Here is a 57,671-nt window from a genome sequence, read left to right as displayed (position 1 = left end):
TCTTTATCGTTTGAGAATGAGTGCCTTCATGGTAAATACTAAAAGATAAAAACTCTCCAACTGTCTGGAGTGATAGGTTTCGAATATTCTTCGGATGAACAGAAGCTTCATCCAATCTCCCCGCAAACGTTTCAGCAATACGACCCGTCTGCTCGGTAAGCAATTGACAAAGCTCTGGGAGCGTTGGAGGAGCATGCTCCCAATCTGCAGGGCTCGTGCCCATGTTAAACCATGCTTTGAATCCTTCTGGAAGCTTCGTCTCTTCACCTGCTGTAGAAAAAGCTATCATCTCCTGCACGAGGTAAATGTGTCCCAAATTCCAACGAATATTGTTGTTAAACCCGTCCGGAATGATATCGGCTTCCTGTTCACTTACATCCTGCACGACTTGCAAACACAGGCTACGAACAAACGCAAGCTGATCGAATAATGATTGGCTCATGTCTTCACCCTTCCTTTACCATAAACAACAGTAAAATTATACCATGTACCAAGCTCTAAGAATACAAAACGAACAGGTGATCCGTATCAAAATGATTGTTTATTATGAAAATATGATCTCAATAAGATCGAATAGCCTGAACATGCTCTGTTATAAGTTGATCATATGGCTATACCCGATCAATCAATAAACGCTACAATAAAGTCCTCCAAAGGATTTTCCCTCGGAGGACTTCGATAAGAGAAGTGCAAATGAACGTGCAGTATTCAATACTTGATTATGCCGTCCTAATAAAGAGATTTGCACCTTCTCTAAAATGCTGCATGCGATTATTACTTGTGATTAGCGCTCTAGCAGCAGGTAAATGACTTTTGCTGCCTCAGCACGTGTTGCATGCTTGTCAGGTGCAAAGGTATTGCCTCCTTGACCTTCCATGAGGCCAAGTGCTGCAACCTTCGCTACACCATCAACCGCCCATTTGCTTACCTTTTTATGATCGGCGAAGGATAAAGCTTCGCCTTTATCTTCAATCTTTCCATGCTTCCACTCATAAGCTCTTACGAGCATGACTGCCATTTCCTCACGCGTAATCTTGCGATTCGGCTCGAAATGGCCTTTGCCTGTTCCTTCAATAATGCCAGCTTGCTGTGCTGCGTACACTGAAGATTCATACCAGCTGCCTTTTACGACGTCGCTGAATGGCTGCTTTTCACTTCCACTCACCTTCAGCTCGAACGCCTTCGCGATAAGCTTCGCAAATTCAGCTCGAGTGAGCGCTTGGCTTGGTCGGAAATGCGTGTCATCCATGCCATTTACAATGCCCTTCTTCACAAGAGCTTGGATGTACGTATGCGCCCAGTGTGTTGCTGGCACATCAACAAAGGACTTGCCTTGCTCAGTAGAGCCATTGGAACCACCCTCAGAACCATTTCCATTTGAGCCCTCCTGGCCATCTCCCGGATCTGTGGAACCTTCCGATCCATTTCCATTAGATCCAGAACCGCCCTCTGAGCCGCTGCCTCCTGATCCATTGCCTCCAGAACCGCCGCCGCTTGTACCCGTTTGGAAGCTCCAAATATCTGAGATTGCTTTGCCGCTATGCTGATCCTCTGCTTGCACGTACCATTGATACAGCTGATTGTTCTGGAGCCCGCTCCACTTCACAGAAGCTTGAGCACCGCTTGCAACCTTCTCGACTTTACCGATCAGCTGATCCGTATAAATATTAGCTTGGAAATAGTCCGTCGCTACGCGTTTCTCCATTGCTGACAGATCCACATCGATATCGAACTCATCCTTTTTCGGAAACTCGATGGGATCATAGTAATTATAGTCATCAAGATACGGAGAGTATGTCTTCACATGAATCTTATTAGCATCTGTATCAAATTGCAGAAGGCGGATATAGCCGTTTCCTCCTCTTTCACCACCTTGATAATCGGCAAGCATTTGATACACTTTGCGATCCGCAATACCATCTCCATTGTCATCCAGTTCATCGATCAAGGTCTCGGCATCATGATAATGGCCAGACAATACCGCAATGACATTCGAGTTCGGAATGACGACACGTTCATGGATCTGGTCCGCTATCGGCGCGCGATTGCCGGATACGAGCAAGTACTCATGGAAGGCAAGTATCGCTTTTCGATCAGGATACTGCTTCAACACATCATCGATCCATTGAATCTCTTCATCTCCAATGTTCCAGCCCATATACACAACGATGAAGTCTACGCCGCCCGCGGAAACAAGGTCATAATGACCGCGGTTATTCTGATATGAGCCTCCATAGGTTGGCTGATGGCTAAAGCGATCTTCCCCATAATGCTTCCAGTAATATTGATAATCTCCAGTCTGATGGGCAACATCATGATTGCCAGCCAATACCCCGTATGGCATTCCACTTTGGTCAAGGATGCTCATGGATTCATTCGCGTTAATCCATTGATAGTCTTGATCCGCATCATCCACAATGTCTCCTGTATGGATTACATAGCGAATATCCATCTTCTCTTTGTTATCAACAATCCACTGTACATTCGTTTTATAAATCTCAGGATAGCTTTCCGAGTAATACTGGGTATCCGACATCCACACGAAGGAGAAATCATATGGATCCTCCGATACCGGCTTCTCATCCTGAATCATGACATGAATCTTGCCGCCGTCGTTATAATCACCCGCTAGCACGGTATGCTTCAGGGTAAAGTCTTCTGCTCCTGCCACCTGATAAACAAGCAAGCTCCATTTTTGTTCAGATGGATTCCACGCATACATGCTTACCTTGCGGCCTTCAAGGGAGTTCCCCTTCCACTCTACCTCGACACGGTCCGTTGCTTTGACCGCTTTGTCCAATGTGATATCGAAGCGATGGTATGGGAATTGCTCCGTCGAATCATCCGTCAAGTACACGCCGTCAGCGGCTTTGATCTTGTCGTAGTCTTCAGCTGACATCGCTTGTTCTCCGTCTGGGACAAGCTGCTTCGGCGGCTCAACCTCACTTGCTCCACGGTATCCCTTCAAGCTCTCCAATCTTGAGCTGTCAAAATGGAAGCCGCGGAAGAAAGAAGCTGTCATGCTGTCCTTCAGTGGATCTGTCAGCTTAACCGACAGGGTTGGATTAACGGAGACTCCCGTTTGACCATCGCGAGGAGTGACAAGCTCTGGCTGGTTCGGATTCTCAGATGGGGTCGTGAACGTTATCGTAGATACGGCCTCATTGCCCACTTTATCCTTTGCACGAATGACAAGCGTATGCGTTCCCGCTGCAAGCTCCCCAGATGATGTCTTGAGCGGCAGCTTCACTTCCTTGTCGTCCAAGATTGCCGAAATGGTATCTACTCCGGCAATGTTATCCGTTACCTCTGCATCCATCGTGAAGGCACCGCGATATTCTTTGCCATTTGCAATCGATGGAATAATTTTAGGCGCTGTGTTATCGATCTTTACTTTAGCAGACGCCCTCGATTGATCTGGCGCAATCGTCTCTAAAACATATTCGCCGTCTTGAAGCTCAGCCGTATTCCATTGATAAGCCTTGGCTGTTAAATGTTCATTCGTAATACTAAAGTTCAGTTCCAGTGCTTCCAATCGACCAGAACTGTCACCCATCTTGATCTCCTGCTCTTTGTTGCTGTATGCAGGGTCATAGATCGTTGTGCCGTCAGCCAATACAAGCCGTACATTCCGTACTTTAAAGTCGTCCTTATTTTCTTCTGGGCGATCGTCAAATGGCCCGGATTTCGTGCCTGCGCGAATGGCAATCTTATTCGAGCCCTCGCTCAATCGATCGGAAGAGATCGGATAGGACAAGGTTGTATACGTATTAATCGGATCAAGGAACGTATAGAGAATCTCTTCTCCCATCGTCACCGCATTTTTAAAGTAATAGTTCACTTCTGTTGCATCGAATGCGAAGATCGGGTCTAGCTCCAATGCGCGAAACGCATTCTTCACTTCACTGCCTGCAACGCTGAGCTTCAGTTGGTCTGCATCTACACCATTGGCGGCAGCTTTAATGACTTTCGTTCCCCGGATGATGTCTCCATCCTTTACGTTGAGGCGCAGCGGCGTTTCTTGAATACCGCCATTAATCTTGATCTGCTTCGCATCCGTTTGAATCGTATGGAGTCCATCAGAAACCTCAAAATAATAGGAAACCGATGATTTGCCGATCAGCTCAGGCGAATACACCTTATAGCTGTACAGCTTGTTGTTGTAATCTTCATAGAGATAACGTTTCGTGTATTCTGCATCTTGATTCGTTTTATAGAACAAAGCCACCGTCTTAACGCCTTGATCATCCTTCGCATCCAGAATGAGGCTTATATCCTCCGTCTGTGCCACCTCGCGGACCTTCGTCAGATCCTGTGCCGTAGGCTCAGCACGATCCTCTTCATGAATCAATTGCGCCGGGATCTGTGTCAAATCGACTGCTCCAGGCGTTGTCGGCTTTGTACCGGAATAGAGCGGGAGCATGACCCCCGTACCATCTGCAGAGTAGCGGTAATGTGTGCCCTTGTTCTCCTGATTGACCTTGCTGCCATCATAATAAGCAGCTGCAATGTCCTTGTGCGTGTTCGTGCCAATCACAACTCCGCGCCGTGATGTGTTAGCCATACCATCGCTGTAGATCTTCACGATGTTTTCGTTTTCTACTAGATTCGTACCAAATTCACGATTAAAATCTGCTACCGTGCTGTTCATATTCGCCTTATTGATCACCCAGAACACCATCGTCTGCCTGGACTTGATCATCAAATCCTCATGGTCGGTAGGCCATACGACATCAGCGCCTGGACCTGAATCCGTGTAACGATAGAAGATCTTATAATCTTTAAAGTTAATATCTTTGTCCGTGTTATTATAGACTTCGATAAATTCGTAGCCATCTGCATCGCCTACATTTTTACTGTTCGGAAGCAGCTCTGTAATCAGCATAGGAGGAGCCTGTCCACTGTCTGCTGGCAAGGACACAACCTTCATAGAATAAATGTCTGATTGTACTCGTTGTTGACTATCTTGAGCTTGAATATAGTACAGGAGCGTCTCGCTTCCAAGCAGCTCCGTATTCGGAATGGCCCCTCCATAGGTGTCTCCAGTAACCGTCAAAGGCATATTGCGAAATTCTATCATCAGCTCCGTCTTATAGTAGACATCTGCTGTAACCGTTCCCTCATAACCTGTAATCGCAGGATATACCGGCACGTCAATCCCTGCGTAGATCTGTTCTTGGGACTGATGTTCAACCTTTAGCTTAGAGATTGGCTGAACAGGTATAAGCTGTTCTGGTGCCACAGCCCCTGGAGTAGCGGGAAGCGTACCTGGATGATCCATCATCGCCATCACAGTAGAGCCTTTTTTAGGATGCTGATAGAAGATTCCTTTATCCGGCTTCGTCTGCTCATCGTTCTCGTAAGAGGCCCGCACGATCTCATTGCCCGCTCCATCTTTGAGCAATACCGTTATCGCATCAGAGTTAGACAGTCCACCATTTGCCTTCACTCGAAACAAGTTAATGTCTTCAACCAGTGCTGATCCAAATATCTTATTAAAATCTTCTGTCGTTTTATCACCGTTAACGCCATTCATCATCCATAATACGATTGATTGACGCGGCTGAATAACAGCTTGTCCAGCAGTTGATAACGTCCATTCGGTCTCAGCACTGCTATTGATATAGTATAGATGCTGCTGTTTGAGATCAATGGCCTGATCGGTCTGATTATAAACCTCGATAAATTCATAGCCATCCTTGCTGGACACATTGGTCGTGTCAGGAACGACCTCCGTAATTAGCAGGGCTGGACCTTGTCCGCCGGCCGCAGCGAAACTCGTTCCCGGCACAGGCAGCAAGCTAACCAGCAGGCTGCAAACCAATACGATTGCGCTCCACTTCTGATGCTTCCGCTTCTTCATGTCTTTACCTCTCCTCTATTGGTTGTCATGCTCATATGTATGGAGTAGTATATCGAGCGGATGTTAGTGGAATATCATGCTAATATGGAGATCATGTAAATTTCGAATCCTAAACAACTTCTCTGTCTAAAGAAATCGCTGCTGGAACATCCCAAACGCTGAAATCACGATTTCTCGTGTACAGTCGCTGAGAACTGCCTGGGGGTCTATCAATCGACTAGGTTTAGAAAATGAAAAAGAGCCTCAGGGTACATACCTGACGCTCTTCCACCAATAAAATATATAATAGTGCCGATTACAAATCGCTTCCACCACTCACAGCTTTACGACTTGCAACCTCACCATAGCTGAACATTCTTTACGGTTACCTGTTCTTATAGCAGGTATTGCCTCTTACAGTCCTGCTGCCGTGAACACGTTGTCAAAACCAGCCTTCGAGCGCTCCATCAGCTTTTCAACCGGATCGGCTGGCATCGTAGGGGTTAAGATCTCCTGCGCAACGACGCCGGTATATCCGATGCGCTGCAGACCTTGAAGGAAGCCCGCCAGGTCAATGACTCCTTCACCTGGATATAGACGATGATTGTCGAGAACCTCTTCCACTGGAACATTCGGCGCATCATTAATATGAACGTGAACGATCTGCTCTGGACGAAGTTGTTCGATATCTTGAACCGTCATCTCATTGGTGTACCAATGGTACGCATCGAATAAAAGCCCCACATTCGGCTCGCCGATCGCGTCGATAAAGTCGAGCGTCTCCTCCATCGTCCAAATGAAAGGATGCTTCCACTGGGTTCTCAGGTGATGCGGTCCCACGAATTCAAGCCCTAAACGAATGCCGTATGCGCCTAGAATTTGTGCACATAGGCGAAGTCTTTTCACTGCAAGCGCCATAAAATGAGCAGCCTTCAAATCCGTAGAAGGCAGGATGTAGGTGCAGCAGCTTGTGCAGCCAAGAGCAGAAGCTGCCGCCGCTGTCGAGGCCAACTGCTCGATTCCTTGTATAAACGCTTCCTCTGTGGTTCTCCACTCTACCGGAAGGCCAATTGCTCCTGCGACTACCCCATGCTTTTCTAGAAAAGCCTTCGCTCCTTCCAAGCCATGGCGCTGTACGAGCCCTTTTGCATCCAAATCAACCGCTTGAAAGCCATAAGCGGAAGCAAGCTCTATCATGAGCTCCTCACTCTCTATACGGCCCAGTCCTGCACTCGTTATTCCTCTTAGCATTTGTCATTCCTCCTCGTGTTGTTCCAATCTTCCCTTATCTATTCCAATCCAGCTTCACTTCATTGCCGGTTCTGGATGATTCATAGATGGCATCGATGATCATGTTGTTCGTGAGTCCCGTCAGCGCGGATGAGATCGGCTCTTTACCTTCCATAATACAGGCTAGAAAGTGCCTGCTCAATCGAAGCCGCTCGCCCTCATCGTCCTCAGGCTTCATGATGTCCACTTCAAATGGACGATCGAACTTCTCTGTAAGCAGCTTTCCCTTGGGACCGCGGTAGCTTGCTCCGCCCTCTGTCCCCATGAGATGAATGAATGGATGGTTATCTGTATCCATATGAACCGCCCAGCTCACTTCCAAGGACAAGCTGCTCCCATCCTCCATTTTAATAAGAGCGGTCGCGAGATCCTCTACATCAAAGGCGCCGCTCCAGTTCGGCTTGCCCCATGTCCCTATCCCTTTTTTCTTCGGTCCGAATTCAGCGTAGGTCGCCCCGTAAACCGACACTGGCTTCGGATTGCCCATCAAGTATAAGGCAAGATCCAGCATATGCACGCCGATATCGATTAATGGGCCGCCGCCAGATTCGTTCATGCGCGTGAACCAAGTCCCCCAGCCTGGGATCCCTTTGCGGCGATACCAGCCTGTCTTAGCCGTATAAATTCGGCCAAGCTCTCCCCGGTCTATCTGTGCCTTCATCTGCATCGGTACAGATTCAAAGCGCATTTGATGGCTGACCATCAGCACTTTGTCCGTTTGATTCGCAGCTTCATATATTTTGCGAGCCTCTTCCCCATTCAACGCCATCGGCTTCTCCAGCAGCACATGCTTCCCTGCTTCAAGTGCTTTCACTGCTAACTCAGCATGATACTGATTCGGCACGCCAATGATAACCGCCTCAACCTCCTGATGTTGAACCAGCGCTTCAGGCGTGTCCAAAACATGCTTAATCCCATACTTCGCCGCGCGGCGTTCAGCTTGTGGCCGATAGACGTCCGTTATCGCGGTAAGCTCGCAAAGCTCCTGCAGCTTGGAAAATTGAGAAGCGTGCACGCCTCCAATATTCCCCGCGCCAATAATACCAAGTTTAACCTTGCCCTCACTCATGGCGATGCCCCCCATCGTCAACGAATCTTCCTGCTTCTTAACCTCACCCGTATGGGAATACGGTTAGTGAGTCATTCTCGAACAAGCTAACCTTTCATTTTGTTGTTGCTTCACTCCTGCTACTATGTTAATAGTATCTATATCGAAAAGCATGCTTGTTTTTCGAAAAATGTCCCATTTCTTCGGAGGCTTCTGTTCTGTATGACGAACTATCCGGATTATCTGCGCACGTATCCCAACATGGACAGTGCCAGCCCGCTTCATATTAGTTTGAATCACATTCCGCATGGCTTTCGTGCGCACCGCCATGATTTCTTGGAATTTTCCTTTGTCATAAGCGGACGCGGCAAGGAAAGAATCAATGATGCTTCTCATCCGATGCGGCCTGGCACCTTCACCTTTGTTCTTCCCTATCAGGTGCATGAGATTTTTACAGAGCCTGACGAGCCGCTTGTGCTGTACAATTGCATGTTCAGCATGGACCTTCTGATCGAATCCGGGCAGGATGACGGACTTCTCGCATGGATGGATCATTATGATCAACAGCCCTCCATTCAACTAGACGAAGATGACCTTGCCCGAATGCGGTTGCTCATCGAGGATCTAGCTCATGAATACAACAGTGATGAGGTATGGAAGCATACGTACATTCAAATTAAATTGAAGGAAATTCTTATCCGTTTTGATCGAATCAGACGCAAACAAGGGGATCTGTGCACAACCACTCCTACATCTACAGTGAAAAACAACTATGTATGGCCAATCATCCAATACATTCATCATCATTATCAAGAAGAGCTCAGCTTGTCCGGTCTGTCTCAAAAGTTTACGATGAGCGCATCACGCATAAGCGAGTTGATCAAAGAAACCACTGGCCAAACCTTTGTCCACTTCCTGCATGATCTGCGCATCAGGCATGCCGCTAGCCTATTGGTTACTACAGACATGAGTGTCGCAGAAATTGCGCTTGAAGTCGGTTACGGCTCCTACAATACCTTTTCACGCGTATTCCGCTCTATGAAGGGAATCGTTCCGAAGGAGTACCGCAAGCGCAAACTTGAGCTTCGAGCTGAACAAAGACAATAACGGGCATGAACTCGCTCTTCGCGGGTTGCATGCCCTCTTTTATATCTCCTTACGTGAGATCTCCCATTTAAGCTTCTACCAAGTCTTTATCCCGCCTCAACATTCCGATTCTGCGGGTACAAGGTAGCCCAGTGTCCTTCCAAGCCGTGTAGAGCGGCCCTTTATCGATAGTGAAAGGACGGGGGCAGCGGATCGAATCTCTACTGTTTGCTGATTAGAAAGCGTTGAGTAGCCGCTGTAAGCAATGACGACAAAGCGCCCTTTTCGCACAGGGACAACCAGCCATGAGTATACATACTGTTCATTTTCCTCTTGACCTGTAAAAGGCGCGCCTGGTGATTTCTGCGTAATGACAACGCCTGTGCCATTAAGCGGTTCGTATCTGCCAAACAACGAGTCCGATATCCAGCCCAACATGAAATCTCGATTTACTAGATCGTTCCCATTGACCGTCATCTTATTCCCATGCGTCGTGACAAACAAATAATAGTGTTCATGATGATAAATGACATTTATGCGTTCTATCTCATCTGTTACCAGATTGCTGCTCAGCACTGGCGGCAAAAATCTCCCTGACGTTCTCTGATTCGTTAGCCGCAAAGCTCCAATGCAGCCGTTAGCTTTCAGAGCGTCCGCCGTTGGCTGGTAAGAGCCGAGTGAAGAGCCAACATACCTTTCCAATACCGTACCTTCCTGATGGAGTACAGGACCCGTGTTAGCCTCAAAAAGAAGATATTCCCTTCCTGTCTCAGGATCCTTGAAGTAATGCGGGTCTCGGAAGGTGAAGTTATTGTTTTGGTTGCTGCCTGCTGCAGAATTGTGCTGGTTGGGGAAACGCTGCTCCCCGCTAACCGCTTGTTCCATGGTCTGATAGTAGAAGCCATCCGGCTCGATCAACAACTCATGATACGTTGGCGCAAGCAAGGTCAAGCAGGTCGGTGTTGCTGTAAATGGAACCTTAGCCGTAGCAATCCGCTGCAGCGTTTGAGACATGCCTTGCTCTTCATAGGGGGAAGCGATGGTATAAAAAAATTGAAGCTCTCCTTCGTTCGTAACAATTGTGGAGCCTGACCATTCCTGACTGCCTGGCACAAGCGGCGTGTCGAATACGTGTCCGCCGGTTACCCAACGATTCTCATCCACTTTAGAATAAAAATACATCAGCCGCGCCTGATTAGGCTCTGTAATCGGTTGACTTAATGCAATGAGTACATGATATCCGTCAACAACAGCAACCCTGCCGTTTTCCGTCAGCACAAGCCAGCTGTCCCATACTTCATAATCAGCATTCAAGGGCCGAACTCGCTTGGGATCAAAAATCGGATACGTATTACTTGCGTCATACTCCATCGACGCTGCCTGTTCTCTCGTCCAGCTTGTAACCTTCCATCCGGATGGAAATCTCGGCTGCTGCACACTCATGACCATTCCTCCCAAACGAACATTTTCAAGCACCGCCTAGAGCGCCTATCTCTTCCTCTTGTTATCCTATGTATAAGGAGTATCTTTGCCCTCCATATTTATCATGTCCACGCAGAAACTCCGTTGAAAATAGACAATAGCTTAGATCTGTTATCTTTCCTCATTCCGCCCCTAAACTTCCACGTTTACACAGGTCATATAGGTGGACGATCACATATGCATAACTATGATCTCTTAATCTTTGCGGACATCAACCTGTAGAAAAACAAAAGGTGACGGCTATCATTCTCCGTATTTAAAAATATAAAGGAGGAACCTTCCTTGAATAGAAGATGGAAGTATAACAAGCTGAACGAGCCTGCTCACGACTCTCATTCAACATCTAAGAAGCCCGTAGAGGATGAGCATCCTGAGGAATCGATGCCAACTGCTGATTCAATATCTGTATTTGATGCTGTCCTGAGAGGCATTGATACAGTTGATCCAGAAATCAATCCGCCTGGCACCGAACATGTAGAAAAAAGCTGCTTCAATCCAATACCTGATCCCGATCCTTCGATCGAATCTTGGTTTTCTCGAAGTCCAATGGAACAACGTGAGCATCATGAGCAAGAGATTCATTCCATGGATCAAGCAGCAGCGGCCTCATCTCAAAGCCAGCTTCCTCTCGCGGCAGGCACCATGCCATTGAGACCGACAGCTATAGGAAGTGCTTCGTCATCACCTAGCATCCCCCTTAACGAAACAACGGAGATGCCTGATGTTGGGCATCCTAGAAAGACCATGCAGGCAAGATCTCGCAAGAAGAAGCTGCCAAGGCTTGCGAAACGGAGAGTCGGTTATAAAAAACAGCCTGTCTCAACAACAGGACGAAGTAGAAATCGGGGCAGCGCTTCAAGACTCCTGCGAAGAAAAAGAGTAAAACGAAAATAAGGAGCAAAAGCACATAAAGGGAATTTGCGATGAAAAAGGCTGATGGGTTCGCTTGCAGCTATATAAGGGAGTGGCATTGGCTCGCTCCCTTGATCCATCACCCTCGTTACATGCATGGGTATCCTTCTTTTGAATGCCAGGCCGTAAAGTATCTTTCACAAGGGGCATACCGGGAAGCCTCATACAACTTCCGGGTTGAGATGAGACTTGGCTCCACAATAATGGGCATGATACAGCTAAGGATTCACACAAAGGATATTAGATCGATTTCCTAAGCAAAGGGAGATCGATCTTTTCAATTTATGGATAATAAATGAATTGCCTATTATTGTCGATTGAAGTTGGTCCGCCATAACGATTATAATGAACAACAACACAACTTTATCACATTAAAGCAGCAATAGGACATCAAAGAGGAGAGTTGTTATGTCGAACATTGATAAAGAGAAGATCGTGCAGAGTGTTCCTCAGAAAGGTTTTTTCGGTCATCCTAAGGGCCTCTTCACCCTCTTCTTCACAGAATTCTGGGAGCGTTTCTCCTATTATGGAATGAGAGCCATCCTTGTATTCTTCATGTACTACGAAGTAAGCGCAGGCGGACTAGGGTTCCCAGAGGACTTGGCCCTTGCGATTATGTCCATCTACGGATCCCTCGTATACATGTCGGGTATCATTGGGGGCTGGCTAGCTGACCGAATTTTCGGTACGTCTAAAGCCGTCTTTTATGGCGGTATATTGATCATGCTGGGCCATCTCGTGCTTGCTATACCGGGCAACGCCGCGTTGTTCTTTGTTTCAATGATCCTGATCGTATTAGGTACCGGATTATTGAAGCCTAACGTATCAAGCATGGTCGGAGATATTTACAGCGAGCAGGATAACCGCCGCGATTCAGGCTTTAGTATTTTCTATATGGGGATTAACCTCGGGGGCTTCTTGTCTCCGCTCGTTGTAGGTACAGTGGGTATGAACAATTTCCACCTCGGCTTCAGCCTTGCCGCGATCGGGATGTTCATCGGCTTGGTCGTGTATGTGATCACTCGCAAGAAGAACCTTGGTCTTGCTGGTACAAGCGTTGTTAACCCGTTGTCGCCTGAAGAGAAAAAGAAAGTATTTACGATTATTGGCGCAGGCGTTGTTATGATTGGCATCTTGGTTGCCATCGCGATTCCGCTCGGCATCCTTACGTTTGATACCTTTATCAAGCTGGTCGGAGTCCTGGGTATTCTGATCCCTACCCTTTACTTTGTCTTTATGTATCGTAGTCCGAAAACAACAGCTGTTGAGCGTTCTCGGATCATTGCTTATATTCCGTTGTTTATTGCTTCTATCATGTTCTGGGCAATCCAGGAGCAAGGCTCGACGATTCTCGCAAACTATGCGGACAAGCGTACACAGTTGGAGTTTGCAGGCATCCACATTTCACCTGCATGGTTCCAATCGTTGAATCCGCTCTTTATTATCACTTTGGCACCAGTATTCGCTTGGATTTGGATGAAGCTAGGCAATCGTCAGCCGTCCATCCCGCAAAAATTCTCGCTCGGATTGCTGTTTGCCGGACTGTCATTCTTGATCATCCTGCTGCCAGCATACTTTGGCGGCGCCAATTCCTTGGTTAACCCGCTGTGGCTCGTGCTTAGCTACTTTGTTGTCGTAATCGGCGAATTGTGCCTGTCACCAGTTGGTTTGTCCGCAACGACGAAGCTTGCGCCTGCGGCCTTCTCGGCGCAGACTATGAGCTTGTGGTTCTTGTCCAATGCAGCAGCACAAGCGATCAATGCTCAGATCGTTAAGTTCTATACACCTGAGACGGAAATGATGTACTTTGGGGTCATTGGCGGTGCAGCACTCGTGCTCAGCCTTCTGTTGTTCATATTGTCGCCTAAGATTCAAGGCTATATGAAGGGTATAAAGTAAGAGCTTCGACTGGATGATTGTGGGATATTTCACAATTTTCCAAAAGCATATCATTCATAAAAGCTTTGCGAATACGTTCGCAAAAGTTCGGGTATCAAAACGGTACACCTTACGCTATAAATACAGTTAGCCGTCAAAACATCATTTTTGGCGGCTATTTTTTATTGAAATTAAGCTTCATACGATTCAGAAAAATATAGATTTGGATGAATGTTGTTTATCCAAATCTTTTTTCCAATTGAGCTAGCCTAAAGTCTTGGTGTCCCCTTCCCCAAAGCCAAGAGACACGTAATCCATTTAGTGATAACCTAAGATAGGAGAAAAATAGAAATAGAATGGGAGAGAAGCAAGTTGTTTTCATATGCTATAACCAACCCAAAAGAGAGACGATGGCTATTCGGACTAATGACCTTTGTCTTGGTGATGTCCGTCTCGATCGTTCTTTATTATGGAGATCACTTTCTATTAGGCGACCCGAACCATCCCAACAATGATGACGTGAAGTATATTCAAACTGCGAAGCTCATGCTTAGCGAAGGGACTCTCTCCTACAATACCGGAACAGATCCATCCGCATTTATCATGCCGGGCTTTCCCTTGATTCTATCGGGGTTCCTCGCGGTCTTTGGACAGGATGGCGGAGGGGTGATTGCCTTTCGTCTGTTCCAATGCTTGCTGCAAGCAGGGTCTTTGTATTTGATCTTTATTATTGCGCGATATGTGTTTAACGCTAGAATCGCCCTCCTTGCATGTATCCTAAGCGCATTATACCCACCAGATTACTTCTCATCAGGTGTTATTCTCTCTGAATCCATCTTCCGAATTGTGATCTTGCTGCTGGTATGCTCACTAATAACCGCCGTGCAATCAAAGCGCTCGGGATGGTATATGCTTATAGGCGCACTTACGGCCGCAGCAGCGTACTTTAAGCCGCAAGCCTCCTTATTTCCTGCAGTGCTTTTAATGCTGTGGTGGAAAGAAAAATATACATGGAAAGAGATGCTTAAGTATACATGTATCATCGTTCTGACCTATATGGTACTTCTATCTCCGTGGTGGATTCGCAACATCATTACGTTTGAGCGTTTTATTTTGTTTACGGATTCGGGCGGCAGCCCTTTTCTGCTCGGGACTCAAATTTTCAATTGGAATCCCCCAACAGGATTTTTCGAGGCATATCCTCAGTATGATCCTGCGACGATCTATCACGGTGCTGACTCTGAGGCCATCGCCAAGGGAATGGCTATCTTGAAGTACGGCTTTACGCATGAGCCGCTTCTTTACCTGTTGTGGTATACCATAGGGAAACTGATCGGACTTTATTTCGAGGCCTATTATTGGCTACCTATCCTTGGCGTAGGCCTAGTAGAAGCTCATATCCTCCAAGCACTGTTGGTAGGTTTAAGCACAGCAGGAATGATTATGTCTCGCAAATTCAGCGGTCGGCGTAAACGACTCCCGCTACTGCTAACCATCACCTATTTTACGTTGATATATGTCCCGTTTATAGCATTTTCACGGTATGGGTATCCAAATATGGCTTTCCTGCTTATGTATACGGCAGCCGCAGTCGAGTATCTTATTCATCCTTCTGATTACAAGCTAAGGACGAAAGTCAGTAAGCAGCAACGGAAGGCGAATTCAGATCACAGCAAAGAAGCTCGTGATCGAACTGCCTGAACACTTCTATCGAATCCTAGTTTGGCAATAAAAGATTACTTTTTTAAAATCAAGCAAAATGCTCTTAGGACGAGCTTGAAGTGATCCTTAAGATCCTTCTCCGTTCTAAGAGCATTACTATTAGCGCTTCGCCTTATAAAATTCATGATACAGCTTCATTAACGCCCGCTTTTCAATACGCGACACGTAGCTTCTAGAGATGCCAAGCTCCTTCGCAATCTCTCGCTGCGTTCGCTCCTCTCCTCCTCCGTCAAGGCCAAATCGCCCTCGAATGACCTCCTGCTCTCTTTCGTCCAAGATGTCTAAGTTGCGATAAATCTTGCTCTTCTCAATTTTCAACTGAACTTTATCCACTACATCGTCGGTCTCCGTGTACAGAATATCGATCAAAGTGATTTCATTGCCTTCCTTGTCCGTTCCTATCGGATCGTGGAGGGATACATCTTTTCTCGTTTTTTTTAAGCTTCTTAAATGCATCAAAATCTCATTTTCAATACATCTCGCTGCAAATGTAGCGAGCTTTGTTCCTTTGTTCGGCTGAAAGCTCTCAATTGCTTTAATCAACCCGATAGTACCTATGGATATAAGGTCTTCAAGATCTTCTCCGGTGTTATCGAACTTCTTCACGATATGTGCCACAAGCCGGAGGTTATGTTCAATAAGCATATTACGCGAATGGGCATCGCCCTCCGCCATCTTCGTAAGATGCTTCAGCTCTTCCTCTTCAGATAAAGGCTGAGGAAAAGCATTGTTTTTAACGTAGGATACCAATAAAGAAAGCTGTTTAATGAATAATGCGATCGTTGACAAAAATCCAAACATTAGCTTCCACCTCCTAAGACATGCACACTCTCCATCCGAACAAGTGAACGTTACATTGTATGTGGGCGGAAGCCTATGCGTGCCTGTACGGGCAAAAAGCTTTTATGACAACGTTATGTGTCCAATTTACGGAATCGCTATAACTTGAGGTGGAGGTAGTATCGATCCCTTTTGTCGAAAATATAGCTGACATCAATAATAAGAGGTCATATCGTATAACTTCAATGTTCTAATTGAATAAAGAAAAAGCCATTGGTCTCAGCGTGAAATTAACGCTGCCAATGGCTTTTTTATGAAAAATAATCATTCAAAGAGGTGAAAACGAAGTGTCAATCCTTCTTATCGTAAGTAAAAGTAAGCTTCACTGGCTCTGTCATTCCATCCGTCGACAAGTAGGCATCGTTTGTTCCTTTTAGATTGCCAGTAAGCTTAACCGTAAATTGGAAGCTACCCGATGCTGTGCTTCTCGTCTCACCGGTATAGCGAACTTCCCCTTTTGAATCGACGATTTTCAAATCGACTGTAGACAGGTTGCCATCCATCAACAAGCCGTCGATCGTTAATGTCTTTGCTGAGGCATTCATTACCGCTATTGTTCCATCGATTGGCAGCACCTCATCACCGCCTGCAAGGTTATATAAACCAAACTCATAGAAGGAATATCCGTATTCTGTATTACGCTCAACGCCTTGGAATTTCACGTACCTTGCTTGGACAGGCTCGAAGCTGAATGTTTCTTTACCATCATGTGCCATAATGATGCCATCATTATCTTGGGTCACACTCGTCCAGTTCTGCTTATCATCGGAAACGAGGATTTTGTATGTCTTCGCGCGAGCTAGTTCCCAATCGATTCTGAGCGTATTGAAGGATTTGGCTTCGCCCAGATCGATCTGGAACCAGCTGTCATCGACGTAGTTGCTCGCCCATCTTGTCGAGGAGAATCCATCCACAGCGTGCTCAGGCACCAATCTTGTACTGGAGCCTTCAACGGATGAAGCCGTTACCGCTTTGCCCTCAGCTAGATTGCCAACAAGGTTGTAGACCTCTTCCTTCAACGCGACATAAGCAGCATTTGTCATCATCTGGTCCGCAGCCAACTGATCCAGCTTGGAGTTGAAGCCCAGCAGATACTTGTTGAACAGTGCTGCATCCGTTCCTTCATAACGCTTCATCAAGGTGATATAATTGTTCAACGAACGAGGGGCCCGCGAAGTCATGAATTGCTTCTGCTCTTCGAAACGCTTCACATGCGTGCTCATCGTATCGGCATTCGACGATGCTGTTATTAGATATGTTGTCGTTTGGGATTTGGCGGCAGCAACCGTAATGTCCAGTCTGTGCTTGCCTGGCTTGCCGGTTAAGTCAATTGGCGTTCCTGATGTGTAAGGCTTGCCATCGAATTGGGCTGTGACCTTCACTAATCCGCTGCCATCATCATCCTTGACATTCCAAGTAAACTGAATCGTTTCCGTATCGGGTACAACCGTATCCCCCTTCATCAGTTGTCCGTTGAGGAATACATCCGCCTCCGGTGCCGGGCTGTTGTTGATGACATAGGTTCCTTTTGTATATTGATACAGCCAGTCGTACATTAAGCGCAAGCTCGGGTCCTTGCTAACTGCCAAGTTGCGAATCGCGTCATTGCCTTGGTAATACGCTCTAAAGCCGTTCTGCATCAAACCAGTTGTAGCGCCGCTATTCAAATAGTCGATAAAACGCTCGCGGAATACGCCGTCTGTCAGCATCCGATCATCAAACTCCACTTCGTTCGACATTCCATATTGCTTGGCAAGATTCGCAGCATCTTCCAAGCGATCAACATCCATATCGCCAAAGAAGTAATTCGGTTGAAAAGCTACTGCATCAAATCCTACGTCCTTCCACATATAGCTCTTATAGGCTAAAGAATGAGGAATCCAGAAAAACTTCAGGTTCTTGGCATGTACCTTGTCGCTTACAGACTTGATCAAGGCTGGCCCTGTTTCGCTTGTGCTGATTTGCTCTTCCAGCCAGTACATGCCGACGAGCTCCAGATTGGAATATTGCTTTGCCTGCCAAATGTTCTGTACCTGATCGAGCCACCACTGAATCGCCTTTTCTCTATTTTCGAATGCCTTCTCTTTGCCGACGATGGAGTCGTTGAAGCTTTCTGATACCCCATCACCGTCAACATCGCCGAAATCATTCAAATATTCTCCTGGATTCGGAATCATTAAGACAACCTTCATTTTATAATCAGGCTGATTCAGCTTGCTTCCGACTTCCTTCGTCGCTTCATTCAACTGCTGCATATCACCTGTCGCTGCGAACGTTTTATCCAAATACCAGTTCCAATCGCCCAGATTCGTTTGCCCAAGACCGAAGTCACGACCGGCAGGCGAAGCAAGCCCAAGATATAATACGCCGTCAAACATCCAATCTGTAGGTTCTCCATCCTTATTCACATAGCTAATGTTAGGGATAATGCGTTCCTTGTTCCAGTCGCCCAAGCCATTCGCATACTGGCCATTGTACAGCAGATTCAAGTTGCGAATACCTGCTGTTGCCTCTCCCGGCGCCAAAAAGTGAGGCTGTTCAGCAGGAACCTTTACCGCACCTTCGGCCATACCGTCTGTACCCATAATTTCGATCTCATCAATGTACTCCCACTGTGAAGGATGCATCGTAAAGGTTACTTTAACATAACGGGCATAGGCCAGCTTACCATCGATGTCCCCGCCTTTAATGCCGTCTCGGTTACCATCCCAGACATATGTCTCCTGTCTAGGCGGACCTTCTCCCCATAGCAGCTGCGTCGCATTATGGGAAAGCAGCCCCCAATTCACTTTATCATCGGAAACATACATCGATACCGTCAGCGGCACGAGGATCGAGTTGGTCGGATAATCTTGAAAGAAATGAGCGCTGATCTTGCCAATTGTCTTCTCCTCACCAAGATCAAAGACGACTTCGCGTGTCTTCCCGCGAACATGTCCAACCCATGCTGGATCATTCATATCTAATGAAGCATACTGACCATCCGTCAGCTTCGTTCCATCGTCAGGGCGCGATGCTGCCGGTGCCTCAGACCATTCATAAGGAAGACCTTCCGCAAGATTGCGGAATTGTGCTTGGTTTGCTGAAGCAGATGCCCCAGCTTGATTAGCATCTAGGACTTGCTGGGTCTGTTCCAATGCTGGCTCCCCTGCATCTGTGGGCTGATCCGGTGAGGCATGTGGATTCTCTGCATCCTGACCTGCTCCCGTCTGCTCAGCATTTACCGCCTGCACAACAGCAGCATCCGAAATCGACGATGTCGCCTGCACTGCAGAAATCGGAGACACCAGCATAATAGCTGCCATCAAGACAGACATCCATTTTTTATTTAAATTCATTAAGGTCAACTCCTTTGTATTATTCTCGATTACAGAAATCAAAGCCTTTATAATCATTCTTCTGTTCCGAGTAAACGCTAGATGGTAATCCCCCCTTTCAAGAAATATCAATAGATTCTATAAATTGAGTCTCAATGACTTCACCTAGATCTGCCTGAACCCCGAGATAAAGACAAAGTGAATAAAACGAGTTCATCTTCTTCGGGACTCAACAGCTCATCATAAATGTACAGAAGTAAAGTTTATACATATATTTAACCGAACAAGATTTAACCGCTAAAATAATAGATGGAATGAGCTGTTTAGTTAGTTAGCGCTTTCAAAAAATGTAGAAAGGTTTTCCCGGGCAATAATTTTGATATCGATACGAGCTCGGACGTTGAAATATTGTAAGAACGGATATGTACGGGGCAGGAAGCGAAATCATCTACGACATTTTCTGTATGTGAAAATGTAGGTTAGACCAGGGTTGAGGTAGGACTCACGTACAGTGCGCTTAGTTTTACTCATGGATCCATCATAATGGGAGAACGGAAAGGGAGACAAGGAACATAATTTGATGGGTTTCGCAATATTTTCGAACTCGATCTGACCTACTTCGTGGTAAGAAGAGCATCGGAAGCAGCACTTTAGATTTGCTTTAAAACTATGTTATAAACAATCGAAATGAATCTGTTAAAACCTATCAAATTGCTGATGTGTGTGTGATGAAAAAGAAAAGCAACAAGCCTCAAAGGCTTGCTGCTTCTTGTTTTGCAAAGTATTAGTTTTTCAGAAGAATTTAAAATGGAAGCTATTCAATCCAGATGTAGGTCAGGAATGACCATTTCGGCAAATCATTGACTATTTAGGGATACAGGATATAAATCGAGTCAAAAGAAAGAGGCGGAGCTCAAAGGTGAAGAGAAGAATAAATTCATTTTTACAACCAATATCTACCACAACGAAGACGAAAGAAGCTGACGCCCGGTCAGAACCGGCGCCAGCTTCTGGTCTAGGCGTTTTTCAGTGTCCACTAAATGGGGGCTTGACCACGCACCGTAAACACGAACACGACTATGATTCCAATGCTTAGATCGACATTCCACTCTCATTACCCTCTGAATAACTGGAAGATGCCGTGAACTTAAGAAGCTGATAGCCCAGCCAGATAAAGATCACTGCCTTTAGAACGGTGAATAGAGAAAAGCTCGTAAATGGAAAAATTGTAACGAACACCGTTGCAAAGAGAGCGTACGGGGCTAATTTCATCTCTTTCGTTGCAAGGACCAGCCAAAAGCCTATCCAAAAACCAAAGTAAGCTAGTGAATCTAAAATCGAAATCATAGAATAGATTCCATAACCATAGATCCGAGGGAAGATCGTCAAAATCAGTTTACACAAAAAATCGACTGCAATAGACCCAAACAAAATATAAAGTGCAAAAGGTATAATCACATTAACAAACGGAATAGCAAGAATCCATTTGCGATATTCCCGAAGGACGTTGGAAAATTGTTGCATATTCTCCTCCTACGATAAGGTGAAGCCGCAGCTTCCACAGAATTTTGCGTCACTCTGTATCACTTGATGGCAAGAAGGACACGTTGCCGTTGCTTCTTGCTCAGGCTCTGATTGCACGACAATGACTTCTTCGAACTTATGTCCACATGATACGCAGAACTTCGCATCAACTGGCAATACCTTTCCACATCCGCACGTCTTCTCATTGCTAAGTTCATTAATCTTTAGCTCAAGCTCTTTAATCTCCGCTTGAATGCCCAAGATCTGACTGCACCATTCGTCGATTGCAGCAAGCTTATCTTCGGACTCGGCTTCTTGACGAATTTGGAATACGGCTTCCCCTATGCGCAAATAGTACTCCTGTATTTCTTTTTTTTTATTGGAGATCTGCAGCTTCAATCGGTTAACCTCAACCGTTACTTTTGCTAACGTTCCAGCTTCTGCAACTCCCTTTTTGAACTTGTCTAAAAAGCTCACTTGATCACCTGCTTAATCATATTTTTATTGAGAGTTAAAAAAGTTATCTAGAAATAATACTTAAAAATATATGATCATATATTCAAATAAAGAGTAGAGCAAATAGTTAATGAGACTCACTTGAGATTAGCTATGTATAACTACTTCCAATATTTCACCTAGGTCTTATTTATTATCTCCAACTCAGTCAACATTTGTCAACATTTGAAATGAAAAATACTAGCGCTTTTATATCGGTCGGATTGTCAACCAAGATCGGATGATTTATCCATGCATGAGGTACGACCCCAATACACCCTGTACGTTTTTTAACATCCCACCATTTCAATCCACGCACCTACATGAGGTGCGACGAAGGGCTGTAAAGAACAAGTCGTTGTAAGACTCATTTCAATCCACGCACCTACATGAGGTGCGACGAAGCGTGAGTTTAAGTGCTAACTATTTGTATATTTCAATCCACGCACCTACATGAGGTGCGACGGGCTCAAAGGGTATCCTGGAAATTGAAGGCTCCAATTTCAATCCACGCACCTACATGAGGTGCGACAATATTTAGCACATTGGAAACACAGCTTCAACGTATTTCAATCCACGCACCTACATGAGGTGCGACGAGTTCTTACTTCTGCCTTTGCTGCTCGATGTGTTAATTTCAATCCACGCACCTACATGAGGTGCGACTTGTCCCATCCTTGCGCACTCAAAAATGCTTCTTCGTCATTTCAATCCACGCACCTACATGAGGTGCGACCATTCCATGTATAATAACGACCTTCTTGCAAATTAAATTTCAATCCACGCACCTACATGAGGTGCGACGATCGAACATCCTTTGACTACACCCGAGAAACGAACGATTTCAATCCACGCACCTACATGAGGTGCGACCCGTTAGTCACGTCGTATACCCTAACAAGGAGGTATTTCAATCCACGCACCTACATGAGGTGCGACCGCAACCCCATCGAACAAAACGACATTTTGATCCAAATTTCAATCCACGCACCTACATGAGGTGCGACACCATCCTTGCCCCGTTTCAACTCAATAACCTTTATTTCAATCCACGCACCTACATGAGGTGCGACGCCGAAATATCCTCAATTGAAGAGGGTGTCTTGCCATTTCAATCCACGCACCTACATGAGGTGCGACAAGAAGCTGCAGAAGCAGATCCACAACGTATACCAGATTTCAATCCACGCACCTACATGAGGTGCGACGGCGTCAACGGTATTAGGGTGCTGCCGCAATTCGAAATTTCAATCCACGCACCTACATGAGGTGCGACCTGATGATGTCCTTAATAGCAATAACGATTTCCGTATTTCAATCCACGCACCTACATGAGGTGCGACGGCATGTTCGATGACGAGAAGATCAAGATCATCGAATTTCAATCCACGCACCTACATGAGGTGCGACGCATGTTCGATGACGAGAAGATCAAGATCATCGAATTTCAATCCACGCACCTACATGAGGTGCGACGACAGACGATCACCAGCAGTTGCTACAGGCAAATTATTTCAATCCACGCACCTACATGAGGTGCGACTCAACGGGCATGTTTGCTGCTGTGACGGATTACGGATTTCAATCCACGCACCTACATGAGGTGCGACGTATGATATTCTTCTGATAGACCACATCGAAATAATTTCAATCCACGCACCTACATGAGGTGCGACTGGGAAAAAGTAAAAGATGACAAACAAGTTACGATTTCAATCCACGCACCTACATGAGGTGCGACTGACCGTCCAAGAGTCCGCCAGGCTTAGCTGAAACGATTTCAATCCACGCACCTACATGAGGTGCGACTATTCTTGTTGTATGTCTGCTGATTGGTATCATTATTTCAATCCACGCACCTACATGAGGTGCGACTGGAAGAAGCTTGATAGCCCTTAAAATGCTTGTAAATTTCAATCCACGCACCTACATGAGGTGCGACTAAGGGCATACGCATATTTCTGGAAGAGTTTTAAATTTCAATCCACGCACCTACATGAGGTGCGACATGCAAGACTTGCTTTCTACTAATCCTCGGAATATTTCAATCCACGCACCTACATGAGGTGCGACGATAGTTTTCACCTATAAGGAGGATGCACATGGATTTCAATCCACGCACCTACATGAGGTGCGACGGCAAAAAAAGTTAACATTCCTTGCACAAGTGTTGATTTCAATCCACGCACCTACATGAGGTGCGACAGCGAAAATCGAGCAATAACCACGAATTCGATCAAAAAATCACAAATTAACGATCAATTTTTTGATATTTTCACTCTAGTAATGATCATTCTCATATCATATCTCATATATAATGGTAATAAAATGGGAAATTCATGGTGCGAATGTCCCTGGGATTTCATGGGCACTATACATTCGCACCATATACTCAGGCTACAAAATGAGCGGTCCTTCCAAATCAATAGATTCTTTCACGCCGATATGCTCAACTTTATTTTTATAGTTATTGCCCATCTGATAGAATCGAAGACTATCCTTCGTTGGATCAATAATCTCGGCAAGTTGTATTTTTAGGCTAGTGAATTGTGCCGCATCTACAATACATTCAAAGACAGAATGCTGAACTCTCTGGCCATAGTTTTGACACGTCTTCGCGACCATTCGCAGTCTTCTTTGACCTTCACTATCAACCGTGTGAACATCGTAAGTGATTAACACCAACAATCTTGGCACCTACTTCCACAAAAATGGCGGGTATTCATCTAGATCATTGCGCAGATATCGAGCAAGTAATAATGCTTGTGAATGCGGTACTAATCCCCAAGATATTTTCTCTCCCAGATAGGGATGCATCATCTTCTCTTGCTTTTTATTTTGCCATGCCGCCAAAAATTTCTTTCTGGCTTCCTCTGTCAACAATACCGCACCATTTTCTTTTTTAAAGAAATCATCCTTGTTTACGATTCTCTTATTGATTAAGGTTAGGACAAACTTGTCTGCGTAGACACCCCTAAGCTCTTCCATCACATCCAATGCGAGAGAAGCTCGTCCCGGTCGATCCCTATGCAGAAAACCAACATAAGCATCCAGGCCTACTGCTTCTAAAGCAGACGCAGTATCATTAGCCAGCAATGTATAAGCAAAGGAAAGCATCGCATTTACGTTATCTAACGGAGGTCTTCGGGAACGGGAATGAAAATAAAAATCGTCTGTTTGCTGCAGGATCATCTTGCCAAATCCCCTGTTGTAACTCACAGCGGCTTGTCCCTCTAATCCTCTCAGCCGCTCTAGATCCTCACAGGCCCTAACCTCTAGCATACTAGACGACAGGTGTTGGCTGATGTCTTTAAATTCTGCCACATCGATTCGCATCGGATAATCCCTGGTCATTCTCTCAATCATCCATTTATGATTGTAAATCTTAGCTACAATAAAATTACGAGCTATTTTCGTGGACATAGTCTCATCTTCTGATAGAAGGTATTGCTTTTTCCTTAAAACAACATTTCCCTTGCTCTGTCCAATCACTCTTGCCAAGAATCTACCGCTCATGGTTAAAAAGGTAATCGCGATATTCCGATCTGCGCAATACCCCATCAATGCAGGACTAGCGCCTGTATACCCAAACGACACGATGGACTCTATATTATGCAAGGGGAACCTACCTAATTTCTCCTGTTCCCTCGTTAACATAATGTTATCGCCATCTAATGACAAATAAATATCCTGTTGCGTGATATATAATGTATTCAGAAGTCGCTTCATTCTGTAATCTTCCCTTCAATATAACTTCGAACCGTCCGTTTATTCATCAACGCGGGCAGACAAATCGAATGAAGTGAACAATTTTTACAGAACGTCCCTGTTTTTACTTTAGGAGTATGTTTACGATTATAATAGTCCTGCATTTCTGCTGCTATTGACCGTACCATCTGTTTGATAGCTGCCGTTAGCGGAACTTCAATTCTGTGCTTAATCTCTTGATAAAAAATATACCCTGTCTTCACTTCACAAAGCAGCATCTCTTCCAGGCATAACGCTTGTGCAGCCAATTGCAGTACATCCGACTCATCCTTCTTCGGCTTGCCGCGCTTATACTCAATCGGGTACGCCAAGTATTTACCATCCGCTCCATAGATCTCAACACCGTCAGGATCTTGAATAAACTCTACGATGTCACAAATTCCTGATAGCTTCAGCTCATGTGACTTTACGGCCATGGAGCGGACAACGAGCTTATCACCGCGCTTCTCTCTCGTAAACGGTTGATCTGCATTTCGATGGAGATGCTGTCCTTCGATCGTCTTCACATTCTCTTCCCATTGCTGTTCGATATGAATCAAAGCCCATTGCCGTTTACAGAACTGGAAATGTTGAATGCCAGACAACATCAAATAATGATCTTCATCATTATTGACCATCGAGTACCTCAACCTTTAATCCTTCAAGTTCATTCATAGAAATCGTATAATCTTCAAACGTTTTTGGCTCTTCCTTATTTGCGGTCACGGTTAACGAACGATGGACTTTGGCTGAGGAATACTGACCAAGCTTCGATTGATGCTCCCACCAGTACACCTTAATTACCTCCATGCTTCCGTCAGGCCGTGCAGAAGAAGCATCATTTTCAAATAGAGTTACAAGTGCTTGCTTAATCTTATCTGCATCCTCAATCGTAAATCCCGTTTTCTCCGCTAATTGTGTATTGATGCTTCCTTTGCACACATATACGCCATAGTCTACACGATGCTTCATCCCCATCGTGTCTGAGCCTTTATCCTTACCAGGTTCAGAGTTCACGCTTTTTGTAATCTGCATGCTCGTGATGTCAATAGGTGCTATGCTGGTAGCTGTATGAATGGACACGGGCCCACGCACACCAACGGATACTCCTTTATCTGCTCCACCTTTAAAGGCGAATACTTGTCCAAAACTTCGAACATCAATCCATTCCTCGCATGCCAACTGTGCAAACTCTTCGCTTGAACCGTCTTTAGCTTTCATAATTTTAGCTAATGCTGCATTAGCCTCAGCACGTTCTCTTAGAGACTTAAACTCATCCGTATTTCGGTCGTTGGATTGAACAAAAATCGATTCACCCATATCCTGCAAACGATTTCTAATCTTGCGTTTAATCGCCACATCAGAAATTTCACCATGACCGTCATAATTTTGACGTGGACGGTTGCCGTTTAGCGGATCACCATTTGGATTTGCCTTTGTTACGGAAAATACAATTGCGAAGTCAATTTTATGGTTTAATGTTGTCATGTGTCTACATCTCCTCTTGAATAGATTCGTCTATAGAGCTTTCATTTTTCTTTTTTCCTTGGAAATAATCATGTCTTTGACTAGAAAGCCCCAATAAATATTTTCCAGATAACGGTTTGTCATTGAAATCTTCATATTTAAAGGTTGATAAAATTTCATCCATCAATTTGGATAGATCATAACCTTTTACACCCAATCGAGCTTGATAAGGCTGTAAACTTGCTTGTATAACTTTCCATGTTCTTTCAGGATGCTGCGCGAATGAATTCATATAGCGAATGGCGTTTGTTGCCCGGGTCTCATCCTTCCCCAATGCACGTCTCTCCAGAATATCTGCTACCGCCAACAATCGACCAAACAAATAACTTCTATCATCATTCTCCTTGTCCAAAGCCACCTTGTATCCCTCCTCTTTATTAACTAAGGCGCATGCGATGCTTAACGTCTTCTCCCATTCCCATTTTTCCATAGATACAGGGTTTGACGCCCTATGAATAGCACTTTTGATAATATCAGTCGGTATGGCTCTGCCATCTACAATGCAGGGCAGCATACGTTCCATTAAACCTTTTACAACTTTGTCATTCGCCTTCGAACCATAGGCTGCAAAAGCGATATCCTTTGTAGCTGGCGCTCCTAAAAATTGTGGATATTCCCCATCCTGATTCTTTCTGTAACGATGCAGCCATACACAAGTTGAGTGCCACTCGATAAGTCGATTAAAATACAACTCCTTGTCCATATTCCGATAGTAGAGTACGGCCATACGTCCTGTCGTTGCAGAATCAAGGATTAGTAGATTCACATTAGACTTGGAATCAGCCAACCGATTTTTATAGCCTTCTAGTGCCTTTGCTAGTTCGGCAGCGAGCGGCTTGTTCGTAAAGGATTCTATTTGGATGGCGGCAGTTGGCGTAAAATCAAGGTCAAACGTGTCTTCTTCTGGAGCAGGAACTCTTTGCAAATCATTTGTCCACACCAAAAAGACACGGTTATCAATGATTTTCCCCTGCCGGTTAATTAGCCACTTCAAGGCGTTGTGTGCCTTTTGAGATACTTCATAGCTGATGCTGGCAACTTCCTTGCTGTCACTAAACCGTCCTCTATACGTAAAACCGCTAGTATCATTGGATGAGATCAATTTGGCTTTATCTGCCGCATTTCTTATTTTATTTGCATGCTTATCGGTACTAGGGAGCATTTCCCCTGTTACGTAGCAAAGCTTCTTGTCTCCAAGCTTATGGCTATAGAATTGGATGAAGGATTCATACATCTCCGTGTTTTTCCATACTTTTTCCAATGGCTTATCCGATGAATAAACCGTAAACCGAATAAACGCACTTTCCTGCTCACCTGTCAGTGACGAGAAAATCTCCGGCTTTTCAGGGTACATCGTCATATACTTCTTATCCCATTTGCCAATTAAATGACTCTCTGCATCTAATGCTAATTTACCTTCCTTCACCAAGTCCTGAATCAATCGACGTTTACTCAAGTACTTGTAAATACTCTTAACATGGGGATGCGCATACGGCGATGTCGCCCAATCTTCCAATTGCTCGATATAGGCTTGAAATGGATCTTCCTTCTTTACTACATCACCATATGCAGTGAAATCACCAGCTACATAGCTCAACTTATCATGCAGCGGATAAGGAGCAACTTTAGATCCTGCCCGGCTTGCCGAGTCTTCTGTACACGGGATCAGTGTGTTGCCATCGCTCTTGTCAATGACTTCGGCAGTAAAGAATTCACCACTTTCCGTAACCGTCACTTCAATATGGGCCGTTTGGGTCGTATGTGATATTGGCAGCAGGGTGTATTCTTGGTCATTATTTTTCTTCTCAACCTTGCCTACCCGATCCAAATTAGACTCATAGGTTTCATACAAATTTAACAGCCAACTCATGGATTCCCCCCCTCTTCGATTTGTGCAAACAGTTCATCAACGGATTTAACATTTGATTCATTAAATGCTTTAGGCTGCATATCCGCGACTTTACGAACTTGTGTACATTCCTCAGGTGTTTTAAATCGAATGATGCCATCTCTCATGACTGGATTCCAAAGTCGTGTCTCCATCTGATTTCTCCCCGTCTCATCCGGGTAATTAATCCCATGCACCATCGTTCCGAAATGAATATCACCGTCGTAATTATCGTAAAATCCTTCACCTGAACCAAATTCACACGGTTCAACATACCCTTGACATTCTCTAGCACCTAGGAAAATATCTCTTCGACCACCTGCTTTTAAGGATCGCTTCAATATGTTGTGATGCTTATGCTCGTTGCGGTCATAGGCCATATCCGGCCGATGAGGATTGAAGATAAAATGAGCTCTCACTTGGTAACGAACATCTCTAAGGTACGTGTAGTTAGCTAATGTATTCCCCCCTCCGTAGTCGATTGGCCTAATTCCTTTCGACTCCATGCGGATCGGCTTCATAATACGAACTTCGTCCACTATAAAAAGCAAAGTCGGTTTCCAGTATATTGATTCGATTATTCCTTTGAGTGCCTGGTATGTTGGTACTTGGTAACTCAACTTCTCTCCGCCTAGCTTTGTTAAAGGATCGGTAAATAGTGCGTAGTCGCCAAATACTTCGAACTCAATACTGTTTCTCACCTCATCGTCACCTTCCTTATTTTCCCTATAATCCCATAGTAAACGCATACTATCTCCCATTCAATAATCTAATAAAACATCGTATGAATATTTAGTGACTTTAAAGCAAATATAGAAGGTAATCGTATTTGCTAAATGTTGAAATATGCTATAATAAATCGTCGCTAATTTCAGCGTGGATTGAAATATACGTTGTTTAATTAGGAAACCTATCTTAAATCAAAGGTAGGTTTCGGCATGTTATTATCCAAGCAACAGTCCCATAGGACTATCATTCTCTATATCGACTCCGAATTGTTCGCTATAGGCTCCTTCCTTTAACACCAACACTTTCCCGTCGAGGCAACTTTCTAATCCCCCGCTGCGATCCAAATGATCAATCTCATACCGATAAAGATTAACCATGTAGTGCTGGGCTCTTCTCAGCAACCGAGACCAATCCTCAATTGATCCGCCGCCATTCAACTTTGCAATAATGTCTTCCCCCTCACCATAAGGAACAATGACTGACGCCGTGTGATCATCGATAACGGTGAAATGCTCTGCCGCCGTTCCATAGCTGTTCGCAATGAATAAAGGCAGCTTTTCTTCCTTTTCGTTAAAATAAGCTTGATAGTTAGAATCCGCATCCCTCTTACTTTCAAACAACAGCTCAGTCATATTCTTTTTCAACGTATGGATATGATAGTTTAGATCCGTCTTCAACTCCAAATAATAGTCTGCAAAGTAGCGTTCCATCGCTTGACGTGACAAAATGTCACCTCCATAAGCAGATGAATCCCGCTTCATCATTTTAAGCATCTTACGTGTTATTTCCTTACCCTTTTTAATCTCTTTCAGATGCTTCAAATTCTCTTCCTCATGATCAATCATGTACACGTTCCGGATATCATCCTTCCCATGTCGGTTGCATCGGCCTGCTGCTTGTGCGATAGAGTCCAGTCCAGCCAATGACCGGACAACACAATCAAAGCTTACATCGACACCTGCTTCGATAAGCTGCGTACTCACACAAATAACCTTCTCCTGCTTCGATAGATGCGCCTTTACTTTGTCCAAGATTGCATTTCTATGAGCAGCACACATGGATGTACTTAAATGATAAAAGAAGCAGCCCTCTATACCAGATGTAGCTTCTCGCTCTACTAACTGCTGATACAACTCTTTAACAACCGATTTTGTATTTAAAATAATAAGCACACTTCGTACTTCTTCCTGAAGTTTTCGAATAAATTCTGCTAGTTTATCAGTCGTAAATTGTTCATCTGTCGCTTTATCTACCATTTTCACACGTTTAAAGGCTGCATTCACATCATCGATATGGTTGATCATTTCAGCATCCGTATTGATATCTAGCTTCTGTTCGACATAATGCAGCGCTGGCTGAGTAGCTGTACAAAGCACCAGGCTTGATTGGCCATAATCCTTCAAGAAATTCAATGCATGATTAAACAATGAAATGCAAGGTGTCGGTACCTTTTGCACCTCGTCAAAAATGATGACGGCTTCACATAGATTGTGTAGTCTCCGGATGTTCCTGCTGCCCTTGGCATAGAACACATTCAGAAATTGCACCATCGTTGTAAAAATGATCGGTGCATCCCAATTATCCTTTGCCAGCTTTAACTTTTGCTGGGTGGTGGTCATTCCATCCTGATTCTCGTCGTTATCATCTATATCCTCAATGACGTTGGAATGATGCTCTAAAACGTGCTCTCTATCCTGTAATACTTTTCGAATCTCTTCCGCATTCTGTTCGATTATGGTTGTAAAAGGAACTATATAGACGATGCGTTTTTTACCATATTCCAGGGCATGCTTTAATGCATATCTTAAACTAGCTAATGTCTTACCGCCTCCTGTAGGAATCGACAATGTATAGATGCCTGATGGATTCGAAGCAAATTGATCACATTGCTCGGACATCCCACTTCTAAGAACGTTAATTGGAGAAGTTGCAAATTTTGCTTTCTTAAAAGAGTTTACTTTTGCCGTTAAACGCTTGTAATAAGTGTCAAATAATTTCATCGTGTCAATTGCCGACTCATGTGGTTTATTTTCCTCAAACATCCTCGTATTTGTACGGTCGGCATCAATCAGCATGCTAAAAATAACTTTCGTGAGAAACATCAGTTTCATCTCAATACTTCCAGATGAGGGAACGGTCAAAAATGTCTCCAATTCAAGCGCTGCTTGATCAACATAGTCATGAAATTCTTGCTCGCACATTACCTTATTGAAGAAAGCTTCTTTACTGTGCTCATATTCTTCTAATCCCTTGACTTTATCTCGAACACGTTTCAGATAATCAGATTGTAAATCAGGACTTAAATAATCTTTCAAATAGGAATGATGTGAGATAATAGCATTTCCTACAACCTCGGCAAGAATGCCTTTCAACTTGCTTATATTTTTCGTATGGAACCATTCATATAGCAATTTGCCGCCAGCAGTAGAGTGGTCTACTTCCCCTCTTTTCGGCTTAAGAACAACAGAATTGCTTGTGGCAGCTACGATGTACTCACTAAATTTGTTTGTGTATTTTCCCATGTCATGCAGCATTCCTGCCAGACCTGCCACATGTCTGATGTTCAACTTCTCACCATAGCTTTCTGCTAGCGCTTTTACTTCTAACAAATGAGTTTCCACCGTTTGTACAATTCCATCTCTTTCACGAATATGGGCGATCGATCTCACACTGGCACCTCATCTCTTTCTATGCCATCAATATCATTTGATCATCAACTTCCAGCTTAAATCAGTTATACACTTCCATCCATCTTTTTAGCTGCTCCTTAAAAAGGTCTCGATACTCCCTTGGTTCCAAAATCTCTGCGGAAGGTCCATATTGTCTGACCCAATTGAGAAAATCCCAATCGTGATTGACCGTTACTTCAAACAGCATGCTACCGTCTGGCAAATCCGTCATACGCGGTCGTACGAACATTTCTTCTTCCTTGATGTATCTAGCTACATCTGCCTGAAACTTGATCTTAAATGTAATAAAATGATCTCCTCGGTATACAGACCAGGTATGTTTCATGTAGTGATGAATATTGAAATCATGTTTGTTAAAGCGCTCATCTGTCATCGTTACACTTCGAAATCGGCTCATACGGAACATCCGCACCTGGTTCGATCGATGACAATAAGCCACTAAATAGAACCTTTGCTCCCTTGGTACCAGACAGTACGGGTCAATTTTCCGTTCGGTTTCTTCATTGCGACTTTGTGTATGGTACACAACCCTAAGCGTGTGCTCCGTAATGATTGCTTCCATGATCGGTAGTAGATAGTTTGGACTATCTTCCTTGTATGCAGGCGAACCCATTTGTATAAGATCGGCAATATGCTCCATGGTGCTCCGATGCTGTTGCTTCTCTTTGACATGTGCCGCCATAACCTTATCGTAAGCAGAATCAAATCCCTGTGGAAGCTGACTCTTGTCCAGTAATGATGGAAGTAGAGACATTACCAACTCCTCATCTTCCGTGAAATTCAGTGGGTACATGGCAAAGTTGCCGATAAAACGATACCCTTTCCCATAGCCCTCATTTGTTACAGGTGCTACATGATCAAGCATACGCAAATCCCGGTATATCGTGCGATCTGTTGTTTCACACTTTTCCGCAAGTTCCAGTGCAGATATTCCAGGTTTCGCCTGTATAGCGTTGACGATCTTCATAAGACGTATGAATTTGTCAGACACAACCAGCCCTCCTTACAAACACCCTAGAAATACTCCTATAAATATTGGATATTCGACAACATATTAGGACTTTCCTCCCAATTCACAAAATGAGAATCAAACCAATCTTTTTAATATATTTCCAGCTCCATCTTTATAGCTTATTTATTTACCATGTAACAATGATCTATCAAACATTCTTATACCATGTGAGCAGTAGTGTTAAATCTTCTGGTTCAGCTCCTGTAAAAATGTACTCATTCGTCTTGGAAGGAGAATCTAGAATGAATTCGATCCGGTATATTCCAAATAATCGATGGAGCCTATTCTGGCTATAATCAATGGTTTGTATCGCTTCTCGCTTGATATAAACCGTCGTCTTTACTAAGCCTGGTTTCGCAATGATGCATTGCCGTTGAGTATCCCACATCGTACATCTATATTTATTTTTCCCAACTCCATATACGATCGTTAGTAGTATAGCGGCTATCCATGCCCATGTAGAAAATAACGATGCTATAACGATGATGAGAAAAGCCGTTAAAACAGGCATCCAGATAAAGTATATTTCTTTGCCCATAGGCAAGCGGCGTTCTGGAATGGGAAGATCAAATTCTGGCAACAATGTCTCGAACGCAGCTCTCAACCTGTTTTTATGTATTGCAGGCAACAAGATCCTAGCTTTCTTCTCACCTGTATATCCCACACAATCCATCCACACCGAGATATAACCAAATGGACGAATTAGTAGGTGTTCTTTTAATCGTATCGACTGTATTTTATTTACTTGAAGAGAAAGCAACTTCTTTTCATGCCAACCGTATTGAATATCTAGTTTGTCGTTATTACGAACAACAGTCCACTGGTAGTAACGGATTTGCATCATTATCATGGATACAAACCAACTGACGAGCACACATAGAAATATGATGCCAAACAATGCAAATAATACAGATATAAAATCTGACGAGAGTATCTCTTTCCACATCTCATTCTTGAAAAAATAGACCAAACTTGTTTCATTATTATGATCAAGAGGAGGCTCTAACCATTTCCATAGGTATGTTACAAGACTTATACAGAAAGGCACCCCCAGCCAAAAGGTATTCGAGCTTATCGACCTCATCCATATATCCTTAGGACTAGCTGTCCAATTAGGCATTCCAAAAAGAATATTGGTTTGAGACTTTTCATATGAGCTATTTGAAATAGAACCCTCTCTATGTTCTTTAATTGCGGAAATAACCAGGTTTGCTTGGCGACTCGTCAACACAAGTGTTGCATCTGCCGCTTCATCAGAATCAGAAGTTTGCAATTGTATAGTTACAGCGCGAACCAATTTATCTACCCAGAACATCTCCGTCGATATATTTGTAATGCGTTCTAGCGGAATTGTTCGCTGAGTGGTATAAAAAACTCCATGTCGAAGGATGATTGCATCATCATCGATGTGATAACTATCTTTCCACCATGAAACAATAGACCATATCGCTATCCCAATTCCAACAGCTGTTGCCAATCCATATACCCAATACGGCTGTTCGCCTGTACCTGCTCTGATCTCATTGAATAGGAGAAGCGTGTACGGAATAATCGTGTAACGAATAGACTGATACAAGTACATAATAACTTTTATAGGATGTTGCCTAATCATGATATGCATCAGTTTCTCCTAACTTGGCAAGTTCAACTATCTGTCTTTGCAGCAACTTCGTATCTGCCTCCAACAATCCAACAACACCGTTTGCATCTCCTGCAGTTACGATAACCAGACCGGATATCCCAAGCCTTCTCTGGATTAGATCCTGCTCCATATCTACGTGTTGTACACGACTCAGCGGAATGATAGACACATTCTCCGCCCAAATATTTCCCCAACGTATCAAGATCTCGTCAGTCGTCAGCAAGTATCCTCTTCGAACATACATATACCGTACACCATAGAAAATATGAAATAGAGCGGTAAGCCATAAATATGAAACATATGTAACGGTGACATATAGGATCCATGTCCATGTTGGCAGCCAAATGAGATGAACAGTAATGGGGATCCCTGCAATCGCGGACTTTTTCAAAAGTGAGATTAGTCGAGTTATACGCCAATAAGGAATAACATTCGGATGAAGTTGTTGTTCTCTTGTCACGAATTGATCTCCCTCCCTTGTGATCTTTAGATCTATCATAAAGGAATATGATGACAGCTTTCTGTCAGCGAATGTATGTTCCGAGTAAATATTCGAGTTATTTTCCTTTTATTTTTCTTTCAAACAAAAAAACGAGTGCATATACACTCGCTTTTTGATCACAATTTTCAATTGATAACTCACAAGGAATAGGTTTGTTGTCTTTTGACGATACGACGTTCAATTAGCGCACCTACATGAGGTGCGACAGTGGTCTTACTTTGAATTTATCCAACCCCATTATTTCAATCCACGCACCTACATGAGGTGCGACTATTTATCGACTCAAATGATAAGAGTTTCTTCAATATTTCAATCCACGCACCTACGTGAGGTGCGACTCTCGGTCGCTGTTGCGGGTAATTGCTTGGACATTTCACATTTCTATCCACGCACCTACGTGAGGTGCGACGCGAGCGAGGATCCAGCAGCGGTGAAGGCTCTGAAAATTTCAATCCACGCACCTACGTGAGGTGCGACAATCCGCCCTGTACTGACGCCTGATCGCGAAGAATTTCAATCCACGCACCTACGTGAGGTGCGACGTTTGTTTGGTTCATACTTCGTTCCATAATCAATTTCAATCCACGCACCTACGTGAGGTGCGACCTTATCTTGCAAAACATTACTATAATCGTAAACCAAAAATTTCAATCCACGCACCTACGTGAGGTGCGACTGTTGTTTACTTCGATACTCTATATCGAAGAACAAAATTTCAATCCACGCACCTACGTGAGGTGCGACGTCCCATCCTTGCGCACTCAAAAATGCTTCTTCGTCATTTCAATCCACGCACCTACGTGAGGTGCGACCCATATTGCCAATGTTGCCATTACGTGACGCCCACTATTTCAATCCACGCACCTACGTGAGGTGCGACGTAAGGCTCGGGCAAACGTCTTACACGGATTGATTTCAATCCACGCACCTACGTGAGGTGCGACGCTTTTTATCTTTTTCAAAGATATATTCCATGCTATCATTTCAATCCACGCACCTACGTGAGGTGCGACTAGTAGGTTGCTTGGAACGTGGTATCAGATTGCTATTTCAATCCACGCACCTACGTGAGGTGCGACGGGGTGCACATCGTGAAAAAGCTCCAAGACGCTCCAATTTCAATCCACGCACCTACGTGAGGTGCGACGAAAGTAAATCCTGATTTATACGAATTTTTAAAAATTTCAATCCACGCACCTACGTGAGGTGCGACGTATATGTCGGCGATACATTTGATAATCTCGGAAATATTTCAATCCACGCACCTACGTGAGGTGCGACTTCATCTTGGGCTATTATAGAAATAAAAAGATGATTTCAATCCACGCACCTACGTGAGGTGCGACTGGAAGAGATGTGGAAGTAGAATTGTTCGAAGCAATTTCAATCCACGCACCTACGTGAGGTGCGACTACGGAAATCGAAAAGCTTGACGAAGAGGTCGCATTTCAATCCACGCACCTACGTGAGGTGCGACCTGCTTGGTCACCATCAAAGATGATCAACGTTGAGATTTCAATCCACGCACCTACGTGAGGTGCGACGACATGGGTTTGAAAAAGGGATGGGAGGGGTTCATTTCAATCCACGCACCTACGTGAGGTGCGACACTTAGAAATACGCCTGGCACGATTCCGTTCGAAATTTCAATCCACGCACCTACGTGAGGTGCGACAGCGGCCCTGAGAGCCCGCTCTACACAAGGGTTCAAAGCCCAAAAAGTGCGAATCCACTTATCTGCTTCAAATTGCAATGTCCGTTTTAGCTTAAATAGCGTTTAAGCCTTATGTAGAGCCAGGTGCGAATCTCCCAGGGAATTTATGTGCACTTGGGGTTCGCACCTAATCAGCCGAACCAATCAAGAAACTTATTTTTCACCCGTTTCATTGATGCAATTATTAAACATTTTAACATATGCTTGATGCGGGAATAGCATAGGATTATTAACTAGCATTAGCAATTGGTTGAGTTGGAAAATCAAAGACAGCAAAGATATTTCCTTCTTCATATTTTTACTGCCATCAGTTGCACTTTTGGTTTTATTAGAATCCTCCCCTATTTCCCAATATCCTACTCTATATTGTTCTAGCGTAACATCTCCGATGCTAGCATCCATCTTCTTCACGGTTCGTTCATATTGTCTATCTGCATGATTTAGTTGTTCATACCAAGAGCTAAGGCTGCCGGACTTCACAATCGTCCTCAATCGATCCTTTTCTGGGCATATCACAATATCAAACAATTTTAGAGTTGCGTTATGACCCGAATCTGATTTATCCATATGACAAAGAATATAAATCGGCTTTGTTGACGTTTGTGTGAAGAGAGTGGGTCTCTCAGTCGTATTGGATTTTTCCGAAATTATCGTATTCTTTTGTTGAGCAGCGTTCAAAGCATGTTGTCCGCACACAACATCGCTGTACATCCTCGCAATAGATTCACCAGATGTCTTCAACTTCTCTATACTCTTCACCCATCCATCAATCTGTTTAAAATTCAAATGAGTACTTTTGCACTGCACAACGACCGCCACAGCTTCAATTGGGATATACTTAATCTTCCCATAGTTAAATATATAAGGCGTATACTGCTCATCAAATATGATCAAATCGACTTCTTTGGATACTTGCCCATTCGAATCGATAATAAAGACCGAACGCTCAATGGAAAACTTCTTAGGAACAATTTGTTCAAACAGCGATTGCCATACTTCTTCCCTAAAACTTCCGATGGTTACATAATGATGGTCACAGCTAAGACGCAGCTGGCTTACAATCGAGCACTCCAATTGCTCATAATTCTGTGCAATTTTTCGAATGGTCTCTTGATGATCGATCTTCTTTATAATCTCCTTCTCCATAAGGCTACCTCTTTCATGGGAAAAATAAATACATCAGAGTTCAGCAGCTTTTTTAAAGCGGCCATATCCTGCATTGATCTTACCACCAATCCCCTCATGTTCCATGGCAGCTACAACAAGCTTCTGAGCAAGTCCCAGCAATGCGACACTGTCTTCATTAACCGATTCACATGAAAGCAGCACCTGAAAGTCCGCTCTTACCGAAAGAAAAGGGATCGGAACAGGTGAATCGTCATCACGTGGTGGCTTCATGGATTCACCATTCAGGTTATATTCATGATGGTGAGGAGTCATGACATCCAGAACAAGAGCTTGTCCAATCGTATCTTCGGTAGGAAAAGCATCATGGTAATGGATTCGAGAAGCTTGATCTTCACAGCCAAACAGAAGATTATAATACTTGCCTCCTATACGAAATTCAACGTGTTCTTCCCCTACATACCGATGGCAATAATGAGCTGTCACCCCTTTAATTGCCGTTCCGGGAAGGTAGGGGACTCCGTAAATGCGATGCAAAGTAACATGTGTCTCTAATATGGACGACTGTCCTTGCCCCATAACGAGTGCCGACTGATTCTGAACGATAAATCGTGTGTAGCTTGAATGTGTCAAAGAAGTTTCATATCGCTTCATTCTCTGGCTGTACCATTCGGGAACTAGTGTCCATTCTTTGCGATATTTTTCGATCAACTGAATATAGAAGCTTCGTTTACCATCTCCAGCCCCTTCAAGAAATGCTTTTAAAACTCCCCGCTTTCTATAGTCATCATTTAACTTCGTCAATTCCAGGAAAGCGTTCATTCCGCCTGCTGAATGTTCTGCCCCCATCCTATTCGTCTGCCTCCTCTACTTTGAGAATAGCTTCCGCATATCGTTTAAACCAGATAGAGGCTCGCAGAGCCTTTCGAGATAATTGTCTGTATTCCGCGCTCTGTTCAGGGAGTTCCTGTTCCCAGTCCTGTATTTCCAGTGCTTGCCCCAAATCTTTTAAGTAAGCCTTATAAGCTTCACCTTGCTCTTTATTGTTGCTCCGAAAATAAGCAATCGTAAGCCGTAAGCCGTTTAGCATTACCATCGATGGGAACTTGTGACACAGCCGCCCATAAGCCTGAGCCCCCCCTGACTGTGATTGGTTCAGGACACCGTTATAGGCTACTTTCGCATAATGATGGTCTGTGGATCTCATCTGCCATCCCCCTCAGCATAACGGCAGCACACACGCCCCTTGCCTACACTTGCATTGCCACCGATTTGCAAACTTATATCTCCACTTAACGCGTCCAGCAAATGTTGCGGCGTAATCGATGCTGAAGAACCATAAACCTTATCGCACCATACAGTTCCATATAATACAGACTCCTCCGGGAGATACTCTTCCGTCCATAAAGCCTTTGCCTCCGCTGCTTTCGTCTCAGAAGAAATACGAATACGCGTCATCGTCTCACAGCACATCGTAACAAAATATTGAAATGCATCGTCCGATACTAAAACAAAGCGCTCGGTAAACATACTCCTCGACAGTTCATCCGAGAATAATTGTTGAGACAACCAGCTTACCCAGTTATCTAGATCGGCTGAATCATCTTGTTCCCCTATGCATTTGAATTCATCCAAATAGATATAACGTTTTGAGCAAGTCTTATTTGAACGTGTTACGAGAGCTTTCTCGTCTCCTTCATCGGTCTTGATATCCAAGATTTGTTCGAACTGCTGGATATCGATAGGGGGAATTGTGATGCCTGCCGCTTCCGTTTCCCGAATCATTCGCTTGATGGCCAATGGACAGGTCACATAGGCAAATGTCCCATATCTGCTCGATACAGGAAATGCAAGCAATTTGCTGTCTGATAACACAATCGCCCCTGCATTCCCCTCTTCATCATTAGAAGTGCCGAATGCAGCTTCTATCCAGCGCTGAGACTGCCTGGAATGAAAATGTTCCCGATACACGCCCTTCATACTGCTGCCCGGAATAAATGGCCATTCCGTTATCCGCTCTCTTATAATCGGCATATCTACGAGTCCAACCCCTTGTCCTGTTCCCACATGTACGGGTGACAAGCAATGGATAAAATATAATTTATTGTTCTTCATGCCATAATCCCTTCCTTATTTATATTAAAATCATGGGACTCCACAGTCCCCACAGCGCCAAGCCAAATCCATCATCCTTGTCAAAAGCTTCTTTTCTGCGATTGAGATCGGATACGGACTTGAGCCAGTTCTTAGTTACCAAGTCTTGAGCATCTCCCTTCAACACCTTGAAGAAATAGACACTTCCAGCTGGCACCATTCGACGCACCGATTTTTCCTCCAAGTGATGATGCCAGCCCGATACGGGTTGCCAACGCGGCACACAAGCCCAGCACAATTGCAGGTCTACACCTGATCCCCAGGCATTTTCATATACAAGCTGTTCATTAAACCCTCCTGGAAGCCATCCCTTGGAAAAATACGCTGGTGTAGCAAGAACCATTCGAATATAGGAAGGATCCCCTGCATCGTGCAATGCATCCAGAATTTCAGTCGGGCAAGACCAATATGTGGCTTGCTCCGTCTCATAAAAATGTGCTAGACCTCTTTTGCCTCCTAATGAATGAATCTCTGACAAATCGACAGGCCATTTTAGATGAGCAAGCTTTACATCTATTTCTGCTAACAAGTTCATTCCATCCGGCAGGATAAGTGACTCTGTAGAGAATAGCATCTTGTCCTTAGCTGTACGAGAATCAGGCTGAATAGCTGTATGCACGGTTTCCTGTACAGGAAACGATGACAAAAAATGATCTGTATCCTCAAAGCTTAAACCTGCTTTCCCCTTTTCGCTGCTATCATCTTGTGCTAACTGCTTGCTCATATCTACGGTCTTAGCCCTTCTGTCCCATCGACTCAGTTCCCTGCGCCAATCTTTCTCTGTCAACAGGTCACACAACCATCTAGTCATCCATTCCGCTGACATATAGGAAGGACTACTCATTGCAGGCTTATGCTTGTGGGCACTTAGTGCAGGCCACATCTGATCATACAGCCCATTTCGCCCAGTGCCGAAATACCCTTCGCCCTCATTCAACAAGGCAGGTCTACGAATATTGACGCACAGCTCTCCGCTGTCTTTATCTGTATAGAAGCCGACATCTTGAGGAATTGGATAATAAACAATCCCCTTGTATTCATAAAGAGGTCCACGAACGACTATTCGATGAAGATTCTTATGCTCTAATTGCTTAACATCTTCTTCCGATAGGCTGGAATCAGTGCTGACCTTACCCAGCAAGGTTCGAATCGATCCTGCCAAGGTACTAGGTACAACATCAGTCATCGTGTGCGCTCTTACACCGGGCGCTGCCTCAAATGGCCTGCCGTCTCTGATCATCAAGGGATCAATAGGTCGTATTTTCAATACATTCATTGATCATTACCTGCCTTTTCTAGCGTTACTGCCAGAATCATTAGATCCGCCAGCATCCTCAACTGCTTCAAACCATCTTCGCTAGAATCGTAAATTGTTTTCAGACATGGTAGAACCTGCTGCTCTATATACTGTTTGGACTCGTTGAATGGCGCTTTCTTCAGTGCTATTCGTACAATTTCCTTCCAGATAAGCAGCTTCTGCTGCGGTTCAGGCATATCCCATTGCGACTCTCCGAACATCCGCGAATACTGCTCATATATTGCTCGAAGACCAAACCCAAATTGAGCGGAGATCCAATATTGTCGATAAAATGCTTGCAGCCTTAACACCTTCTCCGTTGGATCAATAGAGAAAGGCATGCTGACTCTCATCTGATCACCACCACTACGCTTCTGGTAAATGATCGACAATTCATCTTTGTTGATTTTTGCCATACGCTCAGCTTGCTTGGCAAACCTACGAACATCCTCCAGTGGTTCGCGCATATGAACGATGGCAATACCAATAGACAAGGTGGGTTTTATGTTGCTTTCAGGTACTATTTGTTCCATTGCAAGCTGAAATGCCTGTCGCAATTGATTACTTAATTCGAGGCATTGGTCCAGCGGAGCATAAGCCATGATATCGTCCCCGCCGCTATAGATGAGTTCGCCATCATGATTATGAACGATCTTCTCCGCGCTTAAGGCGAATTGAGACAATGTTTCACTAAGCCTCCGGTGCTCGTTAACGTTCTTCATACGACCGAGGAGTTCACCCATTCGGTCTCCATCTGCAAGCAGGAAAGCATAGTAAGGAGTAAACTGAACTCCTGCAATCATTAACTTCTGGTACAACTTATCCAGTTGATCTTTAAAAAAAGATAAAACCTCTTGTTTTTCATCAGCCAGCATTGGCGTTAGACCTTTTTCTGCAACATAATTATCTATATAGTCTTCAATACTGCTCTTGTAGAATAACCGGAAATCATAACGATCAATGTCATTGTCTTCAAATGCTAATCTATTCTTGAACCTGCTGCGCAAGGTTAAATAATATTCCTTTACGTACTGATGTGCTTCATCATTCAGCATTAAGCTTTTTCGAAAAGGCTTGAATGCAGCTTCACAAACAGATGGGAAATGGTCTTTACGCTTCGTAAGATGGAAGGAGAGTCTCTTTACAACGGATATCGCGTCTAGCGCCTCCTTTTCTCCTATACCGTAGCGCATATAAATATCAGCTTTCTCAGGATACAGCACAGACTCCCGTCCGCTGTCCAAGCTGGACTTCTTTTCTCCAAACAAATTGTTTCCCAACTCATGCTGTTTGAAATCTCGTAAGGTCTTACGTGCGGCTAGAATTTGCTCGGCTCGTGCTACTGTCTCACGATATTGATTATCATTTGACAGCGGAACCCATACAGCCTGAAACTCGATCAAGTCTTTGACCTGACGATCCCACATGCCTTGATTAATACTTGAACCTAAAAGCTTTTTTGCTTTATGCGCATAGTCCAGCCACTTGTTTGTTACCGATTGACGCACTTGCCACGCCACTTTTTGGGGGTCTGCTGTTACTACAATAGCAAGCAGCTTGTTCGCAACTCGCAATTCTCCCTGAGCAGAACCGCTAAATCCATCTATGTTCATATATTCATTAATTAACCGTGGAAATACAAGCTCTCCATAACGTGCAAGCTGGAGAGCAGCCTCTTTACTTAATTCAGACAGCAAGTAGGAACCAAACCAGAGATCGCGAGTTCTTCGTGCTTGTGCAATGAACTCCTGGACAGGCCCTATGGAACAAAGCATGATTATTTTCTGTTGTTGTAATTTGACGTCTTCCATCTCTTGATCTCCTTACTAGCCAAAAATGCGTCTATAGCCGATTTATAGGTTTCTCCAGTAGATTTATATACTTCCACTTCTTTTACCATAGGATTATTCTCTAAATGGTTATAGGTAACAACAGGGGTATAGATATGCCGATCATTGATAACATTGTCCTTTAGTTTTTTTTCAACATCACGAGTAATAGCCTCGTTATCATGATTTTTAGCATCTTTATCTGCAATGGACAATTCAAGCTCACCAAGTTCAGGCTGCTTAAGGATAATGACTGCTCCATAACCTTGTTCCCGACTTACAGCAATCGATTTCGTAATAAGGGGAGAGGCCAGCCTGTCTTTCTTTTTAGGTTTCAATTCGGTTGTATACGGTTCTCTCTCATGTTTTTCTATTCTTTGGTCTTTGCTATCACTTCGGAAGTGCGTAATAATAGGCAAGCCAAACACTGCTCTTGGAAATGCATAATCTTCAGGGGCATCGGAAATGGTGAGTGGTTTCTTGTGCTTTTGCACGGCCATGCCCGTCAGCTTGCGGATCGAATCGGCTTCTGGCCAGTAACTTCTTCCTGGGCGCCTTGTTGTTTTTTGTCGGTCTGGTCTTCGGGATCGAAACTCACGATAAGCTTTGATTGTCTGCAACCATGCACAAGTAATAGGTTGCTTGCGCGGCTGAAGCAATATTTGGCTAGTCAACGTTGTCCAAGGACGGATTTCATTCCTAGACAGTAACTGAATCTTATACTTTTCCAGTCCATTATTGAACCAATTAGCTATATCTTTATCATTCTTGAACCACTGTCCTAGCTTAGGTGAGAATTCTGGACAATATAGGCTCCCGCAACCTCTGCGGGTTCTTGCTCCGATTCCGCCGAAGTTAATCCACGCCCATAATGCAGCATAAATCTCCTCTTTGTAACGTTGAAGCTCATGGGTTCGTACTTCATCGCTTCCGATACCCTCCATCGGACTCTCAATATGATACTTAATCCATAGCTTAAATTGGTAATTCGGATAATAGTATGGTGCTGCATTTCTATCATTCAATAGCGAATTGTTGTTAGAAAACTGACTTCGAGTATTATGCTTTGAAGTCTTACCATCTCTAAAAGGAAATAAGACATAGGCATAGTCGTAGTCATAGACATTGTCGGATAAGTCTTTTGTAAACCTTGTTTTCTTACCCTCTTTTTTTAAGATGGATTGGGGTTTAAACTTTTGCGAATCTTCTGGATGCTCAACCCAAATTTTCACACGGCTTGGTTGATCTGTATCACCAAAAATAGCAGCTTCTCGTTTTTTTAAATCCACTTCATTCTCGCATCGAGCCCCTCTTGTCGCACGCCACCAAAAACGCAAATGGCCGCGAACCGAGGAACTGCGAATTGGGAACTGCTCGTCCACATCTCCAGGAGTACTGCTCCCACCAAACATAGGAGTGACCACAATTATATCGAAGTCTTCTTGCCATTGCTTGTGACGTTCCGTCACCCGGTTCACAAGATCATATAGCTGCTCCATCTCGCTCTTATCTTTGGTCAATAATGACACCTCATTTTCTTTATGCTTTTTTCCCTACTTACAATAACTGTAAGTTAAGGGCGTCTACGCTATTAAACATTAAAGACTACTGATATTGATAGTTCTTTTTACCCATCTCATTTTCCTTTTAATATCTTGAAAATTCACCACAACGTAATATCTTCTTCGAATTTAAAAATTGAACACTACAGATCATATTTTTTATCAAATGATGAACCTACATATGAGGTCGACATGAAAAAAACTCCCTTTGGGCCCATCCTATGCTTTCAATCCACGCACCTACGTGAGGTGCGACGGAGCATTCAACATTCCTTCCAACTTAGACAGTGACTTCAATCCACGCACCTACGTGAGGTGCGACGCTTTCAACCTTGATAAAGTCGGAGATGCAGTTAAAATTTCAATCCACGCACCTACGTGAGGTGCGACCCTGATGACATGGTGTTGATCCATAAGGTTGAGTATATTTCAATCCACGCACCTACGTGAGGTGCGACCCTAATGACATGGTGTTGATCCATAAGGTTGAGTATATTTCAATCCACGCACCTACGTGAGGTGCGACATTTTAGATCGTCCTGTATCAGTCTATATGCCAACATTTCAATCCACGCACCTACGTGAGGTGCGACTATCATCCTGTCATTGGTTTTGTGCAGATCGTTTATTATTTCAATCCACGCACCTACGTGAGGTGCGACGGGCGTATAACGAAAATTATGCGTACTCAATACGATTTCAATCCACGCACCTACGTGAGGTGCGACAGCTGGAGCCGCAAAGGTTTTATACGAGATAGGCATTTCAATCCACGCACCTACGTGAGGTGCGACACGATAACTAGATTCCTTGATAACTCCACTTACAGATTTCAATCCACGCACCTACGTGAGGTGCGACTGGATCTGCGTTTCGGCCTATCGTTATATCAAAATTTCAATCCACGCACCTACGTGAGGTGCGACTGTCCGAGTCTTCGCACTTTTAGGAGGCGCTCATGCAATTTCAATCCACGCACCTACGTGAGGTGCGACTGGGTTCAGGGCAGGACAATAGCTTTGGTGTAAGATTTCAATCCACGCACCTACGTGAGGTGCGACACTAACTGAATCGGATTGTTTGCCTGATCAGAAGGATTTCAATCCACGCACCTACGTGAGGTGCGACAAGACATTATCAATGAGTTGGATGACATGATTCGTATATTTCAATCCACGCACCTACGTGAGGTGCGACGACAAGCTCGCGAAAAGCGATGAGGAGAAAATAATTTCAATCCACGCACCTACGTGAGGTGCGACTCGGAAAAATGGGAAAACGCCTCTGATTGGTGCGATATTTCAATCCACGCACCTACGTGAGGTGCGACCGTATACTCTAAAGTACGCTTATGCTGAAATAATGATTTCAATCCACGCACCTACGTGAGGTGCGACTTGAAGACCAAAAACCTCGATAGGCAAAGGAAAATCATTTCAATCCACGCACCTACGTGAGGTGCGACTTTCTGCAAACGTTGAATTAATTCTTTCGTTACAGATTTCAATCCACGCACCTACGTGAGGTGCGACGGGTACAGATAGTGAAATGACCAAGGCTAACATCAAATTTCAATCCACGCACCTACGTGAGGTGCGACGATCGGTGAGGGCGTTCGAGATAACCTATGGTAATTTCAATCCACGCACCTACGTGAGGTGCGACTGGGAGCAGGCAGGCTTGAACATCCGTAAAGTGTGATTTCAATCCACGCACCTACGTGAGGTGCGACAGCGAATATCAGTCAAAAACAAGTAATGTACACAAGTTTTTGATTAAAACAATCAATGCAGTGATTTCCTTAGTCATAAATTATAGAAATTCATCTTTTGTTTTGGAAATATAGCAATATTATGGATAAAACTTGGTGCGAAACTCCCTAGTAAATCATGTGCACTATACATTCGCACCATAATACCTATTTCTTTAATGTAGCGCTCATATACTTTTTTCAAATAGTATTAAACCAATCTAGAATATCCATTGCCACTTTATTATAACAATGATCGTATATCCCTTCCATTAACAACCACAACACAAAAAAACGAGTGCCTCAGCACTCGCCTTTTGCCTATCTACATTATGCTGCTTTCTTCCCCTTGCAAGGCAAATCCTTGGTATCGTTCCATACTAGACTGCCGGCTGTCCGAAAGCCGGATTGATGCAAGATCTTGGTCGCGCGCTTCACATGCTTCTTGGAAGAAGACACAATAAGGATGTCATCCTCAGGGCGAAGCTCCTTCTTGCTCACATAGGGCAATCTTCCTATATATATGTTCACGGCGTTCGGCAGATGATCCTCCAAATAGTCAGAGGGATCCCGCACATCCAGAATCTGAATGTGCTCCTCAGCAAGCTGGCGGCATACTTGATCGGGGTCAGCAAGCTGAATCTCTTGATTTACCTTGTGATTGCGGTACAATGCCACTCCACTGATCAAGACAACGGCTAGCATAACAAGAAGTCCTGTCATCTCCATCATCCTTTTTTGATGTTCCCCTTAGGGGTATGTTTACACTTATTATACCTATGGGGGTATACCAAATCAAGAGCGGCTTTGTCCTTATACTTGAACCACTTGGGCTTGAGGAACTCCCTTGCCAGCAAATGACTGGAGCCAGCAGCTTTCTTCACGCAAGACGCTGAGCGGTGAAGGACCGAACCATTCAACGGATGCATAGCAGTCCAGCTGCTTGGCGTAATCGAGAATCGTTGAATAATCGACGACACCCTCTCGAAGCAGCACCATGCCCTCACGGGTTCCTGAAGCTGAATAAATATTGGATGGCTCGAAAATATGGACTTGGTGCGGTAAAGCTACATTTTTCAAATGGAAATAATCCACCCACGGCTTCAGTCGCTGAAGCGTATCCCGCACGTCCCGTCCATATTCCCATGCATGAAGGACATCAAAGTTCAGCCTTACATTGTCATAGCCGGTCTCTGCAAGCAGCGCCGTCGTTGACTCGAGAGAATCGGTTAGCGTTCCGGGATGAATCTCAAGCACAACCTTGATCCCGCTTCGCCGGCATCGCTCACACAGCTGCTGGAGCCTGCGCACACAGCTTGCTCGCTCCATCGGTGTCAGAGCCAGACTTCCCTTTCTCCCGGCAAAGGTTCGAATGCGATCCACCTCAAGCCACTGTGCAATTTGAATCAAATGATCACATCTGCGAAGAGCTGCTGGAAAGGCTTCATGCGATGAGATGTCCAGATAATCGCTCAGCATGGAGATCTCAAGCCCCTCCTGCGCGAGGCTTCTGTGCAGCGATGGATCTTTTGAGCTGCCGGACAAATACTGCTCATAAAGCTGATCGGCATGAACACCCCACAGCTCTATGCCTTGATAGGCATGCTCCTTAGCAAATCGCATCAACTCTGTGAAGGAGATCAGCTGATGGCGAAAGGAAATAGTACATATGGCAAATTTCATCGGGCAGGCTCCTCTCAAGAGCAAATGGTATGCTGCGAATGTTTTAACTTCTGTCGATGCCAAATCTGATAGAGCCGATAGACCTCCTGCTTGATCCTCGTCTCGGTCTCATCCATCTCTTCAAGCTTCTCAAGGACCAGTGCAAGCTGCTTGCCGTTCTTCGTCATTCCCATCTTGATCGCCAAGTATTGTACCTGATGGTAGCCTTTAACGAGTTCCTCAATCATGTCGCAGTAAGATTCAAAGGAGCCTTGATCTTCATCCGTCTCGTCCAAAAAGTACATGAGCGCATGCTCATAGCTGTATTTGCGGATGGCGAGTACTGGAAGCTGGCGCACCGATCTAGCTAGCTGCTCGATCGATCTTCCGTGGTGCCCATATCCCATATCTTTGACCACCGCTTTGAGCTGAATGGTCAGCGTGTTTTCATGTTGGAATACAGCATCAAAGTACTTGTCCACCGCTTCAGGCGCTGCTTCAAGAAGCTCATAAGCCTCCACGTAGAAGCCTCCGCCAAACGCATTGCCGATGAAGGCTTCCCGAATTCTCTCAACAGGCATCGTCCCTCTCCATCTAAAGTCAGCATCGATCATATCCCATTCATCTGGATTCGAGGTCTTCCTTAGAATCAGAAAGTGCGGGAACGGCTTTTGATTAAACTTATTTTCCCGTTCAGGCATCAAGGACATATCGATTTGAGCAACGACGTATCGTTCCGAATGGGCTTCCTTTACCAGCTGCTGAAGGTAAGCGAAATTCGTATCGCTTCCTACAGAATGGTCGTACCATTCGTGAACCTTGGCGCCGAACAGGGCTTCGTAATGTTTGAAATAGTGATCATGGTTGAGATCGTGCTGGTAATACGTAAACTCCCCTTCTTCTGTTACATCGAATGGCGCGTCCCACAAGCCAAAATAGAAGGGACGATAGTCAATGGATGTTTGCTCCCGAATCGCTTCACACAAGCAGCTGATGATGCAGTGAACCTTAATGCTGATTTCCTCGCCTTTTATCATCACCCATTACCCCCTGTTCTCGATCCCGGCAGGCAATGGTGTCAATTCCATCATAAAGTCAAGCACGGAGCCAAGCGTGGCAAAGGCTCGCGGGTCAATCGTATGATCTGGCACCTCTAGGCCAATTTCCAATTCGATATACACAATGAGCTGTATAATCATAACGGAATCAATTCGCAAATCCTCGTTCAATCGCAAGCCTTCCTCTGCATGCTCTACGCTTAAATTGAATTTATCCAATAGAAGCATGAGCAGCTTATCCTTCAGCTCTTCTCTTCTCATCCTAATCCTCCTTGTATCAACAGCCTGCGGCTGATCTTTCCAGATGGCAAGCGGGGAATCTCTTGCACAAGTTCCACCTCGGAAGGCACCTTATAAGTCGGCAGACTCTTCTGGCACCAAGCCCGGATGCTGTCCTCCGTTACGGTGTGGTCGCCTACAACCATCGCCTTTACGCTGTCGCCTGTGACAAGATGCTGCCCACGGTAAACAACGACCTCCTGCACGCCTTCCATTCGAGCAATGACATGCTCCACTTCAAGCGGGTGCACCTTTAGACCCGACACATTAATCAGATCGTCCAATCGACCGATAAATCTCAATCTGCCGTCCGGTGCTTCGGTGCCAAGGTCGCCAGAACGAATCTCCCTCCCACTGCAGGTTGTCAGCATCAATTCGCTTGGGTAGGACGAAGCTTCTACTTTGATATGAGAGAGCGCAAACCCAAGATCATCAAAGCCTTTCATGCCAACAGCAAGACTTACGCAGCCGGTCTCCGTGCAGCCATATTGTTGAATCAGCCGCTCTGTCTGTTCATCCAATAGTTGGTACACATTCAATGGGAGCGGAGCCCCAGAGGAAATCACAGCATGGAGGCGGTGTCCTGCCGCAATGCCATGCGTGAGCCAAGGCAGCAGCAGTTGAAGCAGGGTGGGAACGGCATAGACAAGATGCTTCGGTCGGCTCAGCATGCATTGAAGCATGTACTTCGAATTGCTGCTCTGACATATAAAAGGCTCCACGCCGCGCTGCAGCGCAGACAACACGCCTGTGATCAAGCCAAAGGAATGGGTAATCGAGGTCAAAATGACCGGCTCGCAATCCCCTAAGCCATGTTGATAAAGGACCTCATTATAGGCGGCAATCTCTTTCTCAATTTCAGTCCAGGTTCGGCCGATCAGCTTAGGGCCGCCTGTTGTCCCAGAGCTGAATTGATACAAGCTTGGGAGAGCACCGCGAAGCTTCTCTGTGGATTGAATCGGATGAATTTCGCGCACGGAGCCGTAGAACAGCCACCTGCAGCCCGCTTCTGCAGACAGCTCCCTAGCTGTATCAAGTGGAGTCTCACCGTACAGCAGTAGAACGGAGTGTCCATGCTCCCGAATGAGCTGAACCATCGTAATGACCATCGCCGCATCTGTGGCACAAATGGCATAGCAGATATGCTTGCTCGTTTGGAAGGGCTCGAGCAAGTGGTATGCTTCGATCAGCGCATTGTATTCTGCTTTAGAAATCAATTGATGATTAACGGTAAACACGCTTCATCCTCCTTTAAATGCTCCCATTCTCTTTCCTTGCGGCTTGCCCAAAACAAAGGATTCGGCGCTTGTCGCGGGGCGGTGACCACCTGACCATACATTCTTTTCTGTGCGAGAGGTTCAATGCAGGAATAAGAAGCTTGCAGGTTCAAGCGAACAAAACGATCCTCCAGCTCTGGATGCTGCTCTCGATAGTCCGACAGCTCTTGGACGACCTGCTGCCACAATCGCTGCTCCTCCACTGCTGCCGAAGTATGGGAGGATTCGGAGACATATTCGGCAATATGCATAATCAGATAGCCGATGTTCATGAACCACAGCGCATCGATCATCATCTCCTGCAAGCTCTCCACACTCTCCATTTCGAAATAATCCCCTGGCTTGCCATCTTTATAAGTTGGATAGAGCTCCGCAAAGTTCGGCACCAGCTCCGGGGACTTCAGAAATGGGGGATAGTATTCAACCCCTTCGTGAAAATCACGCAAGGCCACCCCTACGGGCCAGCCTTCCTGATGAATAAGAATCATGTTCTGAGCATGCGACTCCAGCACGATGCCGTGAGCAACGAGCAGGTGCACAACAGGCACAACACTCTTGCGAATAAGCTCGCGGAACCACCGCTCCACGCCGAACGTTTTCAGCCAAGGTGCAATTTCAGGTTCACCCTGCGGGCGTACAGCCAGCATCGCGTGAAAGGGGAAGGCATCCTCACCTTCCGCCAAATATTTTTGCACAGGTTCTCGCCAGATTGCGCTGGCAGCTCCTTCGGCGGGCAAATAGGAGATTCCCGCGTATTCCTGAAGCAGGACAACCTTTGTCTGGGTGGAAAAATATTTATCCGAAGCTACGATTTGCTGAAGCCAGCTCGATACATCCGGTGCAGATGCGACAGAGTGGAGCGTAAGATCACGCAGGGAAGAGGTATTTACAATATGAAGCGACAGCTTAAGGTCGGCCTTCCAGCTTCCGCTCCTATTGGTGAGCGTACGAATCGACTGCTGCGGACGATAACGGTCTTGACCTCGTCCAAGGGGGATCCATGTTCCAAGGTGTATAGCTTCCTTCCATGTCTGTGAGAGATAGCGCTGCCATTGCCAAGGATGTACAGGCAAATACCGATACTTTGCTGGATCTACCCCCTCGCAGACCAACTGCTCATGAAATTGCGCAAGCTCCTCCTCTGAAAGCTCTTCTTGGATAAATTCTTCCCACGTCTGACCGTCCCGTACCCGGATGTGAACTTCATCTTGAGGAGCCGCCACCCACATTATGGTGAAGGTTGGGCCGTATTCGGGAGCGTAAGCCCGCTGATCCTCCAGCTCAAAGCCGATGCGAGAGCGAAAGCAGGGATGATACGGATGTCCATCTGCAGCCTGGGCTTCAATCTCAGCAAGCTGCATCTCCAGCAGCGCTCTCCACGGACGGCCCTCTGTCAGTCGATGACGTTCGTTGCGGAAAGTCGCTTCGATCTCCTCGTAGAATGATGGCAGAATAGAATGAGAAACTTGCGAATGGCCCAGCACTTCTTTGATGAATAGAGATAGATCTTCTGCTTCCTTCGAGGCTCCATGTTCTATCCGCAGGACCGGTTCCGCTAACAATTGAATCCAGCCAAATGTGAACCTTGTTCTGGCCCTGCATCTGTAGGCTACAGGTTCTCCTCTGTCATTGATTCCGTTCAGCTCTAGCAGCAGCTTTTTCGACGGGAAAGAAGAGGATATTCCACCGCTTGTTTTTATAATTGTTTCTTCAATTGTTTCTTTGATTTCTTCTTTGATTGGTTCAGTGCTCGGTTTACTATAGGTGCGCCCATCAGAGGCTGTTTCTCTATACACAATGCTGGGAATCAGTGCGCCTTCAAACATAAGGGCCTCAATCAGCTGTCGCAATACTCTTCTGCGTGCTGTTGCTTCTGGTGATCTATTCCGATCTATCATCACGAACGTTGTCTCCTTGTCTGATTCGAACGAATCCATCGTCATTCACCGATCATCTCAACCAATCGCCGCAACCTGCTCTCGCCAGTGTGACGTAATGTGCTTGGCCTTTCGGATCAAGCACGCTTTAGCTCCAATAGGATACAGCGGGTTTGGCATGTGCGCGTACACCGCTTGTTCGAGCTCGCTCTCAAGCTCATCGATGTCCAAGCATTGGGTCAACAGATTCGCCTTTACGCGCATTGTAGGCTGATGTAACCATGTCTGGATAAGGCTTGAGTGGATTCGATCAAGCGGCTGCAAAGATTCGAGCGCTTCATAGAGATCGAACAGCAGCACCTTCTCATCTACAAGTCCCGCTGCCCCAAAAGACTGAATCATGCCAAGCATATGATTGACAATGAGATAGTAGCCGAACCGTTCATCAACGATTGCATCATCAAATACATTGGAACTCTTGCTTGTACCGGGAACAAGTTTCTCGAGGCGCTCAACCATGGAACGCGCATAGTAATACCCTTGGCTGTCTCGGTAGTAGAAGTCCTGTGGAAACCCGTCCTCATCAAGCACAATAAGGCTGTTCTGCAGATGCGCTTCCAAGGCAATGCCATATTCGTTATAGAGCCACACCATCGGATGCAGCGTGAGCTTCATGTAAGCACGGAACCAAGCTCGGCTTACCCCAGCGCTGGTTCTTTTCTCTCTTTTATTCGCACCTCTACTCTTTCGAATCATTCGTACCATTAACGGCTCCTCATCTTGGATGCCGTCCTGCGTAAATGCAGCCGCAACGATCACGCGCTTGCCGTCCGCACCTTGAAAAGGATGCTCGCGAATCAAAAGCTCGAACCCCGACTCTCCCTCCGCTGATTCGCTTAAGGTCATATAAGCACCGTCTCTTATAAAATGAAAATGAGGATAGACTTGATGGAGCGGAGCTTTGATTTGATCCAAGACGCGGCAGGCTTCTAGCGCACCGTCTAACTCTGCACGCTTGTTAATCCGGACCGAATTCGTAATTTTGACCTGAAGCGAGCATTTATACATAACAGCTGAGGCTTCACGGCATACCGTGCGAATGGAGGAAGTTGCCGAGTACTCCTGCCCCAACCTGCCAAGGTCAATCAGCTTCCCTTCTGCCTGCCAGTTGATGACGTGCTGCTCTTTGAGAATCGATTCCGCCTGAACGGGGTGAACCGGAATAAGGACATAGCTAGGGTGGTCTAAATAGGCCTTCATATGGGATTGAAGGGATGAGCGATGATCAAGGTCAGGGCTTGCGAGCTCGCGATAAAGCTCTGTTCGAATCAGCGCGGAAGCCGGCTGTCCCCATTCCGAGCGCTCCTGTACAATCGAACGATGGGCTGCAAAGTAACGAAGCTGGAAGCGTCCTCGGGTCTCTGGCGAATAGCAGGGATGGAAATAAGCTTGAACGCCTTCACAACTCTTCGGCGTCGGATGAAAGGGATGTCCATATAGGAGGGATTGTTCATAATCCAAAAAGCTGAGGTCCGGTTCATACAGGGAATCCAAATCCCCCATACGAGCTTGAAGATAGGTTGCCATTCGGTTGTTGCTGTTTAGAATGCGCCTAAGCAGCTCTCTTGGATAAGGCGAGCTCTGATCGACGGATAATTGCTCCAATAATAATGAAGCAACAGTAGCCAAGCTTATCGGCCTAATCTCGTGGACAGGATTCAGCATGTAAATCGGCAGGTCGAACCGATGGCGGCCTGTCTCGGAGCGGTATCGTACAGGTGCTAGTATCGCTAGATTCAAAGAAGGAAGCAGCAAGCGAAGAATCGGCATTTGCTTAAACATTGGATGATAGCCGATCCACTCTCCGTCTCCGGTTTCTCGCAAATAACAATTGAGTAGATTCGTTATGGATGCTCGTTCTGCCGCGAACATAGGGTCGATCATTAGTGGTATACCCCTTTTTATCAATAATGATAATCATTATCAATATTATAATCTTGTGGGTAACCCTATGGACATAGACTTCATTACCTCTCCATATGGATTATTTTGTATTTAAATCTATCGATCTCTTCACTTCCAAACAAACAGCATGCTCAAAGGTTATTCTGACTTCCATAAATGATGATTCCGTCTCTATGGTATGTATCCTCTCTTTAGTAAAAAAGGTGCCTCTTCCGACATGGAAGAAACACCTTCAAGCTTCAAATACTTGTGTGAAACTACTGCCATTTAAGCCTTCGGAACTGTGAGCCTTCTAGGATTTAGGCTTGATATATCGATTTAATGCTGTTGAATCATCACTCATCCTTTGATCCCAGTCAACGCAATTCCTTCAATGATATGCCGCTGCGCAATGACATACACCACGAGCACCGGAATGACGGAAATCGCCGTTCCCGCCATCATTAAGGCCCAATCCGCTACATACAACCCCTTGAACATATTGAGCATCAGCGGAACCGTAAATCGCTCCGGCGTACTCAGGAAAATAAGCGGATCCAAGAATTGATTCCAAATATCCTTGAATGCAAATATCCCAAAGGCAACCAATGCTGAACGAACAAGCGGCAATATCACGTTCCAATAGATCCGCAAGGGATTGGCGCCGTCCATGATCGCGGCTTCCTCCAGGTCCCGTGGAATCCCCATCACAAACTGCCGCAGCAGGAATACTCCGAAGGCGTTAAAGAAGGCCGCAGGCATGATGATGGATAAATGCGAATCCACCCATCCAAGCTTCTGAATCACCACATATAAGGAAACGATCGTGACCTGTTTTGGAATCATCATCATGGACAGAAACAGAATAAATAGAACGCCTGCACCCGGAAAACGAATCTTCGCAAAGGCATATGCTGCGAGCGAGCAAGTCAAGAGCGACACCGCCACCACCACAATGGAAATATAGAAGCTGTTGAAGTAAGCAATGTCAAAGGGCATGGCCTTCAGCGTATCGATATAGTTGCTCCAGACAAATGGGTCTGGAATCCAAGCAGGCGGGATCATAAAGATCTGACCGATATCCTTCAACGAGCTGCTTACCGTCCATAAAAAGGGAAACACCATGACGACTGAGCCTAAGATCAACACGAGATGAACCAGCAGCCCGGATAGGCTCCATCTGGAACGTTTTTTTGCGGAACCGCTCGAGCCTCCTGCGAATGCGGCATGAGCACGCTTAGGCTTAAAGCCTTCTGATGCATCAGCCCTCATAGTGCACCCACCTCCGCGAGAATTTGAATTGAAGCAGCGTCAGCGCGAGGATCATGAGAAATAAAATGGTAGCCGCAGCAGCGCTTGCCCCCATGTTCGATTCCACAAAGCCGCGGTTGAAGATGTGATACACAAGCGTATAGCTTGCCTTCGCTGGTCCTCCGCTCGTCATGACAAAGGCCTGGTCAAATACCTGAAATGAGCCGATGGTTGCCATGATCGTGGCAAAAAAAGTGGTTGGAGACAGCAGCGGCAGGGTAATGTGCCAGAACTTCCGCGTCCTGCTGGCCCCATCAATCTCAGCAGCTTCATAATAGGTCTGTGAGATTCCCTGCAAGCCAGCCAAGAAGATTACCATGTTAAAGCCCAGCCCCCACCAGATGCTCAGCATCGCAATGGATGGAATGACCCAATGCGTGTCTGTCAGCCATTTGGGGCCTGTTATGCCAATCATCCCAAGCAGCTGATTGATAATTCCAAAGTCGCCATTTAAGAGCCAGATCCAGATTACCCCGATGGACACAGAGCTCGTTACAACAGGCATAAAGTAGATCAGCCGATAAATCATTTTCCCCCGAATGTTATGGATAGCAAGGGCAAGCAGAAGACCAAGGACGATGCCCGGAGGAATTGTCAAAACTGAGTAATAAAGCGTATTGACCAGAGCCTTCTTAAAGTCAGGGTCACTGAATTGTTCCGCAAAGTTCGCGAACCCAACGAACGCCATCGCTCCAAAGCCATCCCACTCCGACATGCTGATCACGAAGGTAAGCACAAGCGGGATGAGCGAAAAGACAAGGAGCCCAATCAGTTGGGGCATAATGAAGAGAATCCCCCACCACTTTCGTTTGCGATCATGCATTCCATTCACCTTCCTCTATCACAGCGCCTTACTTCGCTTCCGCTGTCTTCTTCTGCACGACGCTCGAAATATTGGCAATCGTCTCCTCCGCGCTTGCTTTTCCGAGCAGCATGAGATCGTAGAGATCTTCTACTTCATTCGAGAGGCCTGGCACTTGTGCATAATAAGTTTGCGGCGATCCTGGGGCGATACCGGTATCACGGCCTTTTAAGAGATAATCCGCATGGGCTGGAATTCCCTTATCCAATACCACCTCATCGATGCCTGCAACTGACGGGACGGCATTGCCCGTGTCCGCAAGGCGTGCCTTTTGTCCTTCCTTCGATACATAGAAGGACAAGAATTTCTTCGCTTCCTCCTGCTGCTTGGAGTTTTTATTTACCGCCACATAGGCAACTGCGATGCCGGAAGGATTCGTCTTTTCCGACGTATTGGAAGGCCAAGGAATGTAGTCGAATTCAAGGCTCTTGTTCTCACTGAACATCGGAGTAAGCCAGCGTCCTGCTGTTACCATAGCGACCTGCTGTGACATAAACATCGCGTCCATGCCCTGGCCTTTTGGCAGTGACCCGCCGTAGATTACCCCGCCGCTTTTCACCAGATCCGCGATATATGCGATTGCTTCCTGTGCCTTAGGATCCTTATCGTAGACATAATTGCCATCCTTGTCATACATATTGCCGCCATTGGACCATACCCAGTTCAGCATAGGCAGCGAGCCTTTTTCCTGAACGAATCCATACTTGTTGATGGACTTGAACTTCGCCGTCACTTCCTTAAACGTATCCCAGTTCCATTTTCCCTCGTCAAAATACTCTTGCGGCGTCTTTAGTCCT

40 protein-coding genes and 3 CRISPR repeat arrays (2 of these 43 cut by a window edge) are annotated in these 57,671 nt (G+C 45.2%); of the genes, 4 read left to right on the top strand and 36 right to left on the bottom strand.

Annotated features, from left to right (window positions below; all coding sequences use genetic code 11):
• The 4 genes from I2H74_RS06445 to I2H74_RS06430 all read right to left on the bottom strand — a co-directional run.
• Positions 1 to 442: the 5' portion of a DinB family protein gene (locus I2H74_RS06445; RefSeq protein WP_195572596.1), read on the bottom strand. Its footprint begins 29 nt before the window's first position; only the first 442 of its 471 coding nucleotides appear in the window; its start codon is at positions 440 to 442; the stop codon falls past the left edge of the window.
• 342 nt (positions 443 to 784) lie between these two features.
• Complete coding sequence (locus I2H74_RS06440; protein ID WP_195572595.1) at positions 785 to 5,863, bottom strand: S-layer homology domain-containing protein; 5,079 nt, start codon at positions 5,861 to 5,863, stop codon at positions 785 to 787.
• Positions 5,864 to 6,256: 393 nt separating this feature from the next.
• Entirely contained in the window at positions 6,257 to 7,093 is an 837-nt protein-coding gene (locus tag I2H74_RS06435) for a sugar phosphate isomerase/epimerase family protein (protein WP_195572593.1), read from the bottom strand.
• A gap of 34 nt (positions 7,094 to 7,127) precedes the next feature.
• Positions 7,128 to 8,201 carry a Gfo/Idh/MocA family protein gene (locus I2H74_RS06430; RefSeq protein ID WP_195572590.1) on the bottom strand — a complete coding sequence of 358 codons (1,074 nt, stop codon included), beginning with the start codon at positions 8,199 to 8,201 and terminating at the stop codon, positions 7,128 to 7,130.
• A 201-nt stretch (positions 8,202 to 8,402) separates the two neighbouring features.
• On the opposite strand from I2H74_RS06430, the gene I2H74_RS06425 reads away from it, so the two are divergent.
• Positions 8,403 to 9,287, top strand: coding sequence for an AraC family transcriptional regulator (locus tag I2H74_RS06425; RefSeq protein ID WP_195572588.1), 885 nt, complete (start codon positions 8,403 to 8,405; stop codon positions 9,285 to 9,287).
• 96 nt (positions 9,288 to 9,383) lie between these two features.
• Here I2H74_RS06425 and I2H74_RS06420 read toward each other — a convergent pair whose 3' ends face one another.
• Positions 9,384 to 10,709: a glycoside hydrolase family 68 protein gene (locus tag I2H74_RS06420; protein WP_195572586.1), complete on the bottom strand. Its 1,326-nt coding sequence runs from the start codon at positions 10,707 to 10,709 to the stop codon at positions 9,384 to 9,386.
• A 321-nt stretch (positions 10,710 to 11,030) separates the two neighbouring features.
• On the opposite strand from I2H74_RS06420, the gene I2H74_RS06415 reads away from it, so the two are divergent.
• The 3 genes from I2H74_RS06415 (at position 11,031) to I2H74_RS06405 (ending at position 15,239) form a co-directional block, all read left to right on the top strand.
• Positions 11,031 to 11,642, top strand: a complete 612-nt coding sequence (locus tag I2H74_RS06415; protein ID WP_195572584.1) for a hypothetical protein — start codon at positions 11,031 to 11,033, stop codon at positions 11,640 to 11,642.
• Positions 11,643 to 12,068: 426 nt separating this feature from the next.
• Positions 12,069 to 13,559, top strand: a complete 1,491-nt coding sequence (locus I2H74_RS06410) for a peptide MFS transporter (RefSeq protein ID WP_195572582.1) — start codon at positions 12,069 to 12,071, stop codon at positions 13,557 to 13,559.
• A 351-nt stretch (positions 13,560 to 13,910) separates the two neighbouring features.
• Positions 13,911 to 15,239, top strand: a complete 1,329-nt coding sequence (locus I2H74_RS06405; protein WP_229106431.1) for an ArnT family glycosyltransferase — start codon at positions 13,911 to 13,913, stop codon at positions 15,237 to 15,239.
• A gap of 120 nt (positions 15,240 to 15,359) precedes the next feature.
• Here the strand turns inward: I2H74_RS06405 and sigK are convergent, their stop codons facing one another.
• The 31 genes from sigK to I2H74_RS06250 all read right to left on the bottom strand — a co-directional run.
• Positions 15,360 to 16,061 carry an RNA polymerase sporulation sigma factor SigK gene (sigK, locus tag I2H74_RS06400; RefSeq protein WP_195572579.1) on the bottom strand — a complete coding sequence of 234 codons (702 nt, stop codon included), beginning with the start codon at positions 16,059 to 16,061 and terminating at the stop codon, positions 15,360 to 15,362.
• 329 nt (positions 16,062 to 16,390) lie between these two features.
• A complete protein-coding gene (locus tag I2H74_RS06395; RefSeq protein WP_195572577.1) occupies positions 16,391 to 19,438 on the bottom strand; it encodes a DUF4855 domain-containing protein in 3,048 nt (1,015 codons plus the stop codon).
• Positions 19,439 to 20,509: 1,071 nt separating this feature from the next.
• Positions 20,510 to 20,941, bottom strand: a complete 432-nt coding sequence (locus tag I2H74_RS06390; protein WP_195572575.1) for a hypothetical protein — start codon at positions 20,939 to 20,941, stop codon at positions 20,510 to 20,512.
• A 9-nt stretch (positions 20,942 to 20,950) separates the two neighbouring features.
• Positions 20,951 to 21,418: a zinc ribbon domain-containing protein gene (locus tag I2H74_RS25105; RefSeq protein ID WP_195572573.1), complete on the bottom strand. Its 468-nt coding sequence runs from the start codon at positions 21,416 to 21,418 to the stop codon at positions 20,951 to 20,953.
• A gap of 321 nt (positions 21,419 to 21,739) precedes the next feature.
• A CRISPR array of direct repeats spans positions 21,740 to 23,641; the repeat unit is 32 nt; unit sequence ATTTCAATCCACGCACCTACATGAGGTGCGAC.
• Positions 23,642 to 23,833: 192 nt separating this feature from the next.
• A complete protein-coding gene (gene cas2 / locus I2H74_RS06380; protein WP_195573396.1) occupies positions 23,834 to 24,124 on the bottom strand; it encodes a CRISPR-associated endonuclease Cas2 in 291 nt (96 codons plus the stop codon).
• 9 nt (positions 24,125 to 24,133) lie between these two features.
• A complete protein-coding gene (gene cas1c / locus I2H74_RS06375; protein ID WP_195572571.1) occupies positions 24,134 to 25,165 on the bottom strand; it encodes a type I-C CRISPR-associated endonuclease Cas1c in 1,032 nt (343 codons plus the stop codon).
• On the bottom strand, positions 25,162 to 25,821 hold the full coding sequence (cas4, locus tag I2H74_RS06370) for a CRISPR-associated protein Cas4 (RefSeq protein WP_195572569.1): 660 nt from the start codon (positions 25,819 to 25,821) through the stop codon (positions 25,162 to 25,164). The genes cas1c and cas4 overlap by 4 nt, the downstream gene beginning before the upstream one ends.
• Complete coding sequence (cas7c, locus tag I2H74_RS06365) at positions 25,811 to 26,671, bottom strand: type I-C CRISPR-associated protein Cas7/Csd2 (protein ID WP_195572567.1); 861 nt, start codon at positions 26,669 to 26,671, stop codon at positions 25,811 to 25,813. Before cas7c ends, cas4 begins: the two co-directional genes overlap by 11 nt.
• Positions 26,672 to 26,675: 4 nt before the next feature.
• Positions 26,676 to 28,580 (bottom strand): type I-C CRISPR-associated protein Cas8c/Csd1, encoded by a 1,905-nt coding sequence (gene cas8c, locus I2H74_RS06360; protein ID WP_195572565.1) that lies wholly within the window; start codon positions 28,578 to 28,580, stop codon positions 26,676 to 26,678.
• Positions 28,577 to 29,299, bottom strand: coding sequence for a type I-C CRISPR-associated protein Cas5c (gene cas5c, locus I2H74_RS06355; RefSeq protein ID WP_195572563.1), 723 nt, complete (start codon positions 29,297 to 29,299; stop codon positions 28,577 to 28,579). Before cas5c ends, cas8c begins: the two co-directional genes overlap by 4 nt.
• Before the next feature lie 243 nt (positions 29,300 to 29,542).
• On the bottom strand, positions 29,543 to 31,996 hold the full coding sequence (cas3, locus tag I2H74_RS06350) for a CRISPR-associated helicase Cas3' (protein WP_195572562.1): 2,454 nt from the start codon (positions 31,994 to 31,996) through the stop codon (positions 29,543 to 29,545).
• Between the two features lie 61 nt (positions 31,997 to 32,057).
• On the bottom strand, positions 32,058 to 33,008 hold the full coding sequence (locus I2H74_RS06345) for a helix-turn-helix transcriptional regulator (RefSeq protein WP_195572560.1): 951 nt from the start codon (positions 33,006 to 33,008) through the stop codon (positions 32,058 to 32,060).
• Positions 33,009 to 33,177: 169 nt separating this feature from the next.
• Positions 33,178 to 34,650: a PH domain-containing protein gene (locus I2H74_RS06340; protein WP_195572559.1), complete on the bottom strand. Its 1,473-nt coding sequence runs from the start codon at positions 34,648 to 34,650 to the stop codon at positions 33,178 to 33,180.
• A complete protein-coding gene (locus I2H74_RS25100) occupies positions 34,634 to 35,131 on the bottom strand; it encodes a PH domain-containing protein (RefSeq protein ID WP_195572558.1) in 498 nt (165 codons plus the stop codon). The genes I2H74_RS06340 and I2H74_RS25100 overlap by 17 nt, the downstream gene beginning before the upstream one ends.
• Before the next feature lie 216 nt (positions 35,132 to 35,347).
• A CRISPR array of direct repeats spans positions 35,348 to 36,848; the repeat unit is 32 nt; unit sequence ATTTCAATCCACGCACCTACGTGAGGTGCGAC.
• A 192-nt stretch (positions 36,849 to 37,040) separates the two neighbouring features.
• Positions 37,041 to 38,033, bottom strand: a complete 993-nt coding sequence (locus I2H74_RS06330) for a DUF6602 domain-containing protein (protein ID WP_195572557.1) — start codon at positions 38,031 to 38,033, stop codon at positions 37,041 to 37,043.
• Positions 38,034 to 38,066: 33 nt separating this feature from the next.
• Positions 38,067 to 38,861 carry a type III-B CRISPR module RAMP protein Cmr6 gene (gene cmr6, locus I2H74_RS06325; protein WP_195572556.1) on the bottom strand — a complete coding sequence of 265 codons (795 nt, stop codon included), beginning with the start codon at positions 38,859 to 38,861 and terminating at the stop codon, positions 38,067 to 38,069.
• Between the two features lies 1 nt (position 38,862).
• Positions 38,863 to 39,219, bottom strand: coding sequence for a type III-B CRISPR module-associated protein Cmr5 (gene cmr5 / locus I2H74_RS06320; protein WP_195572555.1), 357 nt, complete (start codon positions 39,217 to 39,219; stop codon positions 38,863 to 38,865).
• Positions 39,216 to 40,127 carry a type III-B CRISPR module RAMP protein Cmr4 gene (gene cmr4 / locus I2H74_RS06315; protein ID WP_195572554.1) on the bottom strand — a complete coding sequence of 304 codons (912 nt, stop codon included), beginning with the start codon at positions 40,125 to 40,127 and terminating at the stop codon, positions 39,216 to 39,218. The genes cmr5 and cmr4 overlap by 4 nt, the downstream gene beginning before the upstream one ends.
• Positions 40,128 to 40,146: 19 nt before the next feature.
• On the bottom strand, positions 40,147 to 41,442 hold the full coding sequence (gene cmr3, locus I2H74_RS06310; protein WP_229106429.1) for a type III-B CRISPR module-associated protein Cmr3: 1,296 nt from the start codon (positions 41,440 to 41,442) through the stop codon (positions 40,147 to 40,149).
• A complete protein-coding gene (gene cas10 / locus I2H74_RS06305; RefSeq protein ID WP_195572551.1) occupies positions 41,439 to 43,274 on the bottom strand; it encodes a type III-B CRISPR-associated protein Cas10/Cmr2 in 1,836 nt (611 codons plus the stop codon). Before cas10 ends, cmr3 begins: the two co-directional genes overlap by 4 nt.
• Positions 43,241 to 44,812 carry a type III-B CRISPR module RAMP protein Cmr1 gene (cmr1, locus tag I2H74_RS06300; protein ID WP_195572548.1) on the bottom strand — a complete coding sequence of 524 codons (1,572 nt, stop codon included), beginning with the start codon at positions 44,810 to 44,812 and terminating at the stop codon, positions 43,241 to 43,243. The genes cas10 and cmr1 overlap by 34 nt, the downstream gene beginning before the upstream one ends.
• A 266-nt stretch (positions 44,813 to 45,078) precedes the next feature.
• Positions 45,079 to 46,586: direct repeats of the CRISPR family, unit length 32 nt; unit sequence ATTTCAATCCACGCACCTACGTGAGGTGCGAC.
• Between the two features lie 348 nt (positions 46,587 to 46,934).
• The gene (locus I2H74_RS06295; RefSeq protein WP_195572546.1) at positions 46,935 to 47,327 is read right to left on the bottom strand and encodes a rhodanese-like domain-containing protein; all 393 of its coding nucleotides are present in this window, start codon (positions 47,325 to 47,327) and stop codon (positions 46,935 to 46,937) included.
• 90 nt (positions 47,328 to 47,417) lie between these two features.
• Positions 47,418 to 48,287 (bottom strand): sugar phosphate isomerase/epimerase family protein, encoded by an 870-nt coding sequence (locus I2H74_RS06290; RefSeq protein WP_195572544.1) that lies wholly within the window; start codon positions 48,285 to 48,287, stop codon positions 47,418 to 47,420.
• A 14-nt stretch (positions 48,288 to 48,301) separates the two neighbouring features.
• Positions 48,302 to 49,303: a DUF6005 family protein gene (locus I2H74_RS06285; protein ID WP_229106480.1), complete on the bottom strand. Its 1,002-nt coding sequence runs from the start codon at positions 49,301 to 49,303 to the stop codon at positions 48,302 to 48,304.
• Positions 49,304 to 49,309: 6 nt separating this feature from the next.
• Positions 49,310 to 49,585: a petrobactin biosynthesis protein AsbD gene (gene asbD / locus I2H74_RS06280; protein WP_195572540.1), complete on the bottom strand. Its 276-nt coding sequence runs from the start codon at positions 49,583 to 49,585 to the stop codon at positions 49,310 to 49,312.
• Complete coding sequence (locus I2H74_RS06275) at positions 49,582 to 50,841, bottom strand: AMP-binding protein (RefSeq protein WP_195572537.1); 1,260 nt, start codon at positions 50,839 to 50,841, stop codon at positions 49,582 to 49,584. Before I2H74_RS06275 ends, asbD begins: the two co-directional genes overlap by 4 nt.
• Complete coding sequence (locus I2H74_RS06270; protein ID WP_229106478.1) at positions 50,817 to 52,778, bottom strand: IucA/IucC family protein; 1,962 nt, start codon at positions 52,776 to 52,778, stop codon at positions 50,817 to 50,819. The genes I2H74_RS06275 and I2H74_RS06270 overlap by 25 nt, the downstream gene beginning before the upstream one ends.
• 57 nt (positions 52,779 to 52,835) lie before the next feature.
• A complete protein-coding gene (locus I2H74_RS06265) occupies positions 52,836 to 54,701 on the bottom strand; it encodes an IucA/IucC family protein (RefSeq protein WP_195572533.1) in 1,866 nt (621 codons plus the stop codon).
• Between the two features lie 360 nt (positions 54,702 to 55,061).
• A complete protein-coding gene (locus I2H74_RS06260; protein WP_195572531.1) occupies positions 55,062 to 55,973 on the bottom strand; it encodes a carbohydrate ABC transporter permease in 912 nt (303 codons plus the stop codon).
• A complete protein-coding gene (locus I2H74_RS06255; RefSeq protein WP_195573394.1) occupies positions 55,963 to 56,835 on the bottom strand; it encodes a carbohydrate ABC transporter permease in 873 nt (290 codons plus the stop codon). The genes I2H74_RS06260 and I2H74_RS06255 overlap by 11 nt, the downstream gene beginning before the upstream one ends.
• 28 nt (positions 56,836 to 56,863) lie before the next feature.
• Positions 56,864 to 57,671 carry the 3' portion of an ABC transporter substrate-binding protein gene (locus I2H74_RS06250; RefSeq protein ID WP_195572528.1) on the bottom strand. It continues 491 nt past the right edge of the window, so only the last 808 of its 1,299 coding nucleotides appear in the window; its start codon lies off the right edge, out of view; its stop codon occupies positions 56,864 to 56,866.

Origin of the sequence: Paenibacillus sp. 1001270B_150601_E10 (assembly GCF_015558675.1) — a bacterium.
Classification (GTDB): Bacteria; Bacillota; Bacilli; order Paenibacillales; family Paenibacillaceae; genus Paenibacillus_B.
The sequence above is the reverse complement of the archived record's forward strand: the minus strand, read 5'-3'. Positions and strand labels throughout refer to the sequence as shown.

Excerpts from the sequence above, each read along its gene's own strand:
- I2H74_RS06255 (WP_195573394.1), bottom strand. The coding sequence starts at position 56,835 with ATGCATGATCGCAAACGAAAGTGGTGGGGGATTCTCTTCATTATGCCC.
- cmr3 (WP_229106429.1), bottom strand. The coding sequence starts at position 41,442 with ATGAATGTATTGAAAATACGACCTATTGATCCCTTGATGATCAGAGAC.
- I2H74_RS06410 (WP_195572582.1), top strand. The coding sequence starts at position 12,069 with ATGTCGAACATTGATAAAGAGAAGATCGTGCAGAGTGTTCCTCAGAAA.
- I2H74_RS06435 (WP_195572593.1), bottom strand. The coding sequence starts at position 7,093 with ATGCTAAGAGGAATAACGAGTGCAGGACTGGGCCGTATAGAGAGTGAG.
- I2H74_RS06260 (WP_195572531.1), bottom strand. The coding sequence starts at position 55,973 with ATGAGGGCTGATGCATCAGAAGGCTTTAAGCCTAAGCGTGCTCATGCC.
- I2H74_RS06390 (WP_195572575.1), bottom strand. The coding sequence starts at position 20,941 with ATGCAACAATTTTCCAACGTCCTTCGGGAATATCGCAAATGGATTCTT.
- cas4 (WP_195572569.1), bottom strand. The coding sequence starts at position 25,821 with ATGGTCAATAATGATGAAGATCATTATTTGATGTTGTCTGGCATTCAA.
- cmr4 (WP_195572554.1), bottom strand. The coding sequence starts at position 40,127 with ATGAAGAACAATAAATTATATTTTATCCATTGCTTGTCACCCGTACAT.
- sigK (WP_195572579.1), bottom strand. The coding sequence starts at position 16,061 with ATGTTTGGATTTTTGTCAACGATCGCATTATTCATTAAACAGCTTTCT.
- I2H74_RS06425 (WP_195572588.1), top strand. The coding sequence starts at position 8,403 with ATGACGAACTATCCGGATTATCTGCGCACGTATCCCAACATGGACAGT.
- cmr5 (WP_195572555.1), bottom strand. The coding sequence starts at position 39,219 with ATGAGATCCACAGACCATCATTATGCGAAAGTAGCCTATAACGGTGTC.
- I2H74_RS06290 (WP_195572544.1), bottom strand. The coding sequence starts at position 48,287 with ATGAAATTTGCCATATGTACTATTTCCTTTCGCCATCAGCTGATCTCC.
- I2H74_RS06440 (WP_195572595.1), bottom strand. The coding sequence starts at position 5,863 with ATGAAGAAGCGGAAGCATCAGAAGTGGAGCGCAATCGTATTGGTTTGC.
- I2H74_RS06265 (WP_195572533.1), bottom strand. The coding sequence starts at position 54,701 with ATGATCGACCCTATGTTCGCGGCAGAACGAGCATCCATAACGAATCTA.
- I2H74_RS06295 (WP_195572546.1), bottom strand. The coding sequence starts at position 47,327 with ATGACAGGACTTCTTGTTATGCTAGCCGTTGTCTTGATCAGTGGAGTG.
- I2H74_RS06330 (WP_195572557.1), bottom strand. The coding sequence starts at position 38,033 with ATGGAGAAGGAGATTATAAAGAAGATCGATCATCAAGAGACCATTCGA.
- cas8c (WP_195572565.1), bottom strand. The coding sequence starts at position 28,580 with ATGAGTTGGCTGTTAAATTTGTATGAAACCTATGAGTCTAATTTGGAT.
- cas1c (WP_195572571.1), bottom strand. The coding sequence starts at position 25,165 with ATGAAGCGACTTCTGAATACATTATATATCACGCAACAGGATATTTAT.
- asbD (WP_195572540.1), bottom strand. The coding sequence starts at position 49,585 with ATGAGAAGAGAAGAGCTGAAGGATAAGCTGCTCATGCTTCTATTGGAT.
- I2H74_RS06340 (WP_195572559.1), bottom strand. The coding sequence starts at position 34,650 with ATGCATATCATGATTAGGCAACATCCTATAAAAGTTATTATGTACTTG.
- cmr6 (WP_195572556.1), bottom strand. The coding sequence starts at position 38,861 with ATGGGGGCAGAACATTCAGCAGGCGGAATGAACGCTTTCCTGGAATTG.
- cas10 (WP_195572551.1), bottom strand. The coding sequence starts at position 43,274 with ATGGAAGACGTCAAATTACAACAACAGAAAATAATCATGCTTTGTTCC.
- cas7c (WP_195572567.1), bottom strand. The coding sequence starts at position 26,671 with ATGACAACATTAAACCATAAAATTGACTTCGCAATTGTATTTTCCGTA.
- I2H74_RS06420 (WP_195572586.1), bottom strand. The coding sequence starts at position 10,709 with ATGAGTGTGCAGCAGCCGAGATTTCCATCCGGATGGAAGGTTACAAGC.
- I2H74_RS06395 (WP_195572577.1), bottom strand. The coding sequence starts at position 19,438 with ATGAATTTAAATAAAAAATGGATGTCTGTCTTGATGGCAGCTATTATG.
- I2H74_RS06270 (WP_229106478.1), bottom strand. The coding sequence starts at position 52,778 with ATGATAGATCGGAATAGATCACCAGAAGCAACAGCACGCAGAAGAGTA.
- I2H74_RS06285 (WP_229106480.1), bottom strand. The coding sequence starts at position 49,303 with ATGATAAAAGGCGAGGAAATCAGCATTAAGGTTCACTGCATCATCAGC.
- I2H74_RS06430 (WP_195572590.1), bottom strand. The coding sequence starts at position 8,201 with ATGAGTGAGGGCAAGGTTAAACTTGGTATTATTGGCGCGGGGAATATT.